Source organism: Pseudomaricurvus alcaniphilus (genome assembly GCF_011440395.1).
Lineage (GTDB): Bacteria > Pseudomonadota > Gammaproteobacteria > Pseudomonadales > Cellvibrionaceae > Pseudomaricurvus > Pseudomaricurvus alcaniphilus.
Window position 1 is genome coordinate 57,672 of the sequence record NZ_JAAOIX010000013.1, and the last position, 57,671, is coordinate 115,342.

56 protein-coding genes (2 of these 56 cut by a window edge) are annotated in these 57,671 nt (G+C 59.0%); 24 read left to right on the forward strand and 32 right to left on the reverse strand.

Going from position 1 to position 57,671, the window contains the following annotated elements; all coding sequences use genetic code 11:
• Positions 1-64 carry the beginning of an MlaC/ttg2D family ABC transporter substrate-binding protein gene (locus G8764_RS20365; protein ID WP_166167501.1) on the reverse strand. 557 nt of this gene lie to the left of the window's left edge, so only the first 64 of its 621 coding nucleotides appear in the window; its start codon is at positions 62-64; its stop codon lies off the left edge, out of view.
• A gap of 286 nt (positions 65-350) precedes the next feature.
• Here G8764_RS20365 and G8764_RS20370 point away from each other — a divergent pair, with 286 nt between their 5' ends.
• From G8764_RS20370 to yjgA, 12 genes are all read left to right on the forward strand, one after another.
• Positions 351-1,331 carry a calcium/sodium antiporter gene (locus G8764_RS20370; RefSeq protein ID WP_166167504.1) on the forward strand — a complete coding sequence of 327 codons (981 nt, stop codon included), beginning with the start codon at positions 351-353 and terminating at the stop codon, positions 1,329-1,331.
• A gap of 61 nt (positions 1,332-1,392) precedes the next feature.
• Positions 1,393-2,382, forward strand: coding sequence for a KpsF/GutQ family sugar-phosphate isomerase (locus G8764_RS20375; protein WP_207952002.1), 990 nt, complete (start codon positions 1,393-1,395; stop codon positions 2,380-2,382).
• Positions 2,383-2,594: 212 nt separating this feature from the next.
• Complete coding sequence (gene lptC, locus G8764_RS20380; protein WP_166167507.1) at positions 2,595-3,200, forward strand: LPS export ABC transporter periplasmic protein LptC; 606 nt, start codon at positions 2,595-2,597, stop codon at positions 3,198-3,200.
• Positions 3,184-3,762: a lipopolysaccharide transport periplasmic protein LptA gene (gene lptA / locus G8764_RS20385; RefSeq protein ID WP_166167510.1), complete on the forward strand. Its 579-nt coding sequence runs from the start codon at positions 3,184-3,186 to the stop codon at positions 3,760-3,762. Before lptC ends, lptA begins: the two co-directional genes overlap by 17 nt.
• 33 nt (positions 3,763-3,795) lie before the next feature.
• Complete coding sequence (lptB, locus tag G8764_RS20390) at positions 3,796-4,521, forward strand: LPS export ABC transporter ATP-binding protein (RefSeq protein WP_166167513.1); 726 nt, start codon at positions 3,796-3,798, stop codon at positions 4,519-4,521.
• A gap of 314 nt (positions 4,522-4,835) precedes the next feature.
• Entirely contained in the window at positions 4,836-6,380 is a 1,545-nt protein-coding gene (locus tag G8764_RS20395; RefSeq protein WP_166167516.1) for an RNA polymerase factor sigma-54, read from the forward strand.
• Positions 6,381-6,502: 122 nt separating this feature from the next.
• A complete protein-coding gene (hpf, locus tag G8764_RS20400) occupies positions 6,503-6,796 on the forward strand; it encodes a ribosome hibernation-promoting factor, HPF/YfiA family (RefSeq protein ID WP_166167519.1) in 294 nt (97 codons plus the stop codon).
• 21 nt (positions 6,797-6,817) lie between these two features.
• Positions 6,818-7,252, forward strand: coding sequence for a PTS sugar transporter subunit IIA (locus G8764_RS20405; RefSeq protein WP_243748926.1), 435 nt, complete (start codon positions 6,818-6,820; stop codon positions 7,250-7,252).
• Positions 7,253-7,345: 93 nt separating this feature from the next.
• Positions 7,346-8,209, forward strand: coding sequence for an RNase adapter RapZ (gene rapZ / locus G8764_RS20410; protein WP_166167525.1), 864 nt, complete (start codon positions 7,346-7,348; stop codon positions 8,207-8,209).
• Positions 8,210-8,222: 13 nt separating this feature from the next.
• Entirely contained in the window at positions 8,223-8,492 is a 270-nt protein-coding gene (locus G8764_RS20415) for an HPr family phosphocarrier protein (protein WP_166167528.1), read from the forward strand.
• 139 nt (positions 8,493-8,631) lie between these two features.
• A complete protein-coding gene (mgtE, locus tag G8764_RS20420) occupies positions 8,632-9,996 on the forward strand; it encodes a magnesium transporter (RefSeq protein ID WP_166167531.1) in 1,365 nt (454 codons plus the stop codon).
• Between the two features lie 18 nt (positions 9,997-10,014).
• Positions 10,015-10,536, forward strand: coding sequence for a ribosome biogenesis factor YjgA (gene yjgA / locus G8764_RS20425; protein WP_166167534.1), 522 nt, complete (start codon positions 10,015-10,017; stop codon positions 10,534-10,536).
• 99 nt (positions 10,537-10,635) lie between these two features.
• Here the strand turns inward: yjgA and G8764_RS20430 are convergent, their stop codons facing one another.
• From G8764_RS20430 to G8764_RS20455, 6 genes are all read right to left on the reverse strand, one after another.
• Complete coding sequence (locus G8764_RS20430) at positions 10,636-14,625, reverse strand: YhdP family protein (RefSeq protein WP_166167537.1); 3,990 nt, start codon at positions 14,623-14,625, stop codon at positions 10,636-10,638.
• Between the two features lie 6 nt (positions 14,626-14,631).
• Positions 14,632-16,125 carry a ribonuclease G gene (gene rng / locus G8764_RS20435; protein ID WP_166167540.1) on the reverse strand — a complete coding sequence of 498 codons (1,494 nt, stop codon included), beginning with the start codon at positions 16,123-16,125 and terminating at the stop codon, positions 14,632-14,634.
• The gene (locus tag G8764_RS20440; RefSeq protein WP_166167543.1) at positions 16,122-16,733 is read right to left on the reverse strand and encodes a Maf family protein; all 612 of its coding nucleotides are present in this window, start codon (positions 16,731-16,733) and stop codon (positions 16,122-16,124) included. The genes rng and G8764_RS20440 overlap by 4 nt, the downstream gene beginning before the upstream one ends.
• Before the next feature lie 196 nt (positions 16,734-16,929).
• A complete protein-coding gene (mreD, locus tag G8764_RS20445) occupies positions 16,930-17,418 on the reverse strand; it encodes a rod shape-determining protein MreD (protein WP_166167546.1) in 489 nt (162 codons plus the stop codon).
• 2 nt (positions 17,419-17,420) lie between these two features.
• On the reverse strand, positions 17,421-18,272 hold the full coding sequence (mreC, locus tag G8764_RS20450; protein ID WP_166167749.1) for a rod shape-determining protein MreC: 852 nt from the start codon (positions 18,270-18,272) through the stop codon (positions 17,421-17,423).
• A gap of 75 nt (positions 18,273-18,347) precedes the next feature.
• Complete coding sequence (locus tag G8764_RS20455) at positions 18,348-19,382, reverse strand: rod shape-determining protein (protein ID WP_166167549.1); 1,035 nt, start codon at positions 19,380-19,382, stop codon at positions 18,348-18,350.
• A gap of 415 nt (positions 19,383-19,797) precedes the next feature.
• On the opposite strand from G8764_RS20455, the gene gatC reads away from it, so the two are divergent.
• The 5 genes from gatC (at position 19,798) to cysZ (ending at position 24,162) form a co-directional block, all read left to right on the forward strand.
• A complete protein-coding gene (gene gatC / locus G8764_RS20460) occupies positions 19,798-20,079 on the forward strand; it encodes an Asp-tRNA(Asn)/Glu-tRNA(Gln) amidotransferase subunit GatC (protein ID WP_166167552.1) in 282 nt (93 codons plus the stop codon).
• A 68-nt stretch (positions 20,080-20,147) separates the two neighbouring features.
• Positions 20,148-21,602: an Asp-tRNA(Asn)/Glu-tRNA(Gln) amidotransferase subunit GatA gene (gene gatA / locus G8764_RS20465; RefSeq protein WP_166167555.1), complete on the forward strand. Its 1,455-nt coding sequence runs from the start codon at positions 20,148-20,150 to the stop codon at positions 21,600-21,602.
• A 13-nt stretch (positions 21,603-21,615) separates the two neighbouring features.
• Positions 21,616-23,067, forward strand: a complete 1,452-nt coding sequence (gatB, locus tag G8764_RS20470) for an Asp-tRNA(Asn)/Glu-tRNA(Gln) amidotransferase subunit GatB (RefSeq protein ID WP_166167558.1) — start codon at positions 21,616-21,618, stop codon at positions 23,065-23,067.
• Positions 23,068-23,113: 46 nt separating this feature from the next.
• Positions 23,114-23,410: a PA4642 family protein gene (locus G8764_RS20475; protein ID WP_166167561.1), complete on the forward strand. Its 297-nt coding sequence runs from the start codon at positions 23,114-23,116 to the stop codon at positions 23,408-23,410.
• 17 nt (positions 23,411-23,427) lie between these two features.
• Entirely contained in the window at positions 23,428-24,162 is a 735-nt protein-coding gene (cysZ, locus tag G8764_RS20480; protein ID WP_166167564.1) for a sulfate transporter CysZ, read from the forward strand.
• 53 nt (positions 24,163-24,215) lie between these two features.
• On the opposite strand, the gene G8764_RS20485 is transcribed toward cysZ, so the two are convergent.
• From G8764_RS20485 to rhlB, 3 genes are all read right to left on the reverse strand, one after another.
• On the reverse strand, positions 24,216-25,058 hold the full coding sequence (locus G8764_RS20485) for an SHOCT domain-containing protein (protein ID WP_166167567.1): 843 nt from the start codon (positions 25,056-25,058) through the stop codon (positions 24,216-24,218).
• Between the two features lie 249 nt (positions 25,059-25,307).
• Positions 25,308-25,733, reverse strand: a complete 426-nt coding sequence (locus G8764_RS20490; protein WP_166167570.1) for a potassium channel family protein — start codon at positions 25,731-25,733, stop codon at positions 25,308-25,310.
• A 154-nt stretch (positions 25,734-25,887) separates the two neighbouring features.
• Entirely contained in the window at positions 25,888-27,258 is a 1,371-nt protein-coding gene (gene rhlB / locus G8764_RS20495; RefSeq protein WP_341806434.1) for an ATP-dependent RNA helicase RhlB, read from the reverse strand.
• Between rhlB and G8764_RS22850 the strand changes: the two genes are divergently transcribed.
• A complete protein-coding gene (locus G8764_RS22850; RefSeq protein WP_279538479.1) occupies positions 27,239-27,529 on the forward strand; it encodes a hypothetical protein in 291 nt (96 codons plus the stop codon). The two genes, rhlB and G8764_RS22850, sit on opposite strands and share 20 nt — an antisense overlap.
• 32 nt (positions 27,530-27,561) lie before the next feature.
• Here G8764_RS22850 and G8764_RS20500 read toward each other — a convergent pair whose 3' ends face one another.
• The gene (locus G8764_RS20500; protein ID WP_341806436.1) at positions 27,562-28,173 is read right to left on the reverse strand and encodes an HvfX family Cu-binding RiPP maturation protein; all 612 of its coding nucleotides are present in this window, start codon (positions 28,171-28,173) and stop codon (positions 27,562-27,564) included.
• Between the two features lie 264 nt (positions 28,174-28,437).
• On the reverse strand, positions 28,438-29,046 hold the full coding sequence (gene can, locus G8764_RS20505; RefSeq protein ID WP_166167577.1) for a carbonate dehydratase: 609 nt from the start codon (positions 29,044-29,046) through the stop codon (positions 28,438-28,440).
• Positions 29,047-29,167: 121 nt separating this feature from the next.
• On the opposite strand from can, the gene G8764_RS20510 reads away from it, so the two are divergent.
• Positions 29,168-30,058, forward strand: a complete 891-nt coding sequence (locus G8764_RS20510; protein WP_166167580.1) for a fructosamine kinase family protein — start codon at positions 29,168-29,170, stop codon at positions 30,056-30,058.
• Positions 30,059-30,065: 7 nt separating this feature from the next.
• Positions 30,066-30,824 carry a glycerophosphodiester phosphodiesterase gene (locus G8764_RS20515; protein WP_166167583.1) on the forward strand — a complete coding sequence of 253 codons (759 nt, stop codon included), beginning with the start codon at positions 30,066-30,068 and terminating at the stop codon, positions 30,822-30,824.
• Here the strand turns inward: G8764_RS20515 and G8764_RS20520 are convergent.
• The 19 genes from G8764_RS20520 to grxD all read right to left on the reverse strand — a co-directional run bounded on the left by G8764_RS20520 (position 30,748) and on the right by grxD (position 51,675).
• Positions 30,748-32,880, reverse strand: coding sequence for a thioredoxin domain-containing protein (locus tag G8764_RS20520; protein ID WP_166167586.1), 2,133 nt, complete (start codon positions 32,878-32,880; stop codon positions 30,748-30,750). The genes G8764_RS20515 and G8764_RS20520 overlap by 77 nt on opposite strands.
• A gap of 197 nt (positions 32,881-33,077) precedes the next feature.
• Positions 33,078-33,563, reverse strand: coding sequence for a GNAT family N-acetyltransferase (locus tag G8764_RS20525; RefSeq protein ID WP_166167589.1), 486 nt, complete (start codon positions 33,561-33,563; stop codon positions 33,078-33,080).
• A gap of 63 nt (positions 33,564-33,626) precedes the next feature.
• The gene (gene lipA / locus G8764_RS20530) at positions 33,627-34,592 is read right to left on the reverse strand and encodes a lipoyl synthase (RefSeq protein WP_166167755.1); all 966 of its coding nucleotides are present in this window, start codon (positions 34,590-34,592) and stop codon (positions 33,627-33,629) included.
• Positions 34,593-34,627: 35 nt separating this feature from the next.
• Positions 34,628-35,341 carry a lipoyl(octanoyl) transferase LipB gene (gene lipB, locus G8764_RS20535; RefSeq protein ID WP_166167592.1) on the reverse strand — a complete coding sequence of 238 codons (714 nt, stop codon included), beginning with the start codon at positions 35,339-35,341 and terminating at the stop codon, positions 34,628-34,630.
• A gap of 7 nt (positions 35,342-35,348) precedes the next feature.
• The gene (locus G8764_RS20540; RefSeq protein WP_166167595.1) at positions 35,349-35,639 is read right to left on the reverse strand and encodes a YbeD family protein; all 291 of its coding nucleotides are present in this window, start codon (positions 35,637-35,639) and stop codon (positions 35,349-35,351) included.
• An 83-nt stretch (positions 35,640-35,722) separates the two neighbouring features.
• Positions 35,723-36,880 (reverse strand): D-alanyl-D-alanine carboxypeptidase family protein, encoded by a 1,158-nt coding sequence (locus tag G8764_RS20545; RefSeq protein WP_166167598.1) that lies wholly within the window; start codon positions 36,878-36,880, stop codon positions 35,723-35,725.
• Positions 36,881-36,997: 117 nt separating this feature from the next.
• Entirely contained in the window at positions 36,998-37,876 is an 879-nt protein-coding gene (locus tag G8764_RS20550) for a septal ring lytic transglycosylase RlpA family protein (protein ID WP_279538480.1), read from the reverse strand.
• A 13-nt stretch (positions 37,877-37,889) separates the two neighbouring features.
• A complete protein-coding gene (mltB, locus tag G8764_RS20555; protein WP_425049218.1) occupies positions 37,890-38,903 on the reverse strand; it encodes a lytic murein transglycosylase B in 1,014 nt (337 codons plus the stop codon).
• A 441-nt stretch (positions 38,904-39,344) separates the two neighbouring features.
• Positions 39,345-40,466, reverse strand: coding sequence for a rod shape-determining protein RodA (gene rodA, locus G8764_RS20560; protein WP_166167758.1), 1,122 nt, complete (start codon positions 40,464-40,466; stop codon positions 39,345-39,347).
• 23 nt (positions 40,467-40,489) lie between these two features.
• Entirely contained in the window at positions 40,490-42,379 is a 1,890-nt protein-coding gene (gene mrdA / locus G8764_RS20565; RefSeq protein WP_166167607.1) for a penicillin-binding protein 2, read from the reverse strand.
• A gap of 95 nt (positions 42,380-42,474) precedes the next feature.
• Complete coding sequence (gene rlmH, locus G8764_RS20570) at positions 42,475-42,942, reverse strand: 23S rRNA (pseudouridine(1915)-N(3))-methyltransferase RlmH (RefSeq protein ID WP_166167610.1); 468 nt, start codon at positions 42,940-42,942, stop codon at positions 42,475-42,477.
• A 14-nt stretch (positions 42,943-42,956) separates the two neighbouring features.
• Positions 42,957-43,304 carry a ribosome silencing factor gene (gene rsfS, locus G8764_RS20575; RefSeq protein ID WP_166167613.1) on the reverse strand — a complete coding sequence of 116 codons (348 nt, stop codon included), beginning with the start codon at positions 43,302-43,304 and terminating at the stop codon, positions 42,957-42,959.
• Positions 43,305-43,322: 18 nt separating this feature from the next.
• Positions 43,323-43,958 carry a nicotinate-nucleotide adenylyltransferase gene (gene nadD / locus G8764_RS20580; protein ID WP_166167616.1) on the reverse strand — a complete coding sequence of 212 codons (636 nt, stop codon included), beginning with the start codon at positions 43,956-43,958 and terminating at the stop codon, positions 43,323-43,325.
• A gap of 21 nt (positions 43,959-43,979) precedes the next feature.
• Entirely contained in the window at positions 43,980-45,233 is a 1,254-nt protein-coding gene (locus G8764_RS20585; RefSeq protein ID WP_166167619.1) for a glutamate-5-semialdehyde dehydrogenase, read from the reverse strand.
• A 55-nt stretch (positions 45,234-45,288) separates the two neighbouring features.
• Positions 45,289-48,039, reverse strand: a complete 2,751-nt coding sequence (locus tag G8764_RS20590) for a serine/threonine-protein kinase (protein ID WP_166167622.1) — start codon at positions 48,037-48,039, stop codon at positions 45,289-45,291.
• A gap of 126 nt (positions 48,040-48,165) precedes the next feature.
• Positions 48,166-48,978, reverse strand: coding sequence for a PepSY-associated TM helix domain-containing protein (locus G8764_RS20595; RefSeq protein WP_341806439.1), 813 nt, complete (start codon positions 48,976-48,978; stop codon positions 48,166-48,168).
• A gap of 71 nt (positions 48,979-49,049) precedes the next feature.
• Positions 49,050-49,559 (reverse strand): FMN-binding protein, encoded by a 510-nt coding sequence (locus tag G8764_RS20600; RefSeq protein WP_207952006.1) that lies wholly within the window; start codon positions 49,557-49,559, stop codon positions 49,050-49,052.
• A 271-nt stretch (positions 49,560-49,830) separates the two neighbouring features.
• Positions 49,831-51,033 (reverse strand): porin, encoded by a 1,203-nt coding sequence (locus tag G8764_RS20605; protein ID WP_166167628.1) that lies wholly within the window; start codon positions 51,031-51,033, stop codon positions 49,831-49,833.
• Between the two features lie 315 nt (positions 51,034-51,348).
• Positions 51,349-51,675, reverse strand: coding sequence for a Grx4 family monothiol glutaredoxin (gene grxD / locus G8764_RS20610; protein WP_166167631.1), 327 nt, complete (start codon positions 51,673-51,675; stop codon positions 51,349-51,351).
• 328 nt (positions 51,676-52,003) lie between these two features.
• Here grxD and G8764_RS20615 point away from each other — a divergent pair, with 328 nt between their 5' ends.
• The 3 genes from G8764_RS20615 (at position 52,004) to G8764_RS20625 (ending at position 55,238) form a co-directional block, all read left to right on the forward strand.
• Positions 52,004-53,182, forward strand: a complete 1,179-nt coding sequence (locus tag G8764_RS20615; protein WP_166167634.1) for an aspartate aminotransferase family protein — start codon at positions 52,004-52,006, stop codon at positions 53,180-53,182.
• 77 nt (positions 53,183-53,259) lie between these two features.
• A complete protein-coding gene (gene argF / locus G8764_RS20620) occupies positions 53,260-54,171 on the forward strand; it encodes an ornithine carbamoyltransferase (RefSeq protein WP_166167637.1) in 912 nt (303 codons plus the stop codon).
• The gene (locus G8764_RS20625) at positions 54,171-55,238 is read left to right on the forward strand and encodes an ABC transporter ATP-binding protein (protein WP_166167640.1); all 1,068 of its coding nucleotides are present in this window, start codon (positions 54,171-54,173) and stop codon (positions 55,236-55,238) included. Before argF ends, G8764_RS20625 begins: the two co-directional genes overlap by 1 nt.
• Positions 55,239-55,247: 9 nt before the next feature.
• Here the strand turns inward: G8764_RS20625 and ggt are convergent, their stop codons facing one another.
• The gene (ggt, locus tag G8764_RS20630) at positions 55,248-56,987 is read right to left on the reverse strand and encodes a gamma-glutamyltransferase (protein WP_166167643.1); all 1,740 of its coding nucleotides are present in this window, start codon (positions 56,985-56,987) and stop codon (positions 55,248-55,250) included.
• A 96-nt stretch (positions 56,988-57,083) separates the two neighbouring features.
• Here ggt and G8764_RS20635 point away from each other — a divergent pair, with 96 nt between their 5' ends.
• Positions 57,084-57,671, forward strand: the 5' portion of a protein-coding gene (locus G8764_RS20635) for a TIM-barrel domain-containing protein (RefSeq protein WP_166167646.1). It continues 1,692 nt past the right edge of the window; the window shows 588 of its 2,280 coding nt (coding positions 1-588); it begins with the start codon at positions 57,084-57,086; the stop codon falls past the right edge of the window.

Here is a 57,671-nt window from a genome sequence, read left to right on the forward strand (position 1 = left end):
CCACGGCCATTCCGACCCACGCCAGCAGCGCAAGGCGCAGCCAGTTCATACCGATCTTTCCCATAACGTCTATTTTTCCTTACCCGGACTGAAAATCGAGCGCGGCAGACACGGCCATCATCGCGACCGCTGCCGAATACACACTCTGCGGAACATTGCACACACACACAACCGCACTGGCCTGAGTCAGCGCAGCTGGCCGGGAGAAGCATACCCGCGCCCAGCTGAACAGTTAATTAACAGCAATTTTTCCTGCTGCGGGCTGACAAGCGCCGCCCGCCACTATACCATCTGCCACCTTTAAGTTGCACCCGAGAACTTCTTCTCAAAACTTTGACTGGGGTATATACATGTCGGAACTTTGGCTCGCCTGGCTTGCCATTATTGCCGGGTTTTGCGGTCTGGTCTGGAGTGCTGACCGGTTCGTGGCGGGCAGTGCCGCGATCGCCAATAATCTCGGTGTCAGCCGCCTGGTGATTGGCCTGACCATTGTCTCGCTGGGCACCTCGGCCCCGGAGATCGTGGTCTCTATCAGCGCCGCGTTAAAGCACAGCGGCGAGCTGGCGGTCGGTAACGCACTGGGCTCCAATATTGCCAATATCGGGCTGGTGCTGGCCATTACCACCCTGCTGGCGCCACTGCCTATACAGGCCCACCTGGTGAAACAGGAAATACCGATTCTGGTTGCCGTCACGGCTCTGGCCGGCTGGGTGCTCTATGACGCCAGGCTGGTTGCCTTCGAAGGCATTCTGTTGCTGGCCATCCTGGTCCCGCTGCTGGTGTTTATTGTGCACAGCAAACGCAAGCATCCGCCCGGGCCGGAAGAGCTCGCCGAGATCACCGTGATGCCCAATGCAACCGCGGTGCTCTGTTTTGTGTTAGGCCTGTCGGTGCTGATCGGCAGCTCGGAAACGCTGGTCTGGGGCGCCAGCAGCGTGGCGACGGCGTTCGGGGTCAGCCCACTGATTATCGGCCTCACCGTAGTGGCGGTGGGCACCAGCTTGCCAGAGTTGGCCGCCTCGGTTGTCAGCGCCCTGAAAGGCCATCAGGACATGGCCCTGGGCAATATCATTGGCTCCAACATCTTTAATATACTTACAGTCATGGCCATTCCGGGTATCATTCACACCACCAGCATGGAGCCCGAAGTATTCAGTCGCGACTTTGCCGCCATGGCGGCCATTACCGCGCTGCTGGCCGCAGCGATAATAGTGGATTTCCAGATCCGTAAATGGCGCTCCAGCGCTGGTAAAACCGTACACCTGGGCAGGTTGATCGGCTCTGTTTTGCTGGTCTGCTACGCGGGCTATTACTACCTGCTGTTCCGCTGAGCCCAGCCAGGCTCGCGCGCACCTGACTATTAATACAACAGCCAAAAAACACGATAACCGAATGAACATGACCAAGCCCCTGAATAAAGCCCAGCTGCTCAAAGCTGGCAAACGCACCCTCGACATGGAAGCCAGCGCTGTTGCGGCACTGATCGAGCGCATCGACGACAATTTTATCAAAGCCTGCGAGTTAATTCTGGCCTGTCGCGGCCGTGTAATTGTCACCGGCATGGGCAAGTCCGGCCATATTGGCAGCAAGATTGCCGCCACCCTGGCCAGCACCGGTACACCGGCATTTTTCGTACACCCCGGCGAGGCCAGCCACGGCGACCTGGGCATGATCACCCGCGATGACGTGGTAATCGGCATTTCTTATTCCGGCTCTTCGGCCGAACTCATCACCCTGCTGCCGCTGCTCAAGCGCCTCGGGATACCGCTGATCAGTATGGCCGGCAAGACCGAATCACCGCTGGCCCAGGCCGCCGACGTGCAGCTGGACATCAGCATTGAGACCGAGGCTTGCCCGCTCAACCTGGCGCCCACCACCAGCACCACGGCCACCCTGGCCATGGGCGATGCGCTGGCCATTGCCCTGCTGGAGGCCCGCGGCTTCACCGCTGAAGACTTCGCCTTCTCTCACCCCGGCGGCGCACTCGGTCGCAAATTGTTGCTGAAAGTAGAAGATATTATGCACAAGGACACCGAGGTTCCCCGGGTGCGCACCGATACTCCGCTGAGTCGGGCGCTGCTGGAAATGACCGAGAAGGGCTTTGGTATGACCACCATCGTCGACGATCACAATCGTTTGCTGGGGGTATTTACCGACGGCGACTTGCGCCGCAGCGTCGACCAGGGGGTTGACCTGAGCTCCGCCGTTATGAGCCAGGTTATGTCTGCCAACCCCAAAACGGTACACGTCAATCTGCTCGCCGCGGAGGCACTGGGCATCATGGAGGCGCGTAAAATTACCGCCTTGATCGTTGCCAACGACCAGGGCGAACCGGTCGGCGTGGTGCACATGCACGACATATTGCGCGCTGGAGTGGTATAAAATGATACGGTTGCGCGGCCTCGCCGTGCCCGCAAACAGCAAAAAAACCAGCCTTGCGGTGGACGCTCCGCGCACAGGCGCTAAACTCTATCGCTTTACTGGCAGTGGCGACGGCGCGTCGCCAGGAATCGAGCTCCCATGAAAACACACAGCGGGCCCAATCGCCCTCCCGGCCATCACCTCACAGCGCAGCTGCTTCGGGGCAGTCACTGATGTTTAAGAAATGGCTGGCGCCCTTTTTCCTGATCCTCCTGACTACGGTTTTCCTGCTGTTATGGGAGTCACCACCGGAGCGCTTTTTACCTGACGCCCTGTTCGGACAGGCACAACCGCAGACGCCGACCGCCAGTTACCCCACCAATATCCTGGTGAATACCCGCAGCCGGCGCTACGACAGCGAAGGCCAGTTGAGCTCTGTCATTAGCGCCAGCCGCACCCGCTTCTACCAGTCGGTGGCGGGCCAGCCTGCTGTAGCGGAGCGCACCGAGATTGAAAACCCGGATATTACCCTGATCACAATCGGCAGCCCCCCCTGGAAGGCGACTGCTGACAGCGGCCGCACCACCGAAAACGGCCAGGTGGTAGAGCTGATGGACAACGTCAAATTGCGCCAAACCGAAAGCACCGACCGCGCCGTTGAGCTTACCACCACCCATCTGCTGATAAAGCCGGAACAACAATACGCCGAAACCGACAAACCTGTTACTATCCGGTCCGTCAACGATATCACTCACGCCACCGGAATGAGAGCTTATCTGGAGCAGGACAGAATTCAATTGCTGTCCAATGTCAGAGGAATATATGAGCCAAACAGATAGCCAGCAAAGACCTCCAGGCATCGCTTCAGGCAATCCCGCAGCGCGCTGGGGCCAGCTGCTGTCAATCGCCCTGCTGGGACTGATCGGCAGCAGCTGGTGCCCGCCCACCCTGGCTCTGGCCAGCGACCGGCAACAGCCGATCCACATCAGCTCCAACAGCGCCGAGCGCGACGAAAGCAAGGGCATCACCACCTACAGTGGCGCCGTGGAAATCAGCCAGGGCACCCTGCAGATACAGGCCAACAAGGTAGTTATACACAGCGATGGCAATAAAATATCCAGAATCGTCGCCACCGGCTCCCCCGCCAAATACCAGCAAGTGCCGGCGGAAAACAAACAATTGGTGGTGGCTAAAGGTGAAACCATCGAATACCTGATCAGCGACGACAAGCTGCGCCTGATCAGCAAGGCCTCCCTCTACCAGAGTGATGGCACCACCATGACCGGGGACAAGATCAACTACGACATCAAGGCGTCCATCGTCACGGCGGAGAGCGGCAGCACCTCCAGCTCCGACCGCATCCACATGATTATCCCGCCCAAGCCTAAAGACAGCGATTGATCGCCGCAGCCCAATACGAGTAACCCACTACCAATGCCTACCCTACAAGCCTTGCATCTCGCCAAAAGCTACAAAAACCGAAGTGTTGTGCTGGATGTCTCGCTGTCCGTCAATAGCGGCCAAATAGTTGGCCTGCTGGGCCCCAACGGCGCCGGCAAAACCACCTGTTTCTATATGATTGCCGGCCTGGTCGAAGCCGACCGGGGCGAGGTGCTGGTCAACGACAAGGACATTACCCACCTGCCAATGCACGGCCGCGCCCGCGCCGGCATCGGCTACCTGCCCCAGGAAGCGTCGGTGTTTCGCAAGCTAACAGTGGCCCAGAACATTATGGCGATACTGGAAACGCGCAAAAACCTGAGCCGGCAAGACCGGGCCGCCAAGCTCGACCAACTGATGCGGGAATTTCACATCACCCACATCGAGAAAAGCCTGGGCATGGCCCTGTCCGGCGGCGAACGACGCCGGGTTGAAATCGCCCGGGCACTGGCCGCCGACCCCGACTTTATCCTCCTGGATGAACCCTTTGCCGGGGTCGACCCTATTTCGGTCAGCGACATCAAGCACATCATCCACCACCTGAAAGAGCGCGGCATCGGCGTGCTGATTACCGATCACAATGTCCGCGATACCCTCGACATCTGCGAGAAGGCCTACATCGTCAGCGAAGGGCGCATTATTGCCGAAGGCGACTCCAATACTGTTCTCAACAACGAGACCGTCAAAGAGGTTTACCTCGGACACCAATTCAGACTATAGTTAATCCGTAAGCTCGTAGTTAATCTGTAAGCCCGCCAGATGCCGATAAAAGACCCAGCTGACGGGCGTGCACCAGAAACCCAGTCAGCCCGCACGATCATCGTGCCATCTCACGCCGACCCGGAACACCCCTCCTCTCTCTTTTTTACCCTCCCAGCCCTAGCAGGCGGCATAAATCTTGCTTGTTAAAATTGATCAACTCAGCTAACCTGACTACACTCAATATCAGCGGTAATAGCGCGTCAGCGCGCCATATCCACTCATGAGCTGTCCGCTCTGCGGCAGCATCGATGTTTTAAGTAGCCAGATTACGCATGAAGCAGTCGTTACAACTTAAACTTGGTCAACAACTGACCATGACCCCCCAGCTGCAGCAGGCCATTCGCCTGCTGCAGCTCTCCACACTTGATTTACAGGCCGAAATCCAGGAAGCCCTCGACTCCAACCCGATGCTGGAAATCACCGATGAGGAACACGGCGACGGCGAGCAGGCCAACGGCAGCAATGGGGCGGAAGATAGCGGCGCCACAACCACTGGCGACTCCCAGGCCCTCAACAGCGCCGAAAGTGATGATATTCGAGCCCGCAACGAAAGTGCTGATAACAGCAACGACAGCACCAGCACTGACAGCGACTGGTCGGACTCCATTCCGGAAGACCTGCCGGTAGACACCAGCTGGGACGACATCTACCAGACAGCTCCCAGCGGCACTGGCCTGGCGGCACCGGAGCAGGACGATGCCGATTACGACTCCCGACGCAGCGCCAACGATTCCCTCCAGGGCCATTTGATGTGGCAATTAAACCTGACCCCCATGTCCGATCGCGACCAGGTCATCGCCATGGCAATTATCGACGGGATCGAAGATTCCGGCCTGCTGGGGACCAGCCTGGATGAGATTTTCGAAGGCCTGGCCACCGAACTGGACGACCTGGAGCTCGACGAAGTGGTCGCCGTATTGCACCGCATCCAGCAATTTGATCCCCCCGGAGTCGCCGCCCGGGACCTCAGCGACTGCCTGCTGATACAACTGCGGCAACTGCCAGCCAATACCCCGGCGCTGGGCGATGCCAAGCTTATAGTCAGCCAATACCTGGCCCTGCTGGGCAGCCGTGACTACAAGCAGCTGATGCGCAAGGCCAAGCTAAAGGAGTCGGAGCTGCGCAATGCCATCGCCCTGATCCAGGCGCTCAACCCCCGCCCGGGAGACCAGATCTACAGCGGTGAGACCGAATACATCGTGCCTGACGTATTTGTAGCCAAGCAGGAAGGCCGCTGGGTGGTGAACCTGAACCCTGACATCGCCCCTAAAATCCGCATCAATGACACCTATGCGTCGATGGTCAAGCGCGCTGATACCAGCAGTGACAACACTTTCTTGCGCGATAACCTGCAAGAGGCACGCTGGTTCCTGAAGAGCCTGCAAAGCCGCAACGAGACACTGCTCAAGGTCGCCACCTGTATTGTCGAGAAACAGCGCGGCTTCCTGGATTTTGGCGCCGAGGGGATGAAGCCGCTGGTGCTGCACGACGTCGCCGAAGTGGTGGGCATGCACGAGTCAACCATCTCCCGGGTCACTACGCAGAAGTTTATGCATACGCCCCAGGGCATTTTCGAGCTCAAGTACTTTTTCTCGAGCCACGTCAGCACCGATTCCGGCGGCGAGTGCTCTTCGACCGCAATTCGCGCTATCATCAAGAAGCTGGTGGCTGCCGAGAATGCCCGCAAGCCGCTCAGCGACAGCAAAATTACCACCTTGCTGGCCGACCAGGGCATCAAGGTGGCCCGGCGCACCATTGCCAAATACCGCGAGTCGCTGGGCATCCCGGCCTCCAACGAACGCAAACGACTGGTGTAGCGGGAGGCCAACATTCACCCACAGCAGGGTTTGCCAGTAGAAACCAAAGAATTTGCACGCCAGCACAGGTTTTCACCCGGTTTTCTTCACAACCGGTTTTTTCACGACAAGAGGAAAAGTAGATGCAAATCAACATAAGTGGACATCACATTGACCTGACTCCTGCCATCAAAACCTACGTTACCAGCAAGCTCGAAAGACTCGAAAAGCACCATGACCGAATAACCAGTACCAACGTGATACTATCTGTTGATAAACTACGCCAGAAGGCAGAAGCCTCTATTCATGTGAGCGGAAAGGATTTCTTTGCCAACTGCGAGTCGGAAGACCTCTACGCGGCAATAGACTTACTTGCGGACAAGTTGGACCGCCAGCTCATTAAGTACAAAGAAAAGATGAGAAATCACCACCGCTAACTTATGGAAGTCAAATCATTTTTGTCTCAACATCGCACTGCTTGCGATGTTGAGGCACAGAGTAAAAAACGCGCTCTGCAAATCCTTTCGCAGCTGATTACCGAAGACCTGCCGGAGCTCGACCCGGATGAGGTCTTTATGAGCATGACCGCCCGCGAGCGGCTCGGCTCGACTGGGCTTGGCAAGGGCGTTGCTATTCCACACTGCCGGCTGAAAAGCTGCACCCAGGCGGTTGCGGCGCTGATGCAATTGCACAACGGCATCGATTATGACGCCATCGACGGCGAACCGGTCGACCTGGTGTTCGCACTGATGGTGCCCGAAGACTCACACGACACACACCTGCAGGTGCTGGCCGCGCTGGTGGAGCGGCTCAACCAGCCGGACTACCTGCAGGCGATTCGCGCAGCCAAGGATCAAGAGGCGCTCTACCAGGCAGCCATCAGTCTCGATTAAAGCGCGCTGCTTCACAATTTTGTAACCCGAGGCCCGTAATGTACCTGGTAGCTTTTATGACCACTCCCTTAACGCCAACGGTGGCCTGATACCATGCGCTTAGTTGTCATCAGTGGGCGCTCCGGCTCTGGCAAAAGTACCGCCCTGCATGTGCTGGAGGACGTCGGCTTCAATTGCATCGACAACTTGCCCGCCTCCCTGCTGCCGGCACTGGTACAGCAGCTGGAACTCAACCCCAACAACCAGAATCTCGCCGTCAGTATCGACGCCCGCAACACCTGGCAAGACCTGCAACAATTTCCCGAGCTGTTGAGTCAATCCAAAATCCCCGGGCTCAAATGCGAGGTACTGTTTCTCGACGCCAACAGCGCCAGGTTGATCCAGCGCTTCAGCGAAACCCGTCGCAAGCACCCGCTCAGTGATCGCCGCACCGACCTCAAGGAGGCCATTGCACTAGAGCGCGAGTTCCTCGACCCCATCGCCAATTACGCCGACTTGACCATCGACACCAGCAATTTGACCCTGCATCAGCTCAGGGACATTGTCAAACAGAGGATTGTCGGCAATGACGTACCGGGTATGGCACTGCTGTTCAAGTCCTTCGGTTTCAAGCATGGAATCCCGGTAGATGTGGACCTGGTCTTTGACGTCCGCTGCCTGCCCAACCCCTATTGGAAGCCGGAGTTGCGAGCCTACAGCGGCCAGGACCAGCCGGTGATCGAGTTTCTTGAGGCGCACCAGGATGTGGCAGATATGGTCGAAGACATCAACAAATACCTGCGCCGCTGGCTGCCCGAATTCAGTGCCAACAACCGCAGCTATTTCACTGTTGCCATCGGCTGCACCGGCGGCCAGCACCGCTCGGTCTATATCTGTGAAAAACTCTACAGCCAACTCAAGGGCCTGTTCCCCAATACCCAGTTGCGCCACCGCGAGCTGAACAAACAAAAACTATAAGACAAGGTACTGCATGCAATCCAACACCGTGACGATTATCAACAAGCTAGGCCTGCACGCCCGCGCCGCGGCTAAATTCGCCACCACCGCCGGGCGCTTTGCCAGCCAGATCAAAGTCGGCCTGAACGGCAAAAAAGTTGACGCCAAGAGCGTCATGTCACTGATGTTGCTGGCCGCCAACAAGGGCACCAATATCGAGCTGGAAGTGGAGGGCAGTGACGAACAGGAAGCGATGGATGCCATCGTCGCACTGATCAACAACCGCTTTGATGAGGCCGAATAGCCTCACACCCGCCAGCACAGCCATTCGCCCGATCGGTAGACCAGGTTAAATCAACCCCGACCTGCCCCTCGCTACCTTTTTACCCCGCGCCTCAGTAGAATACCGACTCCCGCGTCTCACCACCAATGGGCCTGTGCACATGGCAACAAACACCGAAGAGTTACTCGACCTTACCCAGGCCCACCTCGGTGAAATCAAAGAGGCACTTGGTAGCGGCACCTTTCAACAGGTGCGGCGCCTGCTCAACGGTTTGCGGCCGGTTGAAATAGCCCACCTGCTGGAATCCTCACCGGCACCAACGCGCAATATTCTCTGGCAACTGATCGACAGCGAGCAGGAAGGTGAAGTCCTGCAGGAACTGTCGGAAGATGTGCAGGGGCAAATACTGCGACGGATGGAAACCGCCAAGGTGGTCGAGATCACCGAAGGCCTGGATATCGACGATATCGCCGATATTCTGCAGCAGCTGCCCGACCGGGTTATCCAGGAAGTCCTGTCCGCCATGGACGCCCAGGACCGCTCGCGAGTAGAGAAGGTGCTGTCCTACGACGAGGACACCGCCGGCGGCATGATGGATACCGACACCATCACCATCCGTGCCGACCTGACCCTGGATGTGGTGATGCGCTACCTGCGCCGTCACGATGAGCTGCCCAGCTCCACCGACAACCTGATTGTCGTCAATCGCAAGGATGAGTTTGTGGGCCTGCTGCCCCTGACCAAGCTGCTCACCTCGTCCCCCAATATCACCGTTCGGGAAATCATGCAGACCGACGTGGAGGCAATCCCCGCCACACTCTCCGACAGCAAGGTGGCCAGCCTGTTTGAGAAGCACGACTGGATCTCGGCACCGGTTGTCGACGAAGGCGGCAAGGTCGTGGGCCGGATCACCATCGATGACGTGGTTGACGTGATTATGGAAGACGCCGACCACTCCCTGATGAGCATGGCGGGCCTGGACGAGGAGGAGGACACCTTCGCCACGGTTGCCCGGACCACCCCGCGCCGGGCCGTGTGGCTGGGGGTCAACCTGCTGACCGCGATCATTGCCTCCGCTGTGATCAACATTTACCAGGATACCATCGACAAGGTTGTCGCCCTGGCGGTGCTGATGCCCATTGTGGCCAGCATGGGCGGTGTTGCCGGCAGCCAGACCCTGACTGTGGTCATTCGCGGTATGGCACTGGGCCAGATTGGCCGCAACAACATCAGCTGGTTATTGAGCCGGGAAGTTCTGGTGGGGCTGCTCAACGGACTGCTGTGGGCCCTGGTTATGGCGGTAATTGCCGGGCTCTGGTTTAATGATTACACCATTTCCTTTATCATCGCCGCCGCACTGATCATCAATCTGCTGACGGCGGCCGTCGCCGGAGCCCTGTTACCCATCACCCTGCGCAGCTTGAACATAGATCCCGCGCTGGCAGGCAGCGTAGCGTTGACCACCATTACCGATGTGATAGGTTTTTTTGCCTTTCTCGGCCTGGCCACTTACTTTTACATTTAGCGAGCAACTGTACCTTTCATGTCAAATTTTGATTTACCCCCAGAGGACGAGCCTGAAAACCAACCCCCTTCGCGCACCGCCGTCAAACGGGAAATGGAAGCCCTGCAAAAGCTGGGCACCGAAATTGTCGAGCTGAGCAACAAGTACATTGCCCGCATTCCGCTGGAAGGCAAGCTGGAGGAAGCGATTCTACAGGCCCGCACCATGAAACACCGGGAGGGGCGGCGGCGCCAATTGCAGTATATCGGCAAGCTGATGCGCCAGGCCGAGAACCTGGATGCCATCCGCGAGGCCTATGAAAAAGTACTGGCCATTGGCCAGGAGCACAACAAGTTTCTGCACCTGACCGAAAAGTGGCGCGACCGGCTGATCACCGACGAAGGCGATGCCCTGCAAAGCTTTATCGACGAGTACCCGCAAGCCGAGATCCAGTACTTGCGCCAGCTTATTCGCAATGCCCAGAAAGAAAGCAAACAGAACAAGCCCCCTGCCAGTGCCCGCAAACTGTTCCGCTACCTGCGCGAGCTGATCGAGGCCTGAACCTCATTCCCCAGCAGCTGTCCTGGCATAACGGCCAGGCTGATTCACACCAGCCCGGAGCTCGTCGCAAGTGACTTAACCATCTAGTCCGACAGGCTCCTAGGGCGCCCCCGACTCAGCAGCATCGCTATCTGTGCGACTCTCCTTGCTGGCTTTTTCCGCGGCCTTGTTATCAAACAGCTTGTCGAAGCTGATTTTCGGATCGGACCAGGGGCCCTCCATGCGGTAGCTGAGACTGGCAACCTTATCCATCTGCTTTTCAAAGATCTTGCTGGCCAGGTAGACACCCGCCGCCGCCGGTAGCCCGGCAATCAACGCGGTCAGGAAGGTGGCATTGCCCCCCACCGGCAGGGTCGCCACCAGGGACGTATCGAGCGTTTCATCCACCAGGTTGATGCGCCCGCCCATCTGCATTTTTGACGAAGTATTGCTAACCTCAATGGGTTGCGTGAGATGCATAATGCCCTCCGCGAAGCGCATCTTGCCATCGATCTTTTCAAACGGCATACCGCCCTTGTAAACATCGGAGAAATCCAGCTGCAAACGCCGGGTCCAGCTGTCAAAGTTAAACAGGCCAACCAGGCGCAGGAAGGCGCTGCTGGCCTGTCCGGTGCTTTGATAGAAGCGACCATCGCGAATATCCAGCTGCAAATCCCCCTGCAGCGTATTCACCGCAAACATGGCTGGTGAACCCTGCCAATTGAGCGCCGCGTCCATGTTAATGGATTTGCTTTCCAGCAGCCGTGGCAACTGCCAGGCATCGGTAACATCCACCAGGTTGCGCCCGCGCAAGACGCCCTTGAAAGTTGTTGCCTCCCCGGCTGCGGTTTTTTGCCAAAACAGCTCGGCGCCTTTTTGCTTTGCCTGGCCAGCCCCGGCCGGCCCCTGGCCTTGCAATGTTACATCCGCGCCGCCAACGGCCACATGGCGGATAACGCCCTGGATATCGCTGACCAGCAACCCCCCCTCCATGGGCCGCAGATTCAGGGACCACTGGCCATACTCCTCAGCGTTGACACGCAGCTCCTGCACCCGAATTTTCAGCGCCTGCAGCTCGGACGGGTCAATATCCGCCAATGGGTCGCGCCGGGTGGCACCCTCCGGCGGCGGTGTTGCCCCGTCGGCATCAGCCAGCTGCCAGCGCAAGTAATCCAGGTCGATTTCCGGTACTCGCTGGTCATTATATAGCCGCAGCTTGCCCGCCACCTTGTCATTAGCGAGGCGGATAGACCAGCCGTCGTCCACCTGGCCGCCCCCGAACAGGGTTTTCGGCAGTTCCAAATCGCCCCATTTAAACACCCCTACACTGGCATCGAGGTGCAGTAACGGCCCGGGCTTAGCCTGCTCTGTGGGCGCCGCGGCACTTTCCCGCAGAGGTTGCAGCTGCTCGCCCAATTGGCCATAGCGCTCAAGCACCGGCAACCACTCACTGCCATTAAGCAGCGGCAAACTACCCGTCACCCAGATTCCACCGCTGCGGCTGGCCATCGCCTGGCCCAGGCTGATAGTCCCATAAAGAGTCTCATCCCGCGGAATGTCGAGATTGGCAAACAGCTGTTGGTTGTAGTCCAGGTGCAGCGAAAAACCATCGCTATCGATGGGCAAATCAATATTTAATGGTCGTCGATCGTTTTTACTTTTACCAAAGGGCGCCGGTAAATCTATAGCCACACCGCGCAAATCTGTGCCGGCGCGCAACTGCGCCTTGTCACCACTGAGCGATATGGCCCCGCTAACCGCTGCCCTCCCCTCCAGAAACAATATTTCCGGACGCCGGCTCCAGGCGGCCAGATCGGCAAAGTTCAGGTTGCCCTTGAATTTAACGTCGGTAGTGCGTTTGCCCGCCGCCACGGATTGAATTTCCGCCTCCAGTACCTCCCCCCAAAGGGAGCCGGTGAGCTGCTCGGAGACCAATCCCTGTGCCGAGGTATAGGCCAGGCTGCCATTGATTTCAGTGAAAGTTAAATTGACCGGGGCCAACTCCAATGCGGCATTGTCCAGCTCGACATGCACCTTCTGCCGGTGCCCGGGCTGCTCGGCCGCAAGGGGAATATCGAGCTCCAGTTCAGCCTTGATATCGCCGACCACCTGCCAGTCGTCGAACACCGGCCCCACCTGTTGTCGCAATGGCGTACCTGTCAGCACCTGCAGGCCGGCCGCGGCCGCGCCGCTGGCAGCACCCCGAACCTGCAGCAACGGCCCCTCACCGCGGGGGTTCTGTGCCACCACCACGCTGGTAGCGGCCAGCTGTGTACCGAGGAATTCGCCGCTGTCTATCCAGCCCTCCACAACCGGGGCATCCATTTGCAGAAAGCCGGAAAAATCCACCAGCTCCGGCCAGTCCGGGTGAAAAGCCAGGCTGGCGTTGTCGACGTTCATGGCCAATTGAATGGCCATGGGTTTACGCGGTTCTTCTTCCTCGCGTTTGCCTACATACCCCTGCAGCACAAATCCGGCACTGGGCAACGCGCCTTTTATCACCGCCTGGTTTACCCAGGATTCGACGTTGTCGGGCACCAGGAATGGCATCAGTTGACCGCGGTCAATTGCCTTGCCAGAGGTCAAACCCAACTGCAGAATCAGCTCACTCAGGCGCGAATTCCTTTGCAACGGCGCATCCAGGTAGAAGTAGCCGTGGATCGACCCCAGATCCCCCTGCATGGAAAGCAGGCCACTATTGACCAGTACCTGATTGCTATCCGGTAGAATCTGCCAGCCAACCTCGCCGCTGGCGGAGCTGAACTGAAACGGCAGCCGGTAAATCAGGGGAAAGTGCATCAGAAAAACATCGCGACTGTAAATCTGTACCTTACCCGCCCGGGCGCTGGCCTCGACGTAACCATCCAGGCCCTCCACCTGTGGCGCACCCTTCCAGTCATTGACGGCCCCCTGGCGCAAGTTGGCGCGCAACTTGAAGTCCGCCGGCGCTGCCAGTGGCAGGCTGACATGCACTTTGGCTAACTCGCCCCTGACATTCAATTCCGCCAGAATTCCCTGCAGTTTCTCTCCGGCGATGGGACTTTGGCGCAAGCGCTCCAGCCAGTAGCCGAGATCCAGCCGCGACGCCTGCAAGGTGATGTCGGGCAGGCCAAATTGCCCCTGCACAAGCATGTCGAAGGGCTCGCTCTGGTGCGGCTGCCAATCCACCTGGACTTGCTGCAGTCCCAGCGACCAACCGGCCTGCGGGTGCCAGCGGCCGTTCATGGCAGCACTGACAGCCCCCGGCAGACTACCCTCCTGCGGTTGCTGGCGAGCGAAACCGACTGTGCCGGTAAAGGTCACCGCCTGGTCATAGGCCGCCTGCATCCACAAGCGGGTCGACAGCCGGCCGTCGCGCACACCTTCAAACGCGGCCACTTCCTCCGATGCCAGCGCCACCGAGCCAACCAGGGGAAAGTCATCGAGGGCGAGATAGCCCTGCCCGGAAAAGCCCTTGCGGCCAGGCAGGCCGCGGCCCTCGTAGACGAACCGCAACGCATCCGCCTGCTCCGGCAAATCCAGTTCGGCCGTCAAACGATGGAATCGAGAGTCGTTTTGCAGCAGCAAGCTGGTCAGGTCCAGATTGGTCTCACGCCCACTGCGCAGGTGAAATGCCAATTTGATATCGTCAAACTGGACAAAACTGGATAACAATAACAGTTCCAGCGGATCCAGCTGAAACGGCTTGCTGCGGTCGGCCGCCTTGAAACCGGCGAGGCTCCAGCGGCCGTCTTCCGCCTGGACCAGTATGGCATCCACCGCATCGACTTCGAGCCGCTGCAAGCGCCAATTCATCTCCCAAAGAGAACGCAGCAGGTCCAGCTTCGCTACCGCACGACCGACCTGCAGCACTTTGGTATCGGCATCCACGGTAATGACCAGGTCTTCAAAGCTGAGCTCCGGGCTCAAGCCTTTCCAGCTGGCGCTAATATGCCCGACCGCTACTGCCTGCCCCACTTGCCGGGACAGGTAAAACTCGACGTCCTCCCGCCACTGGGAAATCTGCGGCAACATCTGGCGGCCCAACTCGATCAGTAGTGCCAGGCCAATCAGCAGCGTAGCCAGTGCTCCCCAAAAGAGCCTTAAGCCCAGCTTGAGGTGCCGGATCATCGCCGCCTACACCAAAATAATGTCATACTGTTCCTGGCTGTAAATGCTTTCTACTTGAAACTGGATGGTGCAGCTGATGAACACCTCGAGGTCGGCAACGTTGGCCGATTCTTCATCCAGCAGCCGGTCGATCACCACTTGCGAGGCCAGCACCAGAAATTTTTCATTGTTGTAAGCCCGCGCCTCGCGCAGAATTTCACGAAAAATTTCGTAGCACACCGTTTCCGCCGACTTCAGGGTGCCGCGCCCGTCGCACACCGGACAGGGCTCGCACATTACCTGCTCCAGTGACTCGCGGGTGCGCTTGCGCGTCATTTCCACCAGGCCGAGTTCAGACACCCCAGTGATCGAAGTCTTGGCGTGGTCCCGTTCCATCATTTTTTCCAGGGTCCGCAACACCTGGCGCTGATGCTCCTCGTCTTTCATATCGATAAAGTCGAGAATGATAATGCCGCCGATATTGCGCAAGCGCAGCTGCCTGGCAATCGCTGTGGCGGCTTCGAGATTGGTTTTGAAAATGGTTTCTTCCAAATTGCGGTGGCCGACAAAAGCGCCGGTATTGACATCGACGGTGGTCATTGCCTCGGTCTGCTCGATCACCAGATGGCCGCCGGACTTGAGATCCACCTTGCGCTCCAGCGCCTTTTGGATTTCATCCTCCACGTTGTACAGCTCGAACAGGGGCCGCTCGCCGGGGTAATGCTCAATCAATGGCACCACTTCTGGCGCGTACTTCTCGGCAAAACGCACCATCTTGGCAAACACTTCGCGGGAGTCCACCCGCACCTTTTCAGTGTGGGGTTTAACCGAGTCACGCAGGGTGCGCATAAACAGCGGTAAATCCTCGTGAATAACAGTCCCCATCGCTGCACTGTCTATTTTTTCCTGCAATTCCTTCCACATCTGGTACAGGAAGGGAACATCGGCACACAGCTCGTCACCCTGTACGCCTTCGGCCACCGTGCGAATAATAAAACCGCCGCCGGCGAGAATATCCCCGGGCTGGTCGATGCAGGAAGCGACCTTGTCCTCCACCAGTTTTTTCAGGCGGTTGCGTTCTTCTTCCTGTTCAATACGGGTCGAAATACCGATATGGCGAGTGTAGGGCATATAGACCAGGTAGCGACCGGACACCGACAAGTGCGTGGTCAGGCGAGCGCCCTTGTTGCCGATCGGGTCCTTCACGACCTGCACCACCAGCGCCTGGCCTTCGCGCACCACCCGGCGAATATCCACCACTTCCGCCTGCCGATCCTCCATGCCATCGGCGTCCAGCGGGGCGATATCCGAGGCGTGAATAAATCCCGCTCGCGCCAAGCCTATTTCCACAAAAGCCGCTTGCATCCCGGGCAGCACCCGCACCACCTTGCCTTTGAAAATATTGCCGACATAGCCCTTGCGCTGGGTCCTTTCAATGGACACCTCTTGCAACATACCGTTTTCTATCAGGGCAGTGCGAGTCTCCGTCGGCGACGCATTGACCAGTAATTCTTCGCTCATTCCAAGATTCCTGTGTGCGGGTCGCGCCAATAAGCGACCCCGTGCTGCTCTAGTAATTGCCTGGTTTGCGCCAGGGGCAAGCCCACCACGGCGCTGTAGCTGCCGGCGATATGTTCAACAAACACGGCCGCCAGCCCCTGGATAGCATAGCCAGCCGCCTTGTCGGCGGGCTCGCCGGTTTGCCAATAGCGGGTCGCGGCCTGCTTATCAATAGTGCCGAATGTCACCAGCGTTTCTGCCAGCAAGCAGTCCTGGCCTGAACCGGAACAGATAGACACCGCCGTCAATATCCGGTGCTGACGCCCCGACATAGCCTGTAGCATGGCGATGCCGTGGTCGCGGTCGCGCGGTTTTTCCAGTACCTTGCCGTCCATCTCACCGACCGTATCCGCGCCCAGTACCGGCCGCTCCGGCAGACCGCGAGCGAGGCACAGCTGTCGACCCGCCGCTGCCTTTTCCCGGGCGAGGCGCTGAACGTAGACGGCGGGGGACTCTTCGGGAGCTTGTTGCTCGGGTACATCGACGCTGATCACTTTATGTAAGACACCAATTTGCTGCAGTAATTCGCGGCGACGTGGTGACTGGGATGCCAGATAGAGGTCGAACATGGGCGCTGTTAAATTTTTTGTGGCGACAGTGGAAGAGGATTGTAACCGGTATTAACCCGTCTGTGCGGCGAATTGCTGGCAAGCGGACGATTTAGGAACTCTCCGCCCCGCTCACCCTGGCAGCAGGACTAGTGTAGTGCCTCGTATAACGTGTACATTCAGCAAGCCGCTAAAGGGCCAGATACGAGGCACTACACTAGCTAACACGCTGCCCGATGCGCAGCCGTTCCAGCAGCACCCAGAGCAGAGGCCAGAGCAGGGCACTGCTAAGCGCCGGCAATAAAAATACCAGCGACCTGGCCGCGCTGCCATTCAGGCTGTGCACCCAGTTGCCAATCAACTGGTAGAGACCGATAAAAATAAACACGAAAAACGACTGGTGCCAGAGGCGGTAATTACGCACCCGCTGATAGGACAACAGACACAAATAGGCAATTACCATCAGACCCAGGGAATGTTGGCCGAGACTGGCGCCCAGCAGAATATCCAGCAGACAACCGAAGCACCAGATCATCAGGATGCTGATCTGCTCGGGCATGACCAGCACCCAGTAGATCACCAACAGCGGCAGCAACGCCGGCCGCCACCAGGCCAGCTCCGGAGCCAGCGGGTAAATCGCTGTCAACAAACCAACGCAGTAGGTCAGGGGGATAATAAAGCGATTGTGGGCTTCCGCGGCCACCATACCTAATTCCCGCCAGCGCTGTCTTCAACCGGGATTTCACCGCTAAACACCAGCAGGACATGACGACTGCGATTCAATTGCGCCTGTGGCCTGGCCGTTACCCGGGCAAAGGGCTCGCCCGGATCCCGCTCCACCTCGATCACTTCCGCCACCGGGTAACCGACGGGAAAGAGCTGCCCCAAACCGGAACTGACCAGCAGGTCGCCAACCCGGATATCGACGGTATTGGAAAGGTGGCGGATATTCAGCCGATGAAAATCACCGATGCCCTCAACCACAGTCCGGACGCCATTTCGGTTCACCTGTACCGGTAGTGCATGGGTGGAATCGGTGATCAATAGTACCTGCGAGGAGTAGCGACTCACCTCCACCACCTGCCCCATCAGTCCGGCGGCATCGAGCAGTGGCTGACCGACATAGACACCGTCACTGGCGCCCTTGTTGATGATAACCCGGTGCACCAGCGGATCCGGCGAGACGCCGATCAACTCGGCCACCAGCACCCGGTCCGTGACCATGGCCGTGGAGTTCAGCAGCTCGCGCAAGCGCACATTTTCCGCCGCGAGTACAGCCATTTGCTGTAACTTGCGCTCGTGGATCAATAGCTGGGCGCGCATACTGGCGTTTTCTTCTACCAGACTACTGCGACTCCTGATGCCCTCCTGGCCCCACTCAAGCACCGTACGGGGCAAATCCACCAGCCAGTAGAGCGGTGCACTGACGTTACCAAGCCGCGCCCGCACAGGCGCCAGCAGGTCGGTAAAGACGCTGAGCAGGATAAGCACGAGGGCAACAACGGCAAAGCTCATCACCCTGGAGGCGGCCGAAGTTCCTTTGCGAAAGAGCGGCTTGATGAATTGGCCTCCTAACTTAAAGCGCGAAAGCGCGGATCACACCAGGTGCCGCGCTACCGGTAAACCGCCGCCGGGTTAACTGGAGAGCAGATCGATACTGCGGCGATCCATCATTTCCATGGCCTTGCCACCGCCGCGCGCCACACAGGTGAGGGGGTCCTCCGCCACAATCACCGGCAGGCCGGTTTCCTCGGAGATCAAGCGGTCGATATCCCGCAGCAGCGCGCCGCCGCCGGTCAGGACAATGCCGCTCTCAGCAATATCGGAAGCCAATTCCGGGGGCGACTGCTCAAGCGCGCTTTTGACCGACTGCACGATGCCCGACAGGGGTTCCTGCAGCGCCTCCAGGATTTCGTCGCTGTTAAGAGTGAAAGCCCGCGGCACCCCTTCCGCCAGGTTGCGGCCGCGCACATCGATTTCCCGCAACTCGCTGCCGGCAAAGGCGCAGCCAATCTCCTGTTTGATACGCTCGGCCGTAGCATCACCGATTACACTGCCGTAGTTGCGCCGCACGTAATTGACGATGGCCTCATCGAAGCGGTCACCGCCGACCCGGACCGAATCCGAATAGACTATGCCGTTGAGTGAAATAATGGCGATTTCCGTAGTTCCACCACCGATATCCACCACCATGGAGCCACTGGCCTCTTCGGTTCTGAGGCCGGCACCGATTGCCGCGGCCATAGGCTCCTCGATCAGGCGCACTTCCCGCGCACCGGCGCCGAGGGCTGATTCGCGAATTGCACGTTTCTCCACTTCCGTGGAGAGACACGGCACACAGACCAGGACTCGCGGGCTGGGCTGAAACCAGCTGTTTTCATGCACCTTTTTAATAAAATGCTGGAGCATTTTTTCGGTGACCTGAAAATCGGCGATTACGCCATCCTTGAGCGGCCGAATGGCGGTAATATTGCCGGGAGTACGTCCCAACATTCGCTTTGCCTCGATACCCACCGCCTCAACAATTTTTTGGCCATTATGGTGGCGAATTGCAACGACCGATGGCTCATCGAGAACTATGCCCCGGTCGCGCACATAAATCAGCGTATTGGCAGTGCCGAGATCAATAGATAGATCATTGGAGAATACTCCACGAAGGCGTTTTAACATGTATTTGATTACACCTTGTTACTTAATTTGGGTGATAATAATTTGTGTGACGATAGTTTTTCGTGACGACAAAAATACGGTTGGGTATCCGACGGCGCACAGGCCTTATTAATAGCCTGCGATCTGCACTTCGATTTGAATCTGCACTCAGCCACTCAATTTATTCTCAAAATCCGCTTTGGGGCTGGAAAATCGCCGCTCTGTCGGCCACTTCGCCGGAGAAAAACCGACAGTGTCCCATAAATCAGCGAACTCTATCAACGGCAGGCATTTAGGGCAAGGTGCAAATATGGTAACTTTAGCGCCCTGATTCACAAGCAGCGGATATTGGCCGCCGATTCGGCCCCTATTCGACCCCTGCCAGCTCCGTAAATGGAGCTGGCGGGACAGGTAATTATCAAGACGGAGATACAGATTGGATCGTTCAGAAATAGCCAAACTGGCGCAACTGGCACGCATAGAGATTTCTTCCTCCACCGTGGATGAAGTCGCGAAGAGCATCGGCGACGTGCTGGCCCTGGTTGATCAATTGCAGGCGGCCGACACCGAGGGTGTTGCCCCGATGGCCCATCCGCTGGATGCGGTGCAAACGCTGCGCGCCGATGTTGTCAGCGAGAGCGACCAGAGAGAATTATTCCAGTCCATAGCCCCGGCCGCCGAACAGGGGCTCTACCTGGTACCCAAAGTGATTGAGTAACCCCCGCGCCAAACCCCGACCCCCCAGGGGCACTCAATACCATCGACCTAATGCAGGAACAGGCATACATGCATACATTAACCATTGCCGAGCAAATTAAGGGCTTGCGCAACAAGGACTATTCCAGCCGGGAGTTGACCCGGCACTACCTCGATCGCATCGCCCGGCTGGACGCCAACTACAACAGCTTTGTGACCGTTACCGAGGCTATCGCCCTGAACCAGGCTGAGGCCGCCGATGCGCGCCTGGCCGCAGGCAATGCCCCGGCCCTGTGCGGCATTCCACTGGCCCACAAGGATATCTTTTGCACTGCGGGAGTACGCACCAGCTGCGGCTCAAAGATGCTGGATAACTTTATCGCCCCCTACGATGCCACCGTAGTGGCCAACTACCGCCGCGACGGCGCGGTTATGCTCGGCAAGGTCAACATGGATGAATTCGCCATGGGCTCCTCCAATGAAACCAGCTATTACGGCCCGGTAAAGAACCCCTGGGATACTCGCTGTGTCCCCGGCGGCTCCTCCGGTGGCTCGGCGGCGGCGGTGGCCGCCCACCTGGCGCCCGGCGCAACCGCGACCGACACCGGCGGCTCGATTCGCCAGCCGGCCAGCCTCTGCGGCCTGACCGGGCTCAAGCCCACCTACGGGCGGGTTTCGCGCTGGGGCATGATAGCCTTTGCCTCCAGTCTCGACCAGGCCGGCACCCTGACCCGCACCGCGGAAGATTCGGCGATCATGCTCAACGTCATGGCCAGCTACGACGCCAAAGACTCCACCTGTGTCGACGCCGCCATCCCCGATTACACCGCGACCCTGGACCGGCGGCTCGACGGCCTCAAAATTGGCGTTCCCAAAGAGTACTTTGGCGAGGGCCTGCACCCCGAAGTAGCCGCCCATGTACAAGCGGCGATCGCGGAGTACCAGAAGCTCGGCGCCAGTGTGCGGGAGATCAGCCTGCCCCACACTCACTTGGCCGTGCCTGCCTACTATGTAATTGCCCCGGCCGAATGCTCCGCCAACCTGTCGCGCTTCGACGGCGTGCGCTACGGCTACCGCTGTGAAGACCCCAAAGACCTCGACGACCTCTACCGGCGCTCCCGCGGCGAAGCCTTTGGCGACGAGGTCAAACGCCGCATCCTGGTGGGCGCCTACGCCCTCTCCGCCGGCTACTACGACGCCTATTACCGCAAGGCACAGCAGGTCCGGCGCCTGATCAAGCAGGACTTCGTCGAAGCCTTCACCGAGGTTGACGTGATTATGGGGCCGACCGCCACTGCACCAGCCTTTGAGTTCGGCGCCAAAGGCAACGACCCGGTCGCCATGTACCTGGAAGACATCTACACCATTGCCACCAACCTGGCGGGTTTGCCCGGCCTGTCGATCCCCTGTGGCCTGGTAGACAACAAGCCAGTGGGACTGCAGTTGATCGGCAATTATTTTGCCGAGGCCGAACTGCTGAACGCAGCACACCAGTTTCAGCTGGCCACCGACCATCACCAACTCGCTGCACCCGGCATCGAATAGAGACTTATTATTTATGGAATGGGAAACCGTTATCGGCCTGGAAGTGCATGTGCAACTGGCCACCAACAGCAAAATTTTTTCCGGTGCCAGCACCGCTTACGGGGCGGCGCCCAACACCCAGGCCTGCGCCATAGACCTGGCTCTGCCCGGCACCCTGCCGAGCCCCAACGAACAGGCCTTTCGCTACGCCATCATGTTTGGCCTGGCCATCGATGCCGAGATCGGCAAGCGATCGGTATTTGAACGCAAAAACTACTTCTACCCCGACCTGCCCAAAGGCTACCAGACCACCCAGCTGGAAAGCCCCATTGTCGGCCGCGGCCACGTCGAGATTCTGCTGGCCGACGGCAGCAGCAAGTCGATCCGCATCCACCACGCCCACCTGGAAGAGGACGCTGGCAAATCCCTGCACGAAGACTTCCACGGCATGTCCGGCATCGACCTCAATCGCGCCGGCACCCCGCTGATCGAAATCGTGTCCGAGCCGGATATGCGCAATTCCGCTGAGGCGGTGGCCTTTGCCCGCAAACTGCACTCCATCGTCACCTCGCTGGGTATTTGCGACGGTGAAATGTCGCAGGGTTCCATGCGTTTTGATGTCAACGTCTCCGTGCGCCCCAAAGGCAGCGAGGAATTCGGCACCCGCACGGAAACCAAAAACCTCAACTCATTCAAGTTTATGGAAGAGGCCATCGCGCTGGAAGTGGAGCGCCAGATCGAGCTGATCGAAGACGGCGGCAAGGTCATCCAGGAGACCCGCCTCTATAACGGTGACACACGCACGGCGCGCTCCATGCGCAGCAAGGAAGAAGCCAACGACTACCGCTACTTCCCCTGCCCCGATTTGCTGCCGGTGGTGTTCGAGGACGACTACATCGACAGTATTCGCCAGCAGCTGCCAGAACTGCCGGACGCGCGCCAGCAGCGCTTTATGGACAGCTACAAACTATCCGCCTACGACGCCGACATCCTCAGTGCAGACGCCGATACCGCCCGCTTTTTTGAGGCAACTGTGGCCGCCTGCCAGGACGCCAAGCTGGCCGCCAACTGGGTGATGGGCGAGGTTTCCGCCCACCTCAACAATGACGAGAAGTCGATCAGGGACTGCCCGGTTAGCGCCGAACATCTGGCCGGCCTGATCAACCGCATCAAGGACAACACCATTTCCAACAAGATTGCCAAGCAGGTGTTCGAATCCATGTGGCAAGGTGAATGTGATGCCGACACTATCATCGAAGCCAAGGGCCTCAAGCAAATGTCCGACAGCGGCGAACTGGAAAAAATCGTCGCCGACGTCATTGCCGCTAACCCCGCTATGGTGGAAGACTGGCTAGCGGCGGACGAAAGCAAGCGCAAGAAAAAAATGGGCGGCTTTATGGGCCCCATTATGAAGGCGACCAAGGGCCAGGCTAACCCGGGGCTGGCCAACCAGATCCTCAGCAAAAAGCTGAATGCCTTGCTGTAACCTTATTTCACACCAATGACAGACAAAGAGTAGACAGAGATAAACCATGGCACTAAAAAAAGACAAGCAAAAAGTACTCGGCGAAGTGTTTGATGACGCGCGCATCAAGACCTTCCTGGAAAACGAACCCTATGGCGGCGCGAATGCCGATTACCACGTATTGGAAAAAGCCTATCGCGGTATGAAAGCCGAAAACTTCGCCACCTTTGTGGAATTTTTCCAGGCCGAGGGGCGGGACATTAACGCCACCAACAGCGCCGGCCAAACCCTGTTGCAAGTAGTACAGGAGCACCGCCTGGCTGAAGAATACATCGCCATCCTGAAAGCGGCCGGGGCCAAATAAAGGCGGGCTATAACAGCATGAGACCCAACACCCCCGCTACGGGAGTAAACTATTTCAGTCGAGGCGCCCAGCTTATCCTGCGGCCGGAGCTGCGCTGGTTTGTGGTGGTACCGATTCTCATCAACCTGGTCCTGTTTGTGGTTGCCACCGCCATCCTGATCCAGCAATTTGGCATCGCCATGGACTGGCTGCTGGGCACCTTGCCCGAGTGGCTGGAATTTCTGGCCTGGATTCTCTGGGTCTTGTTTGCGGCAGTCATCCTGCTGGTCTACGGCTACAGTTTCAGCCTGGTAACCAACCTGCTGGCGGCGCCCTTCTACGGTATCCTGGCGGAGAAAGCCGAGATCCTGATCAGCGGCAGCGGCCCGCCGGACGAATCCCTGGCCAGCATGATACCGCGCACCCTGGGCAGGGAGCTGGTAAAACTCTGGTACTTTGTCTGGCGCGGGTTGCTACTGGCGCTACTGATGCTGGTGCTGTCGTTTATTCCGCTGCTCAACATTGTGGTGCCGGTGATCGGCTTTATTTGGGGCGCCTGGAGCATGGCGATCCAGTACACCGATTACGCCGCCGACAACAACCAGTTAAGTTTTCGGGAGACCCGACGACGCCTGGCCGCGAGTAAATACTCCAGCCTCAGCCTTGGCGGCCTGGTGATGCTCGGCACCATGTTGCCGCTGGCCAATATTTTCGTAATGCCTATCGCCGTGGTGGCCGGTACCGCATTCTGGGTGGACGAGCTGAAAAAATAATGCCGGACGCAAAGCGCCCGGCATTATCACCACTACCAAAACATTGCCAAAGTCTACAGACGGCTCAGCAATTCATTTTTCTTCGAGTAAAACTCATCATCGGTGAGGGCGCCGGCGCTGTGCAGGCTGGCCAGCTTTTCAATCAATGACAAAATCTCGTTCGCCGAGGCCGATGACCGCGGCTGCCCCGAGCTGTTCTGGTCGAAGTTGTTCGATCCCGAATTGTTCGACAGCGGCTGGCCAGACTGGGACTGGTTTTGGGATGCCGGGGGTGGCGCATTATTTTGTGAATTTGATGCCGACTGGTTAGAGGACGGCGCGGCAAAATTGGTCTGCGGCGCCGGCGGCAGGCCCTTACCGGAAACAATTGGCAGGCTGCTGACCGAGACGGTACCGTATTGACTGCTAAAGGTGAGCGAGGTGTTGCCGCCCTGCTGCTGGCTGACCCCGCCGATCTGGTGATCGAGAGTGTCATACACCGTGACTGCACCGTTCAGCTCCACCGCCAGCCGGTTGGGAAAAATCGCGTAGCGAATATTGTTCTGCGAACCGCTACTGAAGGGGCTGCCCAGATCTTGTGGCCACCATTGGTTGCTGCCCGGAGTACCCCGCGGAACAGGCGGAAACACCTGCATATTGGCCAGGCCATTGGCCAGCTCGTTGCAGAGGTTATCCACGGTCATTTTCAGGCCGTAGTTGAACATATCGCCTACCATGGTCATGCCACCGCGCATCCACTGGCCGGAACCACCCAGCTCGGGGCAGTTAAACTGCGCCATGGTGCCACCGCCATTATTAACGGCTACAAGCATATGAATGACTGCCGCCTGGCTGAGGTTATAGCGTTGGGCAATGTCGTTAACCAGATTGAGGCCTTCCGGGGTGAGGTTTTGCATAATAATTCCTAAAATATCAAAAGCGGTCAGAGCGACCGGAGCCAGCGCCTGTACATTCAGGCGAGCTGGAAACTGCAGATTGTCAGAGGTGTCTGGATTGGCTGTAAATAAACCCGGTGTAAATGGCGTAATTAAAGAAGCAAGCTGAACAAATTGACAGGGCCGTTCAGTATACTCTTGTGGCGGCGAAACACCATGTAATTAATCCCATTGGAATCATTCGTACGCCATTTTTTGCCCCCACCAGGGCTAACCCCGGTCCCAGTAGCGCTGCATCTCGTAGTACAGGAACGAGGCGGTCCAGGTGATCAGCAGCAGCCCGGTCAGCGACTCCAGCCCGACCAGGTGGCGAATATGGCCGTGGGGGACGATATCGCCGATTCCGAGGGTAGTGTATGAGGTGAAAGAAAAATAAATACAGTCCCAAATGGTGCCGCTATAGTTGCCAGTCAAATAGCCCCAATCCTCGAAGCGGGGTAAAAAGTAGTAGGCCACCGCAAACAAAAAGATCTCGATACTGTGGGCCAGCAGGCCGCCGAAGACACCGTAGACAATGCGAAACCGGTGCCGGATTCTCATCTTGGGTATGGCTTTGGAAATGCGGTACAAGAACTCGTAATGAATCAACACCGCCAGGGCGATGATCGCGATATTAACCAGGGCAACGAGAGGCATTAACAATCCCCAGCGGCTTTTAGCTTGGAGTAACTCGGGTTAGAAAGCGCCAGTGCCGGGCATGCACTGTTCACCGGGCATAAGCCTCAGGTCACACACGGGCCTGGACCGCGCGATACTGCTTCAGCCTACTGGTGGCGAAGCGGCCTCTCGCTTACCTGCGCCGGGGCGGCCGGCGCCGGGAATCGGTTCTCGGCCGGCGCTCGTCGTCGGCAGTTTTTTTCCGCGGTGCCATGGGTGGTGGCGATGCCAACAACTCCAGCGGCGGCTGCTCGCACTTGAGCGGTTGCCCGAGAATTTTCTGGATAGGTTCCAGCCGAAAGGCGTCGTCTTCGCAGGCAAAACTGATCGAGGTACCGGTTTTTCCAGCTCGGCCTGTGCGCCCGATGCGGTGCACATAGTCCTCCGGCTCTTCCGGCAGGGTGAAGTTCACCACATGGCTGATGCCGTCAATATGAATACCGCGGCCCGCTACATCGGTGGCCACCAGGACTTTGAGGCTGCGATCCTTAAACCCGTCCAGCGTCTTCACCCTGCGATTCTGGGCGATCTCCCCGGACAGCAGGCCGGCTTTAAAGCCGTGGCGCTCCAGCTTTTCATGCAGGCGCCGGCACTCGTCCCGCCGGTTGGCAAACACGATCAGGCTCTCGACATCGTCCTGCAACAGGATATTGTACAACAGGGTGTATTTTTCTTCCGTCGAGGACAGATAGACATGCTGGTCGACACTGTCCGTGGCAATACTTTCAGGCTCGATCTCCACCCGCCGCGGGTCGTCTGTCCACTGCTCCGCCAGGCTCAGCACATCAGGGGTGAAGGTGGCAGAGAACAGCAATGTCTGGCGATGGGTCTTTTTCGGGGTCTGGCGAATAATGCGTTTGACCTGGGGTATAAAGCCCATATCGAGCATGCGATCGGCTTCGTCGATCACCAACACCTCGATCTGGTCCAGGTACACATCCTGGTTGCCACAAAAATCCAGCAGGCGCCCCGGCGTTGCCACCAGAATATCCACTAACTCGTCGTGCAGGTGACGCTGCTGCTTGGCGTAATCCATGCCTCCCACCAGGGTGTGAACCTTAAGATCGGTGTACTTGGTCAAGGACTTGGCGTCTTCCGCGATCTGCAACACCAACTCGCGGGTGGGCGCGATAATCAGTGCCCGCGCTTCACCGGCGTAACGATCGGCTTCAATCGGGTGTTTGATCAGGTCATCAATAACCGACAGCAAAAAGGCCGCGGTTTTCCCCGTGCCGGTCTGCGCCTTGCCCACCATATCGTGACCATTGAGCGTATGCGGCAGGGATTGCGCCTGGATGGGTGAGCAGTATTCAAAGCCGAGGTCGGCAATGGCGTGCATTACGGAATCGGGTAAATCCAGGTCGTGAAAGCGGGTTTTACCCTCCTGGGGCGCCACCTTAAACTCATTCAGGGACCATTCAACGGCTTCGGGCTGGCGCTCTCTGGCCGAGGGACCGCGCTTGCCGCCACGGGGGCGCCGGGTTTTGGATGGGTTCCCCTTCACCGCAGCATTGCCTGCAGGTGCACTTCCCTTAGGTGAATTGGACTTGGTTGCATTGGCCTTGGGGCTCCTGGCGCTGGTGGAGTTTGCTGCCTCGCCTCTCGCGGCACCGGTTTTACCGGACGCCTGGCTGCGGCCACCCGCTGGCCTGGGTTTACTGGGGGAACTGGAGAAGGGTTTGCCAGCCGATTTCTCAGCGCCTGAAAGCTTGCGAAATAAATTGCCTATCAAAGTACGACTCATTTATAAATTGTTCAAATTCAAGCCAGTATAACACCCCTCGGAGAAATAGTCCGGTGCCGGGCTTCAGCACACAGCCTTACAGCGGCGTGCGATCCAGTAATCAATACTGACGTAGCGCCCCGCGCCGGTGAAAAACAGCACCAGGCACATAACGAAGTAGGTAATCGAGAACTCAATGCCGTTATTGAGCACCACAAAATTACCGCTTTCTGTCAACCAGTCGTAGTTGCCGTGCTGCTTCAATATCTCCCGGGCACGGGCCAGGCGATCCGCGGCTTCCAGCACCCGCTCATTGGCGAACAGCCAACTGGGATCGGCCACCGCCTGCCAGCCATTAGGCCAGTGCACCGCAAAGGCCGCCACCAACATGGTAATCATCAGGGGGATGGCAAAAAACCGCACCGCCAACCCTGCCAACAGGGCGATACCGCCGCCAAACTCTGCCAGCGCGGCCAACCACGCCATCAACTCGGGCATGGGCAAACCCAAACCCCAGTCCGGGTTGCCAAACCAGGCAATGGTGTTTTCTATGCCGACGATTTTTTTCCAACCGGCATAAAGGAAAATCGGGCCGAGATAAAGCCTCAGGGCCAGCGGCCCCAGGCCATCGAAATGTTTCAATCCCTGCAAGAGACGAAAATACATATTTGCCAGCTTGCATACCAGGCCGGTCACAGACGCCCCCTTAACCACATTACAGTGCCAATTTGGACACACTTGCAGCAGGGGAGTTCCTGCACTCGGTGTCGCCACCGGGGCAAAGCACAGATATTGTGGTTACCCCGGCCGGTTATTTGCAAAAGGAACGGTTATTTGCAAAAGGAACGGTTATTCGCAAAAGGAACGGTTATTTGCAAAAGGTACAGTACTGTTGAATAAACTTGTTAATGTAACGCAATGTCTTTATCGCAGTGTCCGCCACCGCAGGAACGCGCCCCACTACGTCAGGCTGGCCGCGTCCCGGGTAACCTTGAGGTCCCTGACGAGGCCGTCTTCGAGGCTGTAAATCCAGCCGTGCAGGGTCAGGTCCTGGCCGCTGCGCCAGGCATTGCGGACGATGGTGGTCTGGGCGACATTGCCCACCTGGGAAATAACGTTTAACTCACACAAGCGATTGGCTCGCTCCTTGTCCGAGGTGGCACTGTCGACGGCGGTTTGGTGCGCGCGATAGACGTCGCGGATGTGTTCCAGCCAGTTGTCGATCAAGCCGTGATTGGCTGAGTCCAGCGCTGCCTGCACCCCGCCGCAGCCGTAATGACCAACCACCAGGATATGTTTGACCTTGAGTACTTCGACCGCGTACTGGATTACCGACAGGCAATTGAGGTCAGTGTGGACCACCACATTGGCGATATTGCGGTGCACAAAAATACTGCCCGGCTCCATCGCTACGATCTGGTTGGCGGCGATGCGACTGTCGGAGCAACCAATCCAGAGGTATTCCGGGACCTGCTGGCGCGACAGCCGATTAAAATATTCATCGTCCCGCTCGTTCACGTCTTTGGCCCATTCCCGGTTATACTTGAGCAATTCTTCAGGGGTGTTCATGCAAATTTTATCCTCAGTGATAGGATCCAGGGGTTGTGCTAATGCCAGCAATTGAAACGGCCGCTGCCAGCCGCATTTATACCGCAAATATCCGCCCAGCTCCAGATAACAAGGTCACGCCGTGCCGTCACCGAGCCTGGATTGCCTGAGCCAAATCGTGGCCGCAGCGCTGGCCGGCCGCGACGACCAGTTTCACGCCACCAGGGTGCGGCAGGCGCAGCCCGTCAGTGGCGGTGACATCAATCACTCGCTGCGCCTCGATACAGATGGGCCAACCCTGTTTTTAAAGCTCAACCAGAGCCACCGGGTCGATACCTTTGCCGCCGAGATGGATGGCCTGCAGGCCATCGCCGCGACCGAAACCATCGCCACCTGCCGCCCGCTGGCCTGTGGCCAGCTGGAGCAATACAGCTACCTGCTGCTGGAGTATCTGCCCCTGCAAGCGCAGGGTGACTGGTCCCTGGCGGGGAGCCAGTTGGCACAAATGCACGCTGTCGCCCTGGGCCAGCGCTTCGGCTTCGACCGGCCCAGCTACTGTGGCGGTGCATTGCAACCCAACCCCTGGCATGGCCATTGGGCGGCATTTTTCGCCAACTGCCGCATCGCCCCGCAGCTGGTACAGCTTTGGCAGACTACCCCGCAGAGCCCGAAAGTCGCAGCGGCGGTCACCGCCGTCGAACACCTGCTGGCCGAGCACCAGCCACAACCATCACTGGTACACGGCGACTTGTGGCAGGGCAACATCAGCTTTAGCGGCGGGCAACCGGTGATCTTTGACCCGGCGATTTACCTCGGCGACAGCGAGACCGACCTGGCCATGAGCGAACTGTTTGGTCGTTTCCCCGATGCTTTTTACCGGGCCTACCACGACCAGCGCGCGATCGCCCCGGGCTATGGACAACGCCGCGACCTGTACCAGCTGTACCATATTCTCAACCACGCCAATTTGTTTGGCGGGGCTTATATCGCCGACGCCCGCCGGCGACTTGCCCGCCTGTCAATCGAGGAGTAGCCCCACCATGCAACCAAAACCCGGGGGCTTGCCCTACCCCCTGTACTGTGTCGCTCACCGCGGCGGCAGCCAAATCCACACCGAAAACACCCTGGCTGCATTTCGCGAGAGCCTGGCTCTGGGGGTAGATGCCATCGAACTGGATGTCTTTAATGTCGGCGGCGAGTTGTTGGTCACCCACGATCGCCGCCTTGGCAATACCCTGCCAGGCAGCGGCCGACTACTGGATCAGCGGCCAGACGTTTTGCGGAGCCTGGTGCTGGCCGACGGCAGCAGCATCGCCACCCTGGAGGAGGTGCTCGAGCTGGTAAATGACCGGGCGCTTCTCAACATAGAACTCAAGGGCCCCGATTGCGCCGCGCCGGTGGCGCACCTGCTGGAGGCCTATAGCCGCGAGCGACAACTTTCACTGGAACAATACCTGGTGTCGAGCTTCGACCATCGCCAGCTGCTGCAATTCAGGCAGTTGCTGCCCGGCGTCAAGCGCGGCGTATTGCTGGAGGGTATACCGCTGGACCTGGCTGCCTGCAGTGACGCACTGGGGGCCTGGTCACTGCACCCGAGCCTGAATTTTGTCAATGCCGAACTGGTGACCGCGGCCAAGCGCCAGGGATTGCAGGTGTGGGTTTACACAGTGAATGAGGCTGACGACTGGCAATTGATGTGTGAGCTGGGTGTGGATGGTGTATTTACTGACTTTCCAGGGCGTCTGCTGGAGTGGAATCGGCACTGCCAAGCGGCTCATCGACCGCCAACAACTGGCTGAGCTGCGCCAGTAACTGCTCCTGATCCAAACAGGGCTCGAGACAATCCTCGCCCACACAGACCAGCGCCTCACCGGGCTCCATCCCCATAGCGTCGGGCGGGTAACTGCTGGCCTCTGGCGAGAGGCGAAAACACTGTACCCGACCATTAAAGCGCTGCCAGATGGCCTGCTCCCAGGCGGCCATCGCGCCGTCGTCCATCAGTAACACCCGCGGCATTGGCTGCAAATACTCGTCCAGTACCTGCACCAGGGTCAGGTGGGTGTCTGGCGCTTGCTGCAACGCGGTGGCGGAGGCATTGAGGATACTGACCGCAGCGTCTGAATAACGCGGCTCGCCGGACAATTGTCCGACCCGCAACAAGGCCCGGGCAGCACTACCGTTGGCCGCAGGCTGGATCGAATCCATAAATGGCTTGGGGCGAAAAATAAGACTCTCGGCATCGTCCGCAGTGTAGAACAGGCCGCCCTGCTGCCTGTCCAGGTGCAAATGCAACATGGACTCGGCCAGCGCCAGCAGCAAGCGATAATCGCTGTCGCGCCAACTTACCTGCAGCAGTTCCAGCAGGGCTTCAATCAGGTAGGCGTAATCATCCAGAAAGCCGTGGCGGCTGGCCTTGTTATCCTGCCAACAGGTGAATAAACGCTGATTTACCCACAGCTCACGCTCGATAAAATCCACTGCGTTGCGGGCCAGTAGCAAACACTCGGCATCGCAACGCGCAAATGCAGCCAGCCCTTTAATGACCAGAGCATTCCAGCTAACCAGGATCTTGCGATCCACTGGCGCCGGCGCACGGGCGCGACGCGCGCGATCCAACTTGTCGCTGGCGGCCTGGTAAAGGGCAGCCGCTTCGCACTCTGCCAGCGATAACGCCGCAGCCACCTGCGCCAGTGACTGCTGCTGGCTCAAATGACGGCGCTGGTCACAGTCTCCACCTGGCAGGCCAAACAGTGCAACAAACACCCGCCATTCATCGGCACTCAAATGGGCCTGGATTTCGGCGGGACTAAACAGGTAGTAATCCCCTTCGCAGCCATCGATATCGGCATCCACGGTGCTGAAAAAGGCCCCGCTGGCGCTCAGCATGTCCCGCTTCAGCCAGCGCACAATACCCCTTGCCGCAAATTCGAATTGTGGATGCCGCAACACCTGTCGGGCCTGGGCGTAAACCTCCAACAACAGCCCGTTGTCGTACAACATTTTTTCAAAGCTGGGCCGAGCCCAGCCTTCATCGCTGCTGTAGCGAAAGAAGCCACCGCTGATCGGGTCGCTGATACCGCACTCGGCGATGGCGCAGAGGGTGTACTGCAGATGCTCCAATTGGCGCCGGGGCAAACTCTGTCGGGCATGTTGGTGGAGCAGAAAATTCAAAATCACCGGCAGTGCAAATTTGGGGCTGGAGCCAAATCCGCCGTGGGCCTGGTCTTGCTGTTCTGCCAGCGCAGCGAGAGCGGCCGGCACCAGCGACTGGGGGACATTTACCGCTTCCGCCGCGGTCTGGGACATATGCTCGACGCTATCTGCCACCTGGCGCAACAATCGCCGCAGCGACTTGGGCTGGAAGTGATAAAAATGATGGGCCTTTACCAGCACTTCCGCAAACCCCATCTGCTCCCCCTCTCCATGCAGGGAAAAATGGGTGCCGGCAATAAACGGCAGGCGGGTTTTGGGGCACAAGAACAAAGTCAGGGGCCAGCCGCCGGGATGCCCGTTAAGAAGCAGGTGCATGGTCTGGTATACCGCGGCAATATCCGGCCGCTCGTGCTGATCCACGCAGATATTGACGAAATTTTCGTTCAGCAGGGCTGCAACTGCAGGGTTCTCAAACGAGTTGCGTGACATATCCTGGCACCAGTGACTGGCGGCATAACCGATGGTTAACAGGATTGGTTTATTGAGTTTTTCCGCCACCGCAAAAGCGCAGTCGCTCCAGGCCTGCCAGGCCACCACCTGCTGCCGGTGCAGCTCGTAGTAGGCACCCCGCTCACCGGCCAGCTGATTCACCAGCGGCGGCGGCTCTACCGCATTATCCTTGAGTAATCCCGGCAGGGCCATATTCCCCTCTCTGTCTGGAGTCTGCAGCTTTCACACTGGTTGGAGTACCTGCCCCGGACCCAAACTTGGCGCCAAAAGCAACATTTGCAACCATACTACCGCAGTTTTCGACTTAAGCAAACTTTACCCGTTGCTTTCCCGCACCTCGACCCCAAGCGCGACCAGCGCGGCAAAGCCGTGGCTCCCGGAAGGCCGGGTCAGAGGCTGCGCCGCATAATTTTTGTAACCTCACCACCAACGGTCTTGCTAAAGCTGAAATCCCAGCCCAGGCGGCGGTAAAACGCACACTTATCAGTGGTGTAGAGATAGAGTTGCGGTATTTGGTGACGCCGCGCCACCGCCTCAATGGCCCGGACCAGCAGGCGGCCAAAACCACTGCCGCGCCGCTGGGGGACAACATAGACGTTGGCCACCCAGAAACTGGATAAAGACGAGGTGGAACCGTGGTATTGCAGCAAACTGATATTGCCAACCGGCTGTTGCTCAACCGCCAGCACCAGGGTGACAGGCAACTTGCGGGGGCCCAGGTATTGCCTGAAGGCGGCCAGGCGGTTGGCATAGGTGCCTTTATCGGGCCATTCCCGCTGGTGCCACTGCGCCAGCACAGGCAACCAGTCGGGCCTCTGCTGCAACTCGACCAACTGTACCTCGGGACTGCCAGCCTCGCTGGCGTGCAAGTTCATCCTGACGACTCCGGCAGAATAAGTGGCCACCCACGCCAGTGCTCGCGGGTGTTGTTTAACCTCTTACTTAACCTCTTCCCCGTGGGCCTGCTTGTCGGCGTGGTAGGAGGAGCGCACCAGCGGACCACAGGCGGCATGCTTGAAGCCCAACTGTTTCGCCAGCGCCGAGTACTCCTCAAATTCATCCGGGTGCACATAGCGCTCGACCGGCAAATGCTCCAGTGAGGGCTGCAGATACTGGCCGATGGTGAGCATATCGATATCGTGCTCACGCATATTGCGCATCACTTCGAAGATCTCCTCTTTGCTCTCACCGAGACCCACCATCAGGCCCGACTTGGTGAGGACATCCGGGCGCCGCCGCTTGTACTCTTGCAACAGTCGCAGCGACCATTGGTAGTTGGCACCGGGACGAGCCTGGCGGTAGAGGCGTGGCACGGTTTCCAGGTTGTGATTAAACACATCCGGAGCCTCCTGCTCAAGAATATCCAGCGCCACATCCATGCGCCCGCGGAAGTCCGGGGTCAGTATTTCCACCTGCAACTGGGGCGAGAGCTGGCGCGCCTCGCGGATGCAGTCGGCAAAATGCTGGGCACCGCCGTCGCGCAAGTCATCCCGGTCCACCGAGGTGATAACCACGTACTTGAGCTGCATATCCGCGATGGCCCGCGCCAGGCTGGCTGGCTCCTCTGTGTCCAGGGGGTTCGGCTTGCCGTGCCCCACATCGCAAAAGGGACAGCGACGGGTACAGATTTCCCCCATAATCATGAAGGTTGCCGTACCGCCGCTGAAACACTCGCTCAGATTGGGGCAGTTGGCCTCTTCACAGACAGTCGCCAGTTTGTTGCTGCGCAGAATTTTCTTGATGCGATCCACTTCCGGCGAATTGCCGATGCGCACCCGAATCCAGTCCGGCTTGCGCTTGATTTCGTCGGTGGCAATGACTTTCACCGGTATGCGCTCCACCTTATCGCCGTCGCGCAACTTCTCACCCTGTTTCAGGCGCTGACTGCGCTTGACTGGAACCATACTGGTATCTGTTGTACTCAAAGCCAATCTCCCGACTAAGGTTTGTTTTCAGTAGCCTGCGGAGCGGCATCCGCATAGCGTTGTAATATTGCCTCTGCATCCCCGGCCGCCACGACATTTTGGTAGCCTGATTGTCGGGCAAAGTGCTCGGCAATCAACTTCGCCAGTTCGCTCACTGAGCCGGCTCGCGGGTCTGCGCTCAGCTCGCTGGTCTGCACCATCTGCAACCCCTGATAGCCACAGGGGTTGATGCGCAGGAAATCGCCCAGGTCCATATCGACATTGAGACTGAGGCCGTGATAGCTGCAGCCCTTGCGAATACGAAATCCCAGCGAGGCAATTTTCGCCTCGTTGACGTAAACGCCGGGTGCATCCGGCTTGGCATAGGCCTCAATGTCGATCTCAGCCAGGGTCGCAATAATGGCGTTTTCAGTTCGCGTCACCAGGTCCCGAACCCCGAGGCCGTGACGACGAATATCGATCAGCGGGTAGGCCACCAACTGCCCGGGGGCGTGATAGGTAACCTGGCCGCCCCGATCCACCTGCACCACCGGAATATCCCCCGGCATTAACAGGTGCTCGGCCTTGCCAGCCTGCCCCTGGGTAAAAACCTTCGGGTGCTCAACCAGCCAAAGCTCGTCATCCGACCGGGCATCGCGGCAGTCGGTGTAGTTGGACATGGCCCGCCACACTGGATAGTAATCCTGTAGCCCCAGGGTCCGGGCCACCAGCTGGGACTGCGGTTGCATCGTCACCTCAGAGGACCATCTTGGTCTGGCTGTTGGAGCGCAGGTCTTCGTGCAGCGACTGCAACTGCTCCACCCCGGTGGCGGTAATAAAAAAGGTTATCGACTGGAAGCGGCCATTGCGACTGGCTTTGATACTGATACGCGTCTGGTCGAGGCCTGGCGCGTGACGTTCCATAACCTCGATGGCAAACTGCTGGAAATCAGTGCCGGCATCCCCCATCACCTTGACGGGGTAGTCCTCACAGGGAAACTCTATTTTTGGCGCCTCCTGGGAGGCGGGTTTAACTGCATCAGCCATGCGAATCAACGGTTAGTTCAAGACCCGCTGATTATAACCCGGACCGGCACCGGGACGCGAGAATTCCGCCCCGGCAGGCCTGGTCAACTGAACAGGTTGAGGAAAAACAGTACGATCATATCCCAGAGGCGAGCAAACAGCCCGGCTTGCTCAACCCCTTCCACGGCGATCAACGGCACATCCACCAGAGTCTCGCCAGCCAGGCTAACGGTCAGGTTGCCGAGCACCTGTCCGGCACTGAACGGTGCCTTGATCACCTCGTCGATATGCAGTTCAGCCTGCAGGTCGTCGGCACTGCCGCGGGGAATGGTGAGAAACAGGTCATCGGCGATGGTCAGCTTGACCGAATCCTGCTTGCCGGCCCACACCCGTGAGTCGCCCAACTCCATCCCGGCGGTGTACAACTTGTGGGTCTGGAACCAGCGAAAACCGTAATCGAGCAGGCTCTGGGACTCCGAGGCCCGGCCCTCATCGGAGCGCGCTCCCATAACCACCGAGATCAGCCGCATTCCGTTGCGCTCGGCCGACGCCACCAGGCAAAACCCGGCCTCTTCGGTGTGCCCGGTTTTCAAACCGTCCACGCTGCTGTCGCGAAACAGCAGCCGATTGCGATTGGGCTGGTTGATGCCGTTGTACTTGAAGTACTTTTCCGCGTAGAGCTTGTAGTGGTCGGGATAGTCATAGATCAGCGCCCGGGCCAACAAGGCCAGGTCGCGGGCCGTGGTCAAATGACCCTCGGCGGGCCAGCCGGTGGCGTTTTTATACACCGTGTTGCGCATACCGAGCAGCTCCGCCTGCTGGTTCATCACATCGACAAACGCCTTTTCACTGCCCGCCACACGCTCCGCCAGCGCCACGCTGGCATCGTTGCCCGACTGCACAATAACACCGCGCAGCAAGTCCTTGACCGGCACCTGGGTGCCCTCCCGGACAAACATCTTCGAACCGCCCATGCGCCAGGCCTTGACACTGATATCCACCGGGTCATCTTCGCCCAAAGTGCCTTTCGCGATTTCCGCCGACACCAGGTAGCTGGTCATCATTTTGGTCAGGCTGGCTGGCGGCAGTTGCTGATCGGCATTCTGCTCCACCAGTACTTTACCCGTATCGCCATCCAGCAGCAGGTAAGCGCTGGCTGCCAGTTGCGGCGGGGCAGGGATCATCACGTTGGCCGAGGCATTCACCATCAGCAAGCCGAGAGTAAGGAAAACGAGGGTTTGGGTAAATTTGCTGCTCAACATAAATCTCAATTGTCTATCCAAAGGCGATGGCGCTGTCGGCGCCGTAAAGGTGTCGCGGTCGCGGTAACGACCGCCGGATGACCCGCAGGCCAGTACTCAGGTCACGCTGCTGCGACCTCAATCGTAAATAATATGCGGTGCCGGCATCTCATTGCGCTCCAGCTGCTGGCGAATATCCATCAGCGCCAGGTTGTCCGCAATGGGCCCGATCCGCACCCGGTAGAGCTTGTCCTTGCGCGGCGCAGAGACAAAAACCGGTAAACTGGTCAGGCCGGCGATGCGCTGGCGCACACTTTCTGCAGCGCTGGGTGAGGCAAATGCCCCGGCCTGTAAAAAAGTATTTGCCGGTAACTTGTAACCCGCCGCATATTCCGGCGCCGGCAATTCTTCATTGCGGCTGGCCAGCACAGTGGGTTGCGGTTGCGGCTGCGCTATCGCGGTGGCGGTGGTGGTAGCAGCGGGAGTCGCGGTGCCGATATTCTGGCCCGGCTCCACCACTTCGATCCTGACCGGCGCCGTGCCGTGCTTGAGAAAGCCCAGTTTACTGGCCCCGGCATAGGTCAGGTCGATGATCCGATCGTGCAGAAAAGGGCCGCGATCATTGACCCGTACCACCACTTGCCGACCATTTTGCAAATTGGTCACGCGCACATAGCTCGGTATCGGCAGGGTCTTGTGGGCGGCGGTCATACCGTACATGCTGTAAAGCTCGCCGTTGGATGTCTGCCGACCGTGAAACTTGGTGCCATACCAGGAGGCGACCCCCTCCTGGGTAAAGCCAGTGCTGTCTTCCATGACCCAATAGGTTTTACCCATAACGGTGTAGGGGCTTTTATTGCCCGCCGGGCCGCGCACTTCCTCGCGCGGCACCGCATCGGGAATATGGGAGACATCCACCGGCCGGGCCGGGCCGCCATCGCTCACTTCACGACTGGTAAACGAACACCCGGCCAGCAACACAAGCCCTGCCAGCCACAGCAGTCCAATGATTCGCAATCTACCCACCACCTTATTTCGCCCCCACTGTGGCGGACTCTGCCCGCTCGCGTATAGCCTGACTCAATTCATACACCGCCAGGGCGTACAGCTCGCTGTGATTATACCGGGTAATGACGTAAAAGTTGTGCAAGCCGAGCCAGTATTCTGTCCCCCCGTCACCTTGCAGCTGCATCGCCCGGGCCGGCATGTCCGCTGCCAGCGCCAGGTTGGCGTTAAAGCCCTGCTCGCGCAGCTGGGCAACGGTATGGCGCGGCCGCAGTTCCGGCACAAAGATATCCCGGTTGTGAGCGCCGCTGACAGTAGCGGGAACCGCCACCGCTTCGCCGGAGCGCCAGCCGTGGCGGACAAAGTAGTTGGCGACGCTGGCGATGGCATCCTCTTCGTTGCTCCAGATATCCACCAGGCCATCACCATCGTAATCGACCGCGTAGGCGCGATAGCTGGAGGGCATAAACTGGCCGTAACCCATGGCCCCGGCGTAGGACCCTTGCAGACTCAAGGGGTCGCGCCCCTGCTCCCGGGCCAACAGCAAAAACTGTTTCAATTCCTTGCTAAAAAACGCACTGCGGCTGGGGTAGTCGAACGCCAGGGTGGTGAGCGCGTCCATGACCCGATAGTTGCCCCGGTACTGGCCGTAGAGTGTTTCCACGCCGATGATCGCGACGATTATTTCCGCCGGCACCCCGGTTTGTTGCGCCACCCGCGCCAGCGCCTGGCGCCTGCTCTGCCAGAACTCAACGCCTTTTTCAATCCGCGTCGGGGTCAGGAAGATCGAGCGATACTGGCCCCAGGTCTTGGTTTTTTCCGCCGGCCGGGACATGGCGTCGATAATGGCTTGCTTCTTTTCTGCCTGGGCAAACCAGCTGCGCAGTTGCTGCGCTTCAAAGCCATGTTCTGCCACCATTTCCCGCATCAATTCCTTCGCTGCCGGATGCTCGGCGTAACTGCCACTCGCTCCACCAGCGGGCAGCCACAAGGCGAGCGCCAACACCAGGCCAAACTTCAGTTGTTCCAGACTAGGCAATCCCATCATCTCCTTTTTTAAACTCGATTGTTCAAACTGTTGCTTTTAATCACTGGCTTTAAACCCCTGGACTAACCTGGCTACCCTGTGAATTGGCCAGCTATCGGCTTGAGCAGACATATATGCATTGTTGTCCTTGGGGCAGCAACTCTTCTCCCGGCCTGGCTCCAGGGGCTTGCTTTCAAGACTCGCCGTCAACCCATCCATGGGGGCTCCACGACAGCATCCCTGCTGTCGAGGGTCTTGAAAACAAGCCCCTGAAACCAGACCTACCATCGTGCCAACTGAAAGACGTTTCGCTTCGATGGCAATTAGCTGGGCTCAAAATCCGGCCCATGGCATTTCTCCAACACCTTCTCGCAATGCTTTTTCTGTCCAAACCCGGTTTGACTGAATCCGGGCCAATTAATTCCGCCATCGGCAAAGCCGGCCGGGGCCGGTTTAACCGACACTGACCTTGCGCTGCTCGGTGCTGATTGCCATCAACATGCCAAACCCCATCATCAGCGTGACGATGGAGGTTCCCCCGTGGCTCACCAGTGGCAGCGGCACGCCCACAACTGGCAACAGCCCTGACACCATACCGATGTTAACAAATACATAAATAAAAAACGTGAAGGTGATACTGCCGGCCAACAATCGGCCAAACGAGGATTGCGCGCGGGAGGCTATCAGCAGACCCCGGCCAATGATCCAGAAGTACAACCCCATCAGCAACAGCACTCCCACCAGCCCGAACTCTTCCGCCAGTACCGCGATAATGAAATCGGTGTGGCTCTCGGGGAGAAAATTCAGCTGCGACTGGGTGCCGTTAAGCCAGCCTTTGCCGTAGACGCCACCGGACCCGATCGCGGTCTTCGACTGGATAATATTCCAGCCGGCCCCCAACTTGTCCGCCTCCGGGTTTAACATGGTCAGGATTCGCTGTTTCTGGTAATCCCGCAAGACAAACACCCAGAAGGGCCAGGCACTGGCAATCATGAGGCCCAGGGCGGTGAAAATATAGCCCCAGCGCAAACCGGAGAAAAATAACACCAGCAGACCGGAGGTTGCTATCAGCAGCGAAGTTCCCAGGTCTGGCTGGCGCATGATCAATACTGTGGGGATGCCAATCAATAACATTGCCCACACTACATGCCTGAAAGCGGGGGGTAATATTCGCCGCGACAGATAGCTGGCCAGCGCCAGCGGGACCGCCAGCTTCAAAATTTCCGAGGGCTGAAAGCGAAACCCTCCAAGGCTCAGCCAGCGCTGGGCACCTTTTGCGCCCACCCCCATAAACAGCACCAGCACTAACAGCACCACACCCGCCATAAACAACCAGGGTGCCCAGTACTCCAGCAGATGCAGCCTGACCTGGGCCACGGCAAACATCACCCCGTAGGCGAGCAGGAAAAACACCGACTGGCGCTGCAGGTAATGCAGGTCCTGGCCGCTGGCGCTGTACAGAACCACAAGGCCGTAGAGCGTTATTAGCAGCAAGCCGAGCAACAACGGCAAATCGATATGGCAGCGCTGCAACAGGCTTTCCGGCCGCCGCAAGTCGCGACTGGCTTCCGGCATACGCCGTTGAAAATCACTGGTCTTCAAAATATTCTCGCATCGCTTTCTGCCCCGCGGACCAGCTGCTCGCTGTCCCGCAACTGCAATTGCATATACTTGTCGATTACCTGGCGAGCCACCAGGGCGGCCTTGGAGCTTTTCTCGCCGTTTTCCACAATCACTGCCACGGCTATCTGCGGCTGCTCCAGCGGGGCGAAAGCCACGAACAGGGCGTGATCGCGCTGCCGCTCGCGCAGTGCCTCCGAGTCATACTTCTCTCCCTGGGCAATCCCCACCACCTGGGCGGTACCGGTTTTACCCGCCATGCGATAACCCAGCCCCTTGTTGATAACCTGGGCCGTGCCGCGCGCTCCGTGCACGACATTTTCCATCGCCTCGAAGACTGCATCCCAGTGACGGCTGTCCACGCTATCCAGCGTGGTGGATTTTTCCTCGGTCAAGGTGTTGCCGATCGCCGCTACCAGGCGCGGCTGGATAAAACGCCCGCGACTGGCGAGAGTGGCCGTCATGGACGCCAACTGCAGCGGCGTAGTCAGTGAAAACCCTTGCCCGATACCTACGTTGACCGTATCCCCCGGATACCAGGCCAGCCCCATGGCCCCCCGCTTCCATGCCCTGGAGGGCCAGATACCCGCGCGCTCGCTGGGGATATCTATGCCGGTGCGACTGCCCAGGGCAAAGCGGGAGCCGAAGTCGTGCAGGCCGTCTATACCCAGCCGGTAGGCCATATCATAGAAGTAGGTATCACAGGATTCGGTAATGGCCTGCAACATATCGACCCGGGTGCCGTGGCCGTGGCGCTTCCAGTCGCGATAGAGCCGCTCGTCCCCTTTCAGCTTGAAGAAGCCCGGATCATAAACAGTGGACGTTAAAGTAATCACCTTGTGGTGGAGGCCACCGAGGGCGAGCATCGGCTTGATGGTGGAGCCGGGCGGGTACTGTCCCTGGATGGTGCGATCAAACAGCGGTAAATCCAGGGATTCATTGAGCTGCCGGAAGTCACGGTGACTGATGCCGGTAACAAACAGGTTGGGGTTATAACTGGGCGCACTCACCATGGCCAGCACCCCGCCGTTGTTAACATCCAGCGCAACTACCGCGCCGCGGCGACCGTCCAGCGCAGCCACTGCTTCCCGTTGCAGCTCGGTATCGAGGAACAGGCGCAGGTTTTCGCCCGGCTGGGGTGAAATTTGCTCCAGCACCCGCAACACCCGGCCGCGCGCGTTGGTTTCCACGTACTGATAGCCCACGGTTCCCAGCAGGGTATCTTCGTATTGCCGCTCCAACCCTATTTTACCAATCGTATGGGTGCCGCTGTAGCGATGAAATTGCTCGTCATCGAAACCGGCCAGTTCGCGGTCATTGATGCGGCCCACATAGCCCACCGAGTGCGCGTACAGGTCCTGCATGGGGTAGTCCCGCACCAGCTGTGCGGACACGGTAACCCCGGGCAGGTGGTATTCGTGCACCGCCAGCCGGGCAATTTCCGCCTCCGTCAGCCGAAAGGTCAGGGGCACCGCCTCAAACGGGCGCCGGCGTTGCTGCAGGCGCTTTTCAAAACCCTCCAGGTCTTCCGCGTTGATCTCGACCAGCTCTGCCAACAAGGCCAGGGTAGCGTCGAGATCATCGACCTGCTCTTTGATGATTGCCAGGGTGTAACTGGGCCGGTTGTCGGCCAACAGCAAACCGCGGCGATCCATAATAAGGCCCCGCGTCGGCGGCAGGGCCTGCACCTGAACCCGGTTGCGATCCGACTCAGTGACGTAATCCTGGTAGTTGACCACCTGCAGGTTATACAGACGGTAGAACAGCAAGCCAAACAACAACAGCGTGCCCAATGCGGCCAGCAAAAGGCGGCGATTTATGATTCTCGCTTCCTTGTAGTGGTCTTTTAAATGCTGGTGTTCATGCATGGGGAGCTAGTTTCGACAGGAAAAACGACAGCTGCGGCAAAGCGGCTAAATTTCAGGGCCGAATTGTATTGGCTTTAAGCCACAGTTCACAGTGATTACTTGTGATAAGGGTGATTATTGAGAATAGACCAGGCCCGGTACAACTGCTCGATCAACACGATACGTACCAGCGGGTGGGGCAAGGTCAGCGCCGACAGCGACCATTTCGCATCTGCCCGGGCCAGACATGCCGGCGCCAGGCCATCCGGGCCGCCGATCAGGATACTGTAATTGCTGTGACTCATTGACCAATTGGCAAAGTTGGCAGCCAGCTTTTCGGTGCTCCAGGGCCTGCCTAATACATCCAGTGCAATGATCAGGTCCCCCTTGGGAATGGCCGCCAGCATCTGCTCACCCTCCCGCGCAATGGCCTTGTCCGTGGAGCTGCTTTTGCCCCGCGGGCCGAGCGGCAGTTCCTGTAATTCAACACTGAACTCCCGCGGCAGGCGCTTGCTGTACTCGGCGTAACCGGCCTCCACCCACGCCGGCATGCGCGCGCCAATGGCGATGATCTTGATTCGCATAAGAATGCCCGGGATTACTCGCTATCGCTGCTGCGACTGCCAGGCTCCATGCTCCAGAGTTTTTCCAGATCGTAAAAACCGCGGGTGGCCGGCATCATCACGTGCACCACGGTATCGCCGAAGTCCGCCAGCACCCACTCACCGCTGTCGAGCCCTTCGACCCCGATCGCGGCAATGCCTCGATCCTTGGCCTCCTGCACCACATTGGAGGCCAGCGATTTCACGTGCCGGTTGGAAGTACCGCTGGCAATAATGAGGGTGTCCATGATATCCGACAGCTCACTCACATCGAGACAGACGATATCCTTACCCTTGAGGTCTTCCAGCGCATCAACAATGATCTTGTTTAATTCATTTGGCATTAATAATTATCGTCCTTTCTAACGGTACAGTTGATTGTTTTTAATAAAGCTCCAGACACTGTCGGGAACCAGGAACTGGGCGCTGTAACCGGCCGCGATAGCGGCCCGGATACTGGTCGCCGAAATATCCAGCATGGTGGCGTCTGCCAGCACCAGCGCCCCTGCGGGTGCCTGCCGCAATTGGGTCGGCGCTGCCAGCCTCGCCCGCATCCAACTGGCCAGCGGCTCCTCTGCCGGCGGCTGCCAGCCGGGCCGCCCGACCACCACCAGGTGGGCGTAGTCCAGCAAGTCGCGCCAGCGGTGCCAGAGATGAAAGGTCGCCAGGGAATCCATCCCCACACACCAGCAGAGGGATACCTCCGGCCCCAGCTCGCAGCGCAGCTCGGCCAGGGTATCCACGGAATAGGAGGGGCTGCTGCGGCGCAACTCGCGCCCGTCGACGCTCAATTGCGGACACGACTCCAGCGCCGCCTCTACCATAGCCAGGCGCTGGCTGCTGCTGCGTCCGGGGACATCCCGGTGCGGTGGCTGGTGGCAGGGCAGCAGCCGCATTTCGTCCAACTGCAGGCGCTGCTGCAACTCCAGCGCCATCCGCAGGTGACCATTGTGCACCGGATCGAAGGTGCCGCCAAACAGGCCAATTATCCGGCGCACAGCACCCCCACGCGAACGCGATTACGCACGAACCTGGCCGTCACCGAACACCACGTATTTCTGCGACGTCAGCCCCTCCAGGCCGACCGGGCCGCGGGCGTGAATCTTGTCGGTGGAAATTCCGATCTCGGCCCCGAGGCCGTACTCGAAACCGTCAGCAAAGCGAGTGGAGGCATTGACCATCACCGAACTGGAGTCCACCTCGCGCAGGAATTTGCGCGCGCGACTGTAATCCTCGGTGACAATGGCCTCGGTGTGAGCCGAGCTGTATTCGGCGATATGCGCCATCGCCTGCTCCATATCCGCCACCACCCGAATCGACAACACCGGCGCCAGGTATTCAGTGGCCCAGTCCTCAACTGTGGCTGCGCCGGCTTCGATAATGGCCCGGGTCTGCTCACAACCGCGCAACTCCACCCCTTTGGCCCGCAGGTCACGGGCCAGGTCAGGCAATACCCGGGACGCCACGGCCACGTGTACCAGCAGCGTCTCCATGGCGTTGCAGACGCCGTAGCGGTGGGTCTTGGCATTGAGGGCAATATTGTGGGCCTTGGTCAGATCGGCACGGTCATCGATATAGACGTGACAAATACCGTCCAGGTGCTTGATCACCGGTACCCGGGCATCGCGACTGATGCGCTCGATCAGGCCTTTGCCGCCGCGCGGCACAATCACATCCACGTACTCGGGCATGGTAATCAGTTCACCCACGGCGGCCCGGTCCACAGTCTCGATCACCTGTACCGCCTCAGCCGGCAACCCGGCCGCCGCCAACCCTGCCCGCAGGCACTGGGCAATCGCCTGGTTGGAATGAAACGATTCACTGCCACCGCGCAGGATCGCGGCATTGCCGGATTTCAAACACAGGCTGGCGGCTTCTACGGTCACATTGGGGCGGGACTCGTAGATAATCCCGATTACGCCCAGCGGCACCCGCATTTTACCCACCTGGATGCCACTGGGACGATAGCTCAAATCGGTAATCGCACCACAGGGGTCGGGCAGTGCCGCCACCTGGCGCAACCCTTCGAGCATGGCGTCGATGCGCGCCGGCGTCAGCTCCAGCCGGTCCAGCATGGCGGCATCGAGGCCGTTGTCACGGCCTTTAACGAGATCTTCCTGGTTGGCAGCCGCCAGCGCCTCGCGAGCCTCGTGCAGAGCATCTGCAGTGGCCAGCAATGCCTTGTTCTTGACCCCGGTGCTGGCCGCGGCAACGATCCGGGCGGCGCTGCGGGCACTGCGGCCCACCGTCGCCATATAGGTGGAAATATTCATGGGTAGTGTCTTCGTAGCTGTTATTAACTGAATTGGTTGCAGTATACCGGAACCGTCACTGGCTTGCCGCTGGACTTGCCGGAGAGTTCCCAGGCGGTGGCCCGGGTGCGTATTGAATCTCGAAATCACGGCTCGACAGCAAGCGCTGCTCCAGCCAGATTTCGAGCCGATAGGCGCCACTGGCAAAACCGTGCAGTGAGTTTTGCAGGCTGAACAAGCGCACCCCCTCCGCCGCGTCCAGCTGCAGATACCGGCGCTCCAGTTCGATACCCGGTCGCCCTTCAAACAGGCGCACCTCCAGCTCGGCCTGCGGCTTGAAGCCCTGGTAGGCAAAACCCACGAAGATCATATCCTCCACTGGCAGCTGGGTCGGGGCAACTTCCGCCAACTCATCGATCGCGTGGGCACTGACCTGCAATCGGGTAATTCTCGGGCGCTCGGCATCCGCAACCGCCCGCTCATTGAGCAGCTTCAATTCCTGCAACTTGATACTGTCGGGGAAGTGCACCAGCGCTCGCGCAATATGGCCGCGGGCGTCATCCCACTGGCCGGCCTGGATGCTTTGTTCCACCTGGCTAATCAATCTGTCCTCAATACTTTGCACCTGGCGGGCGGCCTCCTCGTGACCGCTATCGAGCTGCAGTATTTGGCGCCAGCTGTCGAGACTGCTGCCACCCGGGGGTGTCAACAACTGGCCATTACTGGCCTGCTGTAACGCCCGCGCGCGCAGCAGGTCGATGGCCGCAGACTGCTGCATTCGGGCCTGCAGATCCAGCAGGTCCGGGTCCTCAGCCCTGACCAGCAGGCCGCGGTCGATGGCAACCTGGGCTTCTGCCGGATTGGCCTCTGCCAGATGCCGGCGGGCAATGGCAGCGTAGCGCCGGCTGATCTGTGCCAGCCCCTGCAGGGCCTCGGGCCGCTGGGGGTCTATTGCCAGCACCTGGCGATAGACCCGCCAGGCATTGTTATCCTCCGGCAGAGTCAGGTAGTTCTGTTGCATCAAGCCCGCCGCGGTGTCCAGCAGCCCATGGATTACCTCTTCGTCGGCAATGCTTTGCTCCAGTTTCTGCAGTCGCGACTTATAGACATCGGCGGTAAAAGCTGCACGCGCCAGGGCCGCCGCCTGCCGCGCCGCCGCATAATCTCTCTGCGCCAGAAAACCCTCGATAGTGTCCACAGACGCGCCGCGCAAGGCCTGCAGGGCCTGTGCGGCCTCGATGTCCAAAGGATTGCTGGTTATCAGCTCGCGGTAGATGGCCGCGACCTCGAGCAGTAGCTCCGGCTCCTGCTCTAAACGCGCCTGCAACTGTCTCGCCTGCTGCAGCTGTTCAGCGCGCAGGGCCAGTGAGCTCTGGCCGTTGAGCTGGGTTAGGGCTGGCCCGATCGAGTCAACCGCAGTCGCCTCGGCATTGCTGCTGGTGTCGGCTGTCTCGGGGGTAACGGCTGCCGCAGCCATGGGTGCTGCAACCGCTTGGTCGGGCCACGCTTGGTCGGGACTGAATTGGCCGGGGCTAATTTGGTCGACCAATGCCTGCTCCGGTCTGGCCTGCTCGACCTCCAGCGCCGAACTCGCTGCGCTGGCGCCGGGTAACTGCGGAGCAGGCTGGTTCGCGGCCAGCGCATTTCCGGGGCCGGCCGGGTCGACCACCTTATCCGGGGCAAGCACTCGATCCGGGCCGGACTGCTCTGCTGGAGCAGTCCGCGGGTCGACGCCACTCTGTGCTGCCGCTGCCGCACCGGCTCCCAGGCGCTGCTCCACCGGCAATTGCTGCTGGAAATACACCCCGAAGCCAATGCCAGCGGCAATTGCCAGCCCCAACAGCCAGGCCCAACTGCCGCCGCCACTGCGCTGCACCACCACCGGTGGCTGGGCCGGGGCGGCGTGGGACCGCTGCGATTGAGGATCAGTTGCGGATATTTCTGTTGCCGGTATTGCTGCCGCGGGCACTTCTGCCGCTGGAATGGCGGAAATGGATAATGGCGAGGCCTCCGGCAACTCGACGGGATCCAGTCCGCGACTGCCAATCCGCTCCAGATCAGCTGCCAGGGCGGCCGCATCCTGGTAGCGATGAGCCGGGTTTTTGGCCAGCGCTTTAGCAATCAGGGGCTGGAACAGCTGCAAATTGGGAGGCAGTTGTGGCACCGGTGCCGAGACATGCTTCACTCCCACCGCCACTGCGGAGTCGCCGTCGTAGGGCACTTGGCCTGTGAGCATCAGATACAGCAGGACTCCCAGGCTGTAGATATCCGAGCGCGGGTCCACCGGCTCACCACGCGCCTGCTCGGGACTCATATAGTAAGGGGTACCGACGGCCATTCCGGTCAGGGTCATACCCTGGTGCAAGTCGGACGGCCGGGCAATGCCGAAATCCAGCAATACGGCACGGCCGTCATCTTCGTGCAGGATGATGTTCTCCGGCTTTACATCCCGGTGCACATAACCTTTTTTGCCGGCAAAGCTCAGCGCCTGGGCAATATCCTTGAGCACCGCCAGGCGTTGTTCCAGCGACAGCTGTCGGCGGGCAGTTTTCAGATCCTGCCCCGGAATGTATTCCATCGAGAGAAAGTGGCGCCCGGCGACCACGCCGACGTCGTAAACGGTGACGATATTGGGATGCACCAGGCGACTGACAATTTTCGCCTCGCGCAGGAAACGCTCGCTAAAGTCCTGGTCAGCCGCATGGGATTGACTCAGGATCTTGAGGGCCACCTCACGCTCAAAACACTGCTGGATAGCAAGATAGACTTCGGCCATGCCCCCCTTACCCAGGAGACGCACAATTTTATAGCCGGGAATTTCAATCATCAGGTTGTGGAATTTTTAGCTTGCTGTGGCAAAAGAACGCTCATTCTATGCTGCCAGCAGTGCTTAGCCAAACCATTTAGCCCCAACAGCCAAAACAGGCAACGGCTGACGGCCCCGCCTGAGGGCTCAGGAGCGGTGCCGGGAAGAGCGCCTAAGGGCTTGCTGCAGCCACAAATAAAAGCCGCTAAAGCTCAGGAATACCATCAATATCGCCGCCAGATCCACCAACCAAACCCCCAGGTCACCGCCGATTCGACCGCTGTGGAGATCCAGTATCACCCGCTCCCACGACAGCTCGGTGCCGATTTCGCCCTGCCAGAGCACTTCCGCCAACGCTGCCGGCAACGGCCCGGGTTGGCTCCAAACGGCGGAAGCAGCAGTGCCCTGCCAGCGCAGCTGCTGCAAATCGGCGCTGATCACCTGCTGGTCGCTGAACAGGCACACCCCCGGCTGGCAGCTGCCGATCCGGGCTACAGGCACCGGCAAGCCGTGCACGGCGGTGAGACGCTCGACGATGTCGCCGGCAGCGGTCAGCAACAGTAACTCCCGCTCGCAGGCGGCCAGCAGCAGGCCCTGTAAGGCGGCCGTATCGCCCTCTCCATCGCCCGCCCCATTGCTCACTGCATCGCCCACTACTGCACCCACCAGAGCGCCGTCACACTGGCCGAGCCGGCGCCCATCGAGATATAAGGAGCCATGTTCATCGCCGCTCAGCCACCGCTCCCCCACCTGATAGCTGCGCAGCAGCGGCAGATCGACGCCGTAGTGCGCCAACAGCCAGGCCTGGCGCACCGGCTGCTGACCGAGGCTCATAGCGGTGGTGTGATTGAGCATGATTCCGGTGACGGCGACCAGCAGCAGAATGGCGGCCGCAATCAGCCCGGCACGCCGATGCCAGCGCCACAGCCACGGCCGCAGCCAATGGCCGCGTTTACGCACCCGATGCGAGCGGGAAGTTGATAAACCTGGTTTGCGGATAATCTTGCCCTGGGTCAGTGTTCTCCGGGAAACTACGGCCCGGAGAACGGTGTTTGCCGATGACAGAAAAGCGCAAGTGTAACGATTTTAGTCATCGCGCGCACCGACAGGGTGGCACCGGTGATGCCGTCGATATGGCCATCCAGTGCCAGCGAGTCGTTTGAGCCCAGCTGCAACCCCTGGAACTGGCTGGTGAAAAACGGGTAGCGAATCTCGCCACCGCGACTCTCGCGATATTCCAGCACCTGGGTTTCTGCAACCTGTCCAGCGTCCACGACCACGCCAATGGTAATGGGCAGCTCCTTGCCAATCTCCTCGAAAATCCAGGCAGTCTTCTGCCCCATACCCCAATAGCGAATGCGCAGGGTGGGAAACTTGCGCCCCAGGATGGCCTCGATATGCTGCCGTTGTTCGGCGTTGACCCACAGGGTTTGCCAGACCACCTCGGCAGCAGGGAAAGCCCGCTGGCGGAACTCGTCAGTGGTCAGGAATACGCCCCGCTGGGCACTGGCTGCCGGAGCAACCAAAACCAATATCAGCATTAATATCTTTATGGGCATAAGTGTGCATTCCAATATCGAAGAGCCCGAGCCAACATCGCTGCGTTTGCGTAGATGGCTCAAGCGGGTTTTCGCACGTCTAACGAACAGCTCTCCAGCAGCAGTCGCCAGCTCAGTGCCACCGGCGCACTGGCGGCAAAGTGACACGAGCACACCGCAGCAGAGACAAAAAAAGGGCATTGAATAAATGCCCTTCCCTGATCACCCGCGCTCGTTCGTCAGTCCCCGGAGCGAGCTTTAGCCGGAATGTTGTTTAGTAGGACCAACCAACACCCAGGTTAAAGGCATCGCCTTCGTCAGCATCGCCCACGGTGTCAGTATAATCTGCCTTCAACACCACATTTTGCGTCAGCCAGTAATTAACACCAAAATCGTAGGACTCATAGTCGGTCGACATTTTATCGCCGCGGTCCCACTCGCTGTAGCGCAAGAATACGCCAAGGTTGTCGGTCAGCTTAACAGAGGGCTCCAGGTACCAACCGCTTAACTTGTCGGCACCGGCAACTTCAAATTGCGTACCATCGATATCCCACTCCGCCCACAGGGCACGAAATGCAAACGGCCCGGCATTATAGACAGTGTGCAACTCGGTCAACAAGGCAGACGCGTCGCCAGCAACCATGCCCTGGGTCAAGTCTTGCTGGTATTGAACCGTGGCAGCCAGCTCTAAACCGGCTACTCCGGTGTATTTCAAACGCGCGGTGTAAGCCAGATCTTCGGCAGCCGCCTCGGCATTTTTCTGCCGCCCGCTGCGGATACGAGTGCTGGTGGTTTTCAGCCCGCTGTGCACTGCGGCGTTATAGGACAAGCCTGGCGCGAGCTCACCCTTGAGCATTATCCCCGCCTCCCACCAGGTGGACGGAATCACTTCACTTTCAACCTTGTTGCGCTCAGTGCCGTAAAAGGTCTCGGGCTCGTGAGTCTCGTTGAGGATGCCGACGGGCACCAGGAACTGACCGATTTGGACACTGTGGTTATCGGTGTAATCCCACTCGATAAACGCCTGTTCCAATTCTATTTCACCGGGCTTGCCCTCGCCGGCAAGGCTGTGCTCCAGCTCAAATTCAGAGAAAAAGCGCACGGTATCAGTAAATTGATGCCCCACATACAGCACGTAGCGGTGCGCGTCGATCTGGTCATCGCCATCTTCAAAATGATTAAAATGATGCTCACCGTAACCACCGATAGAAGTCTTCTCCACCCAGGAGGCGACCCGGGAGGCAGCCCCTGCGGAGACCACAGTCTGCTCTACCGCATCGGCAGTGGCGGCCACTTTCACTTCGGTTTGCTCCAGCTTGGTCTCAGTCTGGTTTAACTGGGACTTCAGGCTTTTGATCTCGGCCTGCTGTGCCTGGATCATCTTCCACATCTCCGCCATGGACGGGGTGCTCTCGGCACTCTGTGCCGCCACGGACACCGCTCCAATGGCGGCAGCCAACAGGGATCTCTTCAACATTCTTTGCGCTCCTAAACCAATATTTTTAATACAGCACCTGTCGATTTGCAGGCACAGGAATAATGAGCGGCAAAATTTAATCTAACTAAGAATGATTTGCAATTACTTTTGCAATAAGCTTTGTAACAACCTTCGCAATAGCTTTCGCAGCGACTACTTGCTCCCGGCCAATAAACAAAAAACCCGCCTGAGGGCGGGTTTTTTGATGGCTAACTGCTGCTATGGCGGGCTCACCGGCATTACCACACAACCCTCATTACAGCAGGGCCCGGCAACACAGCAAGGTCGGGCAACCCAACAGTGGCGTAAAGAGCATCAAGCTTCTTTGGACTTGGCGGCCGCTTCCAGTAGCGGTTGTAACTCGCCGTTCTCATGCATTTCGGTGACGATATCGCAACCGCCGATCAGCTCGCCCTTGACCCACAACTGGGGAAAGGTCGGCCAGTTGGCGTATTTCGGCAAATTGGTACGGATTTCCGGATTGGAGAGAATGTCCACATAGGCGAAGCGCTGGCCACAGGCCATGATTGCCTGCGACGTACGCATTGAAAAACCGCACTGCGGGGCGTTGGGAGACCCTTTCATATAGAGGATGATATCGTTTTCCTCAATTTGCTGCTTGATGGTATCCATAATATCCATGGTAACTGCGACCTCGTTTAAACTCTGGTAAATATAGCAAGAACTGGCAAATACCTGCGTTCTCAGACCTGCTCGACGAGAGGCGTCCAAAAACCCAGCATTATACTCAACTAAAGCGCGATTCTACCCCACTCGAGCGCGAACTTCTAACGAAACTATTGCCCCCACAATGCACTCGGGCTCAGCCCCGGCCCCATCCGGGCATTGCCTTGAACCCGGTTTGCTTATAGTATCCCGCCCTTACCTCGGGCAGCTTGCTAGCTGCCTGTTTTGTTTCCAGCCCCAGAGTTATCGACCAGGCAGAAGAAAAAAGCTCAAGGAGTCCGCCATGGCCACCACCGCACTCATGAACACCTACGGCGCCCGCAAACTGACACTGGTCCGCGGCGAAGGCGTCTACGTCTGGGACGATCAGAACCGGCGCTACCTGGATGCCCTGGCAGGTATTGCCGTGTGCGGCCTCGGCCACTGTCACAGCGCGGTGACCGCCGCCCTGCAGGAGCAGGCCAACACTCTGGTGCACGTTTCCAACCTCTACAACACCTTGCCCCAACAGCGACTCGCTGACCTGTTGTGCGAACTGGCGGGCATGGACAACGTATTTTTTTCCAATTCCGGTGCCGAAGCCAACGAAGCGGCAATCAAGATTGCGCGCAAGTACGGCAATGATCGCGGGGTCAAGACGCCTACGATCGTCACCATGGACGGCAGTTTTCACGGTCGAACCATGGCCACCCTGACGGCCACCGGCAACAAGAAAGTCAAGGCTGGCTTCGCCCCACTAGTGGAGGGTTTCCTGCAAGTCCCCTACAACAACATCGAGGCTGTCAAGGCGCTGGCCGGCAACCCTGACATCGTCGCTGTACTGGTGGAGCCGGTGCAGGGCGAGGGGGGAATCCGGGTGCCAGACGATGACTACCTGGTGCAACTGCGGCAAGTCTGCGATGCCAACCAATGGCTGCTGATGCTGGACGAGATCCAGTCCGGCAATGGCCGCACCGGCGAATTGTTTGCTTTCCAGCACCACGGTGTCGTGCCGGACGTCGTCACCTCTGCCAAAGGTTTGGGCAACGGCTTACCCATCGGCGCCTGCCTGGCCCGCGGCGAGGCCGCAACCATTTTACAACCGGGCAATCACGGCTCGACTTACGGCGGCAACCCGCTGGTTTGCCATGTGGCCAGCAGCGTGTTGACCACCCTCACCCGGGACAACCTGATCGCCAACGCCCACAGCATGGGCGAGTATATGCTCGGCAGTTTCAACAGCAAGCTGGCCGGCCACAAGCTGGTGGCCGAAGTGCGGGGCAAGGGCCTGATGCTGGGCATCGAGTTGAAGCAGGATTGTGGCCAGATTGTCGACCTGGCCATCGCTCGCGGCCTGTTGCTCAATGTCACTGCGGGCAACACCATACGCCTGCTGCCGCCCCTGATTATCAATTTGGCAGAGGCCAACCAGATCATTAACACGGTCTGCGAAATTATCGACGAATTTGCGTCACAGCTATAACCTGAGTCACGGCTATAACCTGAGTCACGGCTAAAACCTGAGTCACAGTAATAACAGGAATACAGAGGTAACGGACTATGGCAGTCAGACACTTTTTGACACTGCGCGACCTGACACCCGAAGAGCTGCGCGGCGTTATCCAGCGCGCGATCCAGCTCAAAACCGAGTTGCGCCAGGGTACTGCGGGGGAGCCGTTTAAAAACAAGGTGCTGGGTATGATTTTTGAAAAATCATCCACCAGAACCCGGGTATCCTTTGAAGCCGGCATGGCCCAAATGGGCGGCTCAGCACTGTTTTTATCGTCCCGCGACACTCAGCTGGGACGCGGCGAGCCCATTGAAGACTCGGCCAGGGTGCTGTCGCGCATGCTCGACATCGTTATGATCCGCACTTTCGAGCATGAAAAAATCGAGCGTTTTGCGCGCCACTCCAGGGTGCCGGTCATCAATGCCCTCACCGATGACTATCACCCCTGCCAGCTGCTGGCCGACATCCAGACCTACGTGGAGCAGCGCGGTGACCCCAAAGGCAAGACCGTGACCTGGATCGGCGATGGCAACAACATGTGTCACTCCTATATCAACGCCGCCGCCATGTGCGATTTCAGGCTCAATATCGCCTGCCCGGAAGGTTTTGATCCCAACCCGCAGCTACTGGCCGACAATGCCGCCCGGGTCACCCTGTTTCGCGATCCCCGGGCCGCGGTCAAGGGTGCCGATTGGGTGGTGACCGATGTCTGGGCCTCCATGGGGCAGGAAGACCAGCAGCGCGAGCGCGAGCAAAAGTTCAGCGGTTTTTGCGTCGACCACAGCATGATGGCCCTGGCCAACAAGGATGCGGTGTTTATGCACTGCCTGCCCGCCCACCGGGGCGAAGAGGTCAGCGCCGAACTGCTGGAAGATGAAACCATTTCAGTGGTCTGGGACGAAGCGGAAAATCGGCTCCATGCGCAGAAAGCCCTGATGGAATTTTTACTGCTGAATCGTTGATGCCTGAAGTACACACCCCGGCACTACTGAGCCTCGACCATATCAGCTGCAGCTACGACGGCCACGCGGTGGTCGACAACCTGTCGCTGAACATCTACGGCGGCGATACCTGCTGCCTGCTGGGCCCCAGCGGCTGTGGCAAAACCACAGTGCTGCGCGCCATTGCCGGCTTTCACCAGCTCAGTAGCGGCAGCATACAGCTGCGCCAGCAGACCATCTCCTCCAGCAGCAGCACCCTGCCGCCGGAAAAGCGCCACATCGGCATGGTGTTCCAGGATTACGCCCTGTTTCCGCACCTGACCGTGTGCGACAACATCACCTATGGCCTGCACGGCCGCGACCGCGCCGCCAAAGAGCGGGTGTGCGAGGAAATGCTGGCACTGGTCAAGTTGCACGACCTCGGCCAGCGCTACCCCCACGAACTCTCCGGCGGCCAGCAACAGCGCGTGGCACTGGCGCGGGCGCTGGCCCCCGAACCCAGCATCCTGCTGCTGGACGAACCATTTTCCAGCCTCGATGTGGAGCTGCGTCGTTCACTGGCCGTGGAGGTGCGGGAAATCCTGAAGTCGCGCCAAATCACCGCGATCCTGGTCACACACGACCAGGAAGAAGCCTTCGCCTTCGCCGACAAGATTGCCGTCCTGCACCAGGGCAAAATTCAGCAATGGGCGACACCGTTCGACTTGTATCACGAACCGGCCACACGCTTTGTGGCGAACTTTATTGGCCAGGGCTCGTTTCTGCCGGGTCACGTGCTGGACAGCAGCAGCGTCGCCACCGAGATCGGCGTCATCCGCGGCAACCGCTGCTATGACTGGCTGCCGGACAGCCCGGTAGAGGTGCTGGTACGGCCGGATGATATTGTGCTCAGTGAAAACAGTCCGATCCACGCCGAGGTCACCAACAAGGTATTTGTCGGCACCTCCAGCAACTACACCCTCAAGTTGCCCACGGGCAGCCAGGTGGTCTCGGCATTCCCCAGTCACGACGACTTCGAGGTGGGCGACCAGGTCGCCATTGAAGTGCGAGCCGAGCACCTGATCGCCTTTCGCACCGGCGACAAGTAACTGCGTTGATCAGTCTGCCAGTGTCACCGGCACCGCCCTGGCGTCCGGTTTACGCGGGTCGGCGGCGCCGCGGAACAGGCCGTCGCCGATGGCAATGGACTGCGCCCCACCCATGGTCGGCACCAGCTTCACCTGATGGCCCTTGGCCTCCAGCAACGCGCGTGTATCCGGGCTGAAGCCCTCCTCCATAAACAGCTCATCCGGCTGCCACTGGTGATGGAAGCGCGGTGCACTGACCGCCGCGGCAATGTTCAACTCATGGTCAATCACATTTACCAGGGTCTGCAACACGGTAGTAATGATACGACTGCCGCCGGGACTGCCAGTGACGATTACCGGCGCGCCATCCTTGAATACGATGGTCGGGGTCATGGAACTCAGCGGGCGCTTGCCCGCCACAATTTTATTGGCTTCGGCCCCAAGCAGCCCGTAGGCGTTAGCCGCGCCAGCCTTGGCGGAAAAATCGTCCATCTCGTTATTCAGCAGGATACCGGTGCCGGGCACCGTAATACCGGAGCCAAAGGAGAAGTTGAGTGTGTAGGTATTGGAGACCACATTGCCGCTGGCGTCGGCGACAGAATAATGGGTGGTATCGAGACTTTCGTCCTTGAACAGCTGGCCGGGCAGAATGGCGCTGGAGGGACGGACCTGGTCCGCACCGATCTGGCGCGCGATATCGGCGGCGTAACCCTTATCAATAAGCCTGGCCACCGGTACATCGACAAAGTCCGGGTCGCCCAGGTATTTGCTGCGATCGGCGTAGGCCCATTTCATCGCCTCGGTCATGGTATGGATGGCCGCGCTGCTGCCCGCCCCCGCTTCGCGCAGGGTAAAGTGCTCGAGCACATTGAGCATTTGCAGCAGGTGGACACCGCCGGAGCTGGGCGGCGGCATGGACACCACCCGATAGCCGTTGTAGTCGCCGCTGACCGGCTCCCGCTCCACGACCCGGTAACTGGCCAAATCCTCGAGGCTGATGAGACCGTCGTGGGCCTCCATTTCCCGCACTATGCGCTGGGCGATTTTACCCCGGTAAAAGGCGTCTTCGCCTTTGCGCATGATTTGGCGCAAGCTCCAGGCCAACTCCGGCTGCCGCAACAACTGACCGGCGCGCAGGGGCTGCCCCTCATTGGGGTAAAATATGCGCAGCGATTCCGGGTTGCTGCGCAAATGACGGGAGCGCTCCAGCACAGCGGCAAGGTCGAAACTGACCGCAAATCCCTCCCGCGCCAGGTCATAGGCCGGCTTCAAAACCAGCCGCAGTGGCAGGCTGCCGTATTTGCGCTGGGCGTGCACGAGGCCGGCGACGGTGCCGGGCACACCGGCGGATGCGCGGCTAAACAGAGCCTTGTGCCGATCCACCTCGCCATTGGCGTCCAGGAACATGTCGGCTGTCGCTCCCAGTGGCGCCACTTCCCGGTAGTCCAGCGCGATGGTCTGCTGCCGGTCGGCCAGGTAAATCAGCATAAATCCACCGCCGCCCAGATTGCCCGCTCGCGGCAGCACCACTGCCAGGGCAAAGCCCACCGCCACGGCGGCGTCCACGGCGTTGCCACCGGCGCTCAGGACCCGCGCGCCCACCTCACTGGCGAGCCAGTGCTGGCTAACAACCATGCCATGTCGCCCCAGCACCGGGTGCTGAATACTGTTGTGCCGAAAAATCGGCTCGTTCTCTTGCGCCCGGACAGCGCAATTCCAGCCGCTGAACAGGAAAAGAAACAGCACGAAGTGCCGCGTGACTCTGGCCATAAACCTGGGATCCCCTGAATTTCCGCTGCTGCCTGCTGCAGCAGCGGTGCTATGATAACCCGGGAGAAAAAACAGGACACGGACAGACTGACAATAATGCCAAATTACCGAACTGCCATCGGCTCAGCCTGCGTCGCCATGTTTTTATTATTGCTCGGCTGCGAACCCCGCGCGCCAGCCACCGCCGGCCTCGAGGCGGTCTATGACAGCAGTCGCTTTCGCCTGCAAGTGAGTCAGCAACGGCTCGAAGTGTACGACCGCAATGTACAGCGCACCGTGTTCAGCGCCGCGGCCGAAGACCTGATCAGCGCACACCGGGCCGACGTGCAGCTGACGGAATCCCACGGCTATTACAGTCGGGTCGAATCCCCGGGTCACAGCTGCGGGCAGGCGAAGATTGAACGGGCCGACCCCTACAGCGAGTACTTCCTGCTCAGCGGCAGCTTCCAGAGCCCCGGCTGCGACCTGAAGTTCTACCTGCGTGTTGCCGTTACCGACCAAGCCATGTTTATTTCCGCCTACACCTCCGACGAAAATTACAACCAGCTGAGCTTTGGCTTTGACAGCGTCGCCGACGAGACGGTGATGGGCTTCGGCAGCCAGGTCAGTCAACTCAACTTCAAGCAACTGGAAGTACCGATCTGGGTGCAGCGGCAGGGAATTGGCCGGGGCGCGCAACCCCTG

Excerpts from the sequence above, each read along its gene's own strand:
- G8764_RS20370 (WP_166167504.1), top strand. The coding sequence starts at position 351 with ATGTCGGAACTTTGGCTCGCCTGGCTTGCCATTATTGCCGGGTTTTGC.
- G8764_RS20375 (WP_207952002.1), top strand. The coding sequence starts at position 1,393 with ATGAACATGACCAAGCCCCTGAATAAAGCCCAGCTGCTCAAAGCTGGC.
- lptC (WP_166167507.1), top strand. The coding sequence starts at position 2,595 with ATGTTTAAGAAATGGCTGGCGCCCTTTTTCCTGATCCTCCTGACTACG.
- lptA (WP_166167510.1), top strand. The coding sequence starts at position 3,184 with ATGAGCCAAACAGATAGCCAGCAAAGACCTCCAGGCATCGCTTCAGGC.
- lptB (WP_166167513.1), top strand. The coding sequence starts at position 3,796 with ATGCCTACCCTACAAGCCTTGCATCTCGCCAAAAGCTACAAAAACCGA.
- G8764_RS20395 (WP_166167516.1), top strand. The coding sequence starts at position 4,836 with ATGAAGCAGTCGTTACAACTTAAACTTGGTCAACAACTGACCATGACC.
- hpf (WP_166167519.1), top strand. The coding sequence starts at position 6,503 with ATGCAAATCAACATAAGTGGACATCACATTGACCTGACTCCTGCCATC.
- rapZ (WP_166167525.1), top strand. The coding sequence starts at position 7,346 with ATGCGCTTAGTTGTCATCAGTGGGCGCTCCGGCTCTGGCAAAAGTACC.
- G8764_RS20415 (WP_166167528.1), top strand. The coding sequence starts at position 8,223 with ATGCAATCCAACACCGTGACGATTATCAACAAGCTAGGCCTGCACGCC.
- mgtE (WP_166167531.1), top strand. The coding sequence starts at position 8,632 with ATGGCAACAAACACCGAAGAGTTACTCGACCTTACCCAGGCCCACCTC.
- yjgA (WP_166167534.1), top strand. The coding sequence starts at position 10,015 with ATGTCAAATTTTGATTTACCCCCAGAGGACGAGCCTGAAAACCAACCC.
- G8764_RS20430 (WP_166167537.1), bottom strand. The coding sequence starts at position 14,625 with ATGATCCGGCACCTCAAGCTGGGCTTAAGGCTCTTTTGGGGAGCACTG.
- rng (WP_166167540.1), bottom strand. The coding sequence starts at position 16,125 with ATGAGCGAAGAATTACTGGTCAATGCGTCGCCGACGGAGACTCGCACT.
- G8764_RS20440 (WP_166167543.1), bottom strand. The coding sequence starts at position 16,733 with ATGTTCGACCTCTATCTGGCATCCCAGTCACCACGTCGCCGCGAATTA.
- mreD (WP_166167546.1), bottom strand. The coding sequence starts at position 17,418 with ATGGTGGCCGCGGAAGCCCACAATCGCTTTATTATCCCCCTGACCTAC.
- G8764_RS20455 (WP_166167549.1), bottom strand. The coding sequence starts at position 19,382 with ATGTTAAAACGCCTTCGTGGAGTATTCTCCAATGATCTATCTATTGAT.
- gatA (WP_166167555.1), top strand. The coding sequence starts at position 20,148 with ATGCATACATTAACCATTGCCGAGCAAATTAAGGGCTTGCGCAACAAG.
- gatB (WP_166167558.1), top strand. The coding sequence starts at position 21,616 with ATGGAATGGGAAACCGTTATCGGCCTGGAAGTGCATGTGCAACTGGCC.
- G8764_RS20475 (WP_166167561.1), top strand. The coding sequence starts at position 23,114 with ATGGCACTAAAAAAAGACAAGCAAAAAGTACTCGGCGAAGTGTTTGAT.
- cysZ (WP_166167564.1), top strand. The coding sequence starts at position 23,428 with ATGAGACCCAACACCCCCGCTACGGGAGTAAACTATTTCAGTCGAGGC.
- G8764_RS20485 (WP_166167567.1), bottom strand. The coding sequence starts at position 25,058 with ATGCAAAACCTCACCCCGGAAGGCCTCAATCTGGTTAACGACATTGCC.
- G8764_RS20490 (WP_166167570.1), bottom strand. The coding sequence starts at position 25,733 with ATGCCTCTCGTTGCCCTGGTTAATATCGCGATCATCGCCCTGGCGGTG.
- can (WP_166167577.1), bottom strand. The coding sequence starts at position 29,046 with ATGAACACCCCTGAAGAATTGCTCAAGTATAACCGGGAATGGGCCAAA.
- G8764_RS20515 (WP_166167583.1), top strand. The coding sequence starts at position 30,066 with ATGCAACCAAAACCCGGGGGCTTGCCCTACCCCCTGTACTGTGTCGCT.
- G8764_RS20520 (WP_166167586.1), bottom strand. The coding sequence starts at position 32,880 with ATGGCCCTGCCGGGATTACTCAAGGATAATGCGGTAGAGCCGCCGCCG.
- G8764_RS20525 (WP_166167589.1), bottom strand. The coding sequence starts at position 33,563 with ATGAACTTGCACGCCAGCGAGGCTGGCAGTCCCGAGGTACAGTTGGTC.
- lipA (WP_166167755.1), bottom strand. The coding sequence starts at position 34,592 with ATGGTTCCAGTCAAGCGCAGTCAGCGCCTGAAACAGGGTGAGAAGTTG.
- lipB (WP_166167592.1), bottom strand. The coding sequence starts at position 35,341 with ATGCAACCGCAGTCCCAGCTGGTGGCCCGGACCCTGGGGCTACAGGAT.
- G8764_RS20540 (WP_166167595.1), bottom strand. The coding sequence starts at position 35,639 with ATGGCTGATGCAGTTAAACCCGCCTCCCAGGAGGCGCCAAAAATAGAG.
- G8764_RS20545 (WP_166167598.1), bottom strand. The coding sequence starts at position 36,880 with ATGTTGAGCAGCAAATTTACCCAAACCCTCGTTTTCCTTACTCTCGGC.
- rodA (WP_166167758.1), bottom strand. The coding sequence starts at position 40,466 with ATGCCGGAAGCCAGTCGCGACTTGCGGCGGCCGGAAAGCCTGTTGCAG.
- mrdA (WP_166167607.1), bottom strand. The coding sequence starts at position 42,379 with ATGCATGAACACCAGCATTTAAAAGACCACTACAAGGAAGCGAGAATC.
- rlmH (WP_166167610.1), bottom strand. The coding sequence starts at position 42,942 with ATGCGAATCAAGATCATCGCCATTGGCGCGCGCATGCCGGCGTGGGTG.
- rsfS (WP_166167613.1), bottom strand. The coding sequence starts at position 43,304 with ATGCCAAATGAATTAAACAAGATCATTGTTGATGCGCTGGAAGACCTC.
- G8764_RS20585 (WP_166167619.1), bottom strand. The coding sequence starts at position 45,233 with ATGAATATTTCCACCTATATGGCGACGGTGGGCCGCAGTGCCCGCAGC.
- G8764_RS20590 (WP_166167622.1), bottom strand. The coding sequence starts at position 48,039 with ATGATTGAAATTCCCGGCTATAAAATTGTGCGTCTCCTGGGTAAGGGG.
- G8764_RS20600 (WP_207952006.1), bottom strand. The coding sequence starts at position 49,559 with ATGCTGATATTGGTTTTGGTTGCTCCGGCAGCCAGTGCCCAGCGGGGC.
- G8764_RS20605 (WP_166167628.1), bottom strand. The coding sequence starts at position 51,033 with ATGTTGAAGAGATCCCTGTTGGCTGCCGCCATTGGAGCGGTGTCCGTG.
- grxD (WP_166167631.1), bottom strand. The coding sequence starts at position 51,675 with ATGGATATTATGGATACCATCAAGCAGCAAATTGAGGAAAACGATATC.
- G8764_RS20615 (WP_166167634.1), top strand. The coding sequence starts at position 52,004 with ATGGCCACCACCGCACTCATGAACACCTACGGCGCCCGCAAACTGACA.
- argF (WP_166167637.1), top strand. The coding sequence starts at position 53,260 with ATGGCAGTCAGACACTTTTTGACACTGCGCGACCTGACACCCGAAGAG.
- G8764_RS20625 (WP_166167640.1), top strand. The coding sequence starts at position 54,171 with ATGCCTGAAGTACACACCCCGGCACTACTGAGCCTCGACCATATCAGC.
- ggt (WP_166167643.1), bottom strand. The coding sequence starts at position 56,987 with ATGGCCAGAGTCACGCGGCACTTCGTGCTGTTTCTTTTCCTGTTCAGC.